This window comes from Xanthomonas sp. NCPPB 2933 (assembly GCF_056725225.1).
Map to the genome: position 1 here is coordinate 5,290,001 of NZ_CM161518.1, position 57,119 is coordinate 5,347,119.

45 protein-coding genes and 1 pseudogene (1 of these 46 cut by a window edge) are annotated in these 57,119 nt (G+C 66.4%); 22 read left to right on the forward strand and 24 right to left on the reverse strand.

Annotation, left to right across the window (positions count from 1 at the left end; translation table 11 throughout):
• Positions 1-463: 463 nt before the first annotated feature.
• Positions 464-1,639, forward strand: a complete 1,176-nt coding sequence (locus tag AC1PLU_RS22270; RefSeq protein WP_481107262.1) for a benzoate/H(+) symporter BenE family transporter — start codon at positions 464-466, stop codon at positions 1,637-1,639.
• 138 nt (positions 1,640-1,777) lie between these two features.
• On the opposite strand, the gene bphP is transcribed toward AC1PLU_RS22270, so the two are convergent.
• From bphP to AC1PLU_RS22300, 6 genes are all read right to left on the reverse strand, one after another.
• A complete protein-coding gene (gene bphP / locus AC1PLU_RS22275) occupies positions 1,778-3,682 on the reverse strand; it encodes a bacteriophytochrome BphP (protein WP_481107263.1) in 1,905 nt (634 codons plus the stop codon).
• Entirely contained in the window at positions 3,679-4,272 is a 594-nt protein-coding gene (locus tag AC1PLU_RS22280) for a biliverdin-producing heme oxygenase (protein ID WP_481107264.1), read from the reverse strand. The genes bphP and AC1PLU_RS22280 overlap by 4 nt, the downstream gene beginning before the upstream one ends.
• 99 nt (positions 4,273-4,371) lie before the next feature.
• Positions 4,372-5,643 (reverse strand): TCR/Tet family MFS transporter, encoded by a 1,272-nt coding sequence (locus AC1PLU_RS22285; RefSeq protein ID WP_115041017.1) that lies wholly within the window; start codon positions 5,641-5,643, stop codon positions 4,372-4,374.
• A gap of 369 nt (positions 5,644-6,012) precedes the next feature.
• Positions 6,013-8,175 (reverse strand): lytic murein transglycosylase, encoded by a 2,163-nt coding sequence (locus tag AC1PLU_RS22290; protein ID WP_481107265.1) that lies wholly within the window; start codon positions 8,173-8,175, stop codon positions 6,013-6,015.
• 312 nt (positions 8,176-8,487) lie between these two features.
• Positions 8,488-8,694: a hypothetical protein gene (locus AC1PLU_RS22295; protein WP_039518438.1), complete on the reverse strand. Its 207-nt coding sequence runs from the start codon at positions 8,692-8,694 to the stop codon at positions 8,488-8,490.
• Positions 8,695-8,958: 264 nt separating this feature from the next.
• Positions 8,959-9,831 (reverse strand): LysR family transcriptional regulator, encoded by an 873-nt coding sequence (locus AC1PLU_RS22300; RefSeq protein WP_102585275.1) that lies wholly within the window; start codon positions 9,829-9,831, stop codon positions 8,959-8,961.
• 96 nt (positions 9,832-9,927) lie between these two features.
• Here AC1PLU_RS22300 and AC1PLU_RS22305 point away from each other — a divergent pair, with 96 nt between their 5' ends.
• A complete protein-coding gene (locus AC1PLU_RS22305) occupies positions 9,928-10,686 on the forward strand; it encodes an SDR family NAD(P)-dependent oxidoreductase (RefSeq protein WP_481107266.1) in 759 nt (252 codons plus the stop codon).
• 171 nt (positions 10,687-10,857) lie between these two features.
• Here AC1PLU_RS22305 and AC1PLU_RS22310 read toward each other — a convergent pair whose 3' ends face one another.
• Positions 10,858-11,247 carry a YchJ family protein gene (locus AC1PLU_RS22310; RefSeq protein WP_481107267.1) on the reverse strand — a complete coding sequence of 130 codons (390 nt, stop codon included), beginning with the start codon at positions 11,245-11,247 and terminating at the stop codon, positions 10,858-10,860.
• Positions 11,248-11,340: 93 nt separating this feature from the next.
• Here AC1PLU_RS22310 and AC1PLU_RS22315 point away from each other — a divergent pair, with 93 nt between their 5' ends.
• The gene (locus AC1PLU_RS22315) at positions 11,341-12,114 is read left to right on the forward strand and encodes a sulfite exporter TauE/SafE family protein (RefSeq protein WP_181110722.1); all 774 of its coding nucleotides are present in this window, start codon (positions 11,341-11,343) and stop codon (positions 12,112-12,114) included.
• 262 nt (positions 12,115-12,376) lie between these two features.
• Here AC1PLU_RS22315 and AC1PLU_RS22320 read toward each other — a convergent pair whose 3' ends face one another.
• The 5 genes from AC1PLU_RS22320 to folE form a co-directional block, all read right to left on the reverse strand.
• On the reverse strand, positions 12,377-14,437 hold the full coding sequence (locus tag AC1PLU_RS22320; RefSeq protein ID WP_481107268.1) for a TonB-dependent siderophore receptor: 2,061 nt from the start codon (positions 14,435-14,437) through the stop codon (positions 12,377-12,379).
• 178 nt (positions 14,438-14,615) lie between these two features.
• Positions 14,616-18,677, reverse strand: coding sequence for an ATP-binding protein (locus AC1PLU_RS22325; protein WP_481107269.1), 4,062 nt, complete (start codon positions 18,675-18,677; stop codon positions 14,616-14,618).
• A gap of 139 nt (positions 18,678-18,816) precedes the next feature.
• Positions 18,817-19,518, reverse strand: a complete 702-nt coding sequence (locus tag AC1PLU_RS22330; RefSeq protein WP_481094753.1) for a DUF4194 domain-containing protein — start codon at positions 19,516-19,518, stop codon at positions 18,817-18,819.
• Positions 19,505-20,974 (reverse strand): DUF3375 domain-containing protein, encoded by a 1,470-nt coding sequence (locus AC1PLU_RS22335; protein WP_481094752.1) that lies wholly within the window; start codon positions 20,972-20,974, stop codon positions 19,505-19,507. The genes AC1PLU_RS22330 and AC1PLU_RS22335 overlap by 14 nt, the downstream gene beginning before the upstream one ends.
• A gap of 19 nt (positions 20,975-20,993) precedes the next feature.
• The gene (folE, locus tag AC1PLU_RS22340) at positions 20,994-21,596 is read right to left on the reverse strand and encodes a GTP cyclohydrolase I FolE (RefSeq protein WP_043889569.1); all 603 of its coding nucleotides are present in this window, start codon (positions 21,594-21,596) and stop codon (positions 20,994-20,996) included.
• A gap of 130 nt (positions 21,597-21,726) precedes the next feature.
• Between folE and AC1PLU_RS22345 the strand changes: the two genes are divergently transcribed.
• The 5 genes from AC1PLU_RS22345 (at position 21,727) to AC1PLU_RS22365 (ending at position 27,172) form a co-directional block, all read left to right on the forward strand.
• Positions 21,727-22,182, forward strand: a complete 456-nt coding sequence (locus AC1PLU_RS22345; RefSeq protein ID WP_481094751.1) for a MarR family winged helix-turn-helix transcriptional regulator — start codon at positions 21,727-21,729, stop codon at positions 22,180-22,182.
• 94 nt (positions 22,183-22,276) lie between these two features.
• Positions 22,277-22,486: a DUF1656 domain-containing protein gene (locus AC1PLU_RS22350; protein ID WP_005996740.1), complete on the forward strand. Its 210-nt coding sequence runs from the start codon at positions 22,277-22,279 to the stop codon at positions 22,484-22,486.
• Positions 22,483-23,406, forward strand: coding sequence for an efflux RND transporter periplasmic adaptor subunit (locus AC1PLU_RS22355; RefSeq protein WP_481094750.1), 924 nt, complete (start codon positions 22,483-22,485; stop codon positions 23,404-23,406). Before AC1PLU_RS22350 ends, AC1PLU_RS22355 begins: the two co-directional genes overlap by 4 nt.
• Positions 23,403-24,863 (forward strand): efflux transporter outer membrane subunit, encoded by a 1,461-nt coding sequence (locus AC1PLU_RS22360; protein ID WP_481094749.1) that lies wholly within the window; start codon positions 23,403-23,405, stop codon positions 24,861-24,863. The genes AC1PLU_RS22355 and AC1PLU_RS22360 overlap by 4 nt, the downstream gene beginning before the upstream one ends.
• Positions 24,860-27,172, forward strand: a complete 2,313-nt coding sequence (locus AC1PLU_RS22365; RefSeq protein ID WP_481107270.1) for an FUSC family protein — start codon at positions 24,860-24,862, stop codon at positions 27,170-27,172. The genes AC1PLU_RS22360 and AC1PLU_RS22365 overlap by 4 nt, the downstream gene beginning before the upstream one ends.
• A 205-nt stretch (positions 27,173-27,377) precedes the next feature.
• Here AC1PLU_RS22365 and AC1PLU_RS22370 read toward each other — a convergent pair whose 3' ends face one another.
• Positions 27,378-28,739 (reverse strand): MFS transporter, encoded by a 1,362-nt coding sequence (locus AC1PLU_RS22370; protein ID WP_481107271.1) that lies wholly within the window; start codon positions 28,737-28,739, stop codon positions 27,378-27,380.
• Positions 28,740-28,992: 253 nt separating this feature from the next.
• On the reverse strand, positions 28,993-29,886 hold the full coding sequence (locus AC1PLU_RS22375) for a LysR family transcriptional regulator (RefSeq protein ID WP_481107272.1): 894 nt from the start codon (positions 29,884-29,886) through the stop codon (positions 28,993-28,995).
• A 100-nt stretch (positions 29,887-29,986) separates the two neighbouring features.
• On the opposite strand from AC1PLU_RS22375, the gene AC1PLU_RS22380 reads away from it, so the two are divergent.
• The gene (locus tag AC1PLU_RS22380) at positions 29,987-30,826 is read left to right on the forward strand and encodes an SDR family oxidoreductase (protein WP_481107273.1); all 840 of its coding nucleotides are present in this window, start codon (positions 29,987-29,989) and stop codon (positions 30,824-30,826) included.
• 149 nt (positions 30,827-30,975) lie between these two features.
• Positions 30,976-32,241, forward strand: a complete 1,266-nt coding sequence (locus AC1PLU_RS22385) for a phospholipase D-like domain-containing protein (RefSeq protein WP_481107274.1) — start codon at positions 30,976-30,978, stop codon at positions 32,239-32,241.
• Positions 32,242-32,306: 65 nt separating this feature from the next.
• Here the strand turns inward: AC1PLU_RS22385 and AC1PLU_RS22390 are convergent, their stop codons facing one another.
• Positions 32,307-32,813 carry a CcdC protein domain-containing protein gene (locus AC1PLU_RS22390; RefSeq protein ID WP_481107275.1) on the reverse strand — a complete coding sequence of 169 codons (507 nt, stop codon included), beginning with the start codon at positions 32,811-32,813 and terminating at the stop codon, positions 32,307-32,309.
• 280 nt (positions 32,814-33,093) lie between these two features.
• Here AC1PLU_RS22390 and AC1PLU_RS22395 point away from each other — a divergent pair, with 280 nt between their 5' ends.
• Positions 33,094-33,300 (forward strand): hypothetical protein, encoded by a 207-nt coding sequence (locus AC1PLU_RS22395; protein ID WP_481107276.1) that lies wholly within the window; start codon positions 33,094-33,096, stop codon positions 33,298-33,300.
• Entirely contained in the window at positions 33,287-34,399 is a 1,113-nt protein-coding gene (locus AC1PLU_RS22400) for a type II toxin-antitoxin system RelE/ParE family toxin (RefSeq protein WP_481107277.1), read from the forward strand. Before AC1PLU_RS22395 ends, AC1PLU_RS22400 begins: the two co-directional genes overlap by 14 nt.
• Positions 34,400-34,576: 177 nt before the next feature.
• Here the strand turns inward: AC1PLU_RS22400 and AC1PLU_RS22405 are convergent, their stop codons facing one another.
• Complete coding sequence (locus tag AC1PLU_RS22405) at positions 34,577-35,137, reverse strand: hypothetical protein (RefSeq protein WP_481094744.1); 561 nt, start codon at positions 35,135-35,137, stop codon at positions 34,577-34,579.
• A 390-nt stretch (positions 35,138-35,527) separates the two neighbouring features.
• Between AC1PLU_RS22405 and AC1PLU_RS22410 the strand changes: the two genes are divergently transcribed.
• Positions 35,528-35,965 carry a DUF6393 family protein gene (locus AC1PLU_RS22410; protein ID WP_481094743.1) on the forward strand — a complete coding sequence of 146 codons (438 nt, stop codon included), beginning with the start codon at positions 35,528-35,530 and terminating at the stop codon, positions 35,963-35,965.
• Between the two features lie 428 nt (positions 35,966-36,393).
• The gene (locus tag AC1PLU_RS22415; protein ID WP_481107278.1) at positions 36,394-38,019 is read left to right on the forward strand and encodes an alpha/beta hydrolase; all 1,626 of its coding nucleotides are present in this window, start codon (positions 36,394-36,396) and stop codon (positions 38,017-38,019) included.
• 82 nt (positions 38,020-38,101) lie between these two features.
• Here the strand turns inward: AC1PLU_RS22415 and AC1PLU_RS22420 are convergent, their stop codons facing one another.
• Positions 38,102-38,503, reverse strand: coding sequence for an antitoxin Xre/MbcA/ParS toxin-binding domain-containing protein (locus AC1PLU_RS22420; protein WP_074058698.1), 402 nt, complete (start codon positions 38,501-38,503; stop codon positions 38,102-38,104).
• Between the two features lie 303 nt (positions 38,504-38,806).
• On the opposite strand from AC1PLU_RS22420, the gene AC1PLU_RS22425 reads away from it, so the two are divergent.
• Together AC1PLU_RS22425 and AC1PLU_RS22430 are read left to right on the forward strand one after the other, a co-directional pair.
• Positions 38,807-39,262, forward strand: coding sequence for a hypothetical protein (locus AC1PLU_RS22425; RefSeq protein ID WP_481107279.1), 456 nt, complete (start codon positions 38,807-38,809; stop codon positions 39,260-39,262).
• A 205-nt stretch (positions 39,263-39,467) separates the two neighbouring features.
• The gene (locus AC1PLU_RS22430) at positions 39,468-40,250 is read left to right on the forward strand and encodes a hypothetical protein (protein ID WP_481108573.1); all 783 of its coding nucleotides are present in this window, start codon (positions 39,468-39,470) and stop codon (positions 40,248-40,250) included.
• 32 nt (positions 40,251-40,282) lie between these two features.
• On the opposite strand, the gene AC1PLU_RS22435 is transcribed toward AC1PLU_RS22430, so the two are convergent.
• Together AC1PLU_RS22435 and AC1PLU_RS22440 are read right to left on the reverse strand one after the other, a co-directional pair.
• The gene (locus tag AC1PLU_RS22435; protein WP_481108574.1) at positions 40,283-40,957 is read right to left on the reverse strand and encodes a DUF2306 domain-containing protein; all 675 of its coding nucleotides are present in this window, start codon (positions 40,955-40,957) and stop codon (positions 40,283-40,285) included.
• A gap of 115 nt (positions 40,958-41,072) precedes the next feature.
• Positions 41,073-41,375: a hypothetical protein gene (locus AC1PLU_RS22440; protein ID WP_481107280.1), complete on the reverse strand. Its 303-nt coding sequence runs from the start codon at positions 41,373-41,375 to the stop codon at positions 41,073-41,075.
• Between the two features lie 111 nt (positions 41,376-41,486).
• On the opposite strand from AC1PLU_RS22440, the gene AC1PLU_RS22445 reads away from it, so the two are divergent.
• Complete coding sequence (locus AC1PLU_RS22445; RefSeq protein WP_006448377.1) at positions 41,487-41,732, forward strand: helix-turn-helix domain-containing protein; 246 nt, start codon at positions 41,487-41,489, stop codon at positions 41,730-41,732.
• A gap of 29 nt (positions 41,733-41,761) precedes the next feature.
• Here the strand turns inward: AC1PLU_RS22445 and AC1PLU_RS22450 are convergent, their stop codons facing one another.
• Complete coding sequence (locus AC1PLU_RS22450; protein WP_481107281.1) at positions 41,762-42,652, reverse strand: RluA family pseudouridine synthase; 891 nt, start codon at positions 42,650-42,652, stop codon at positions 41,762-41,764.
• 175 nt (positions 42,653-42,827) lie between these two features.
• Between AC1PLU_RS22450 and AC1PLU_RS22455 the strand changes: the two genes are divergently transcribed.
• The 5 genes and pseudogenes from AC1PLU_RS22455 (at position 42,828) to AC1PLU_RS22475 (ending at position 47,038) form a co-directional block, all read left to right on the forward strand.
• The gene (locus AC1PLU_RS22455) at positions 42,828-44,219 is read left to right on the forward strand and encodes an alpha/beta fold hydrolase (protein WP_481107282.1); all 1,392 of its coding nucleotides are present in this window, start codon (positions 42,828-42,830) and stop codon (positions 44,217-44,219) included.
• A 42-nt stretch (positions 44,220-44,261) separates the two neighbouring features.
• Positions 44,262-44,672 (forward strand): annotated as a pseudogene (locus tag AC1PLU_RS22460) (transposase); the annotation flags it as partial.
• A gap of 199 nt (positions 44,673-44,871) precedes the next feature.
• A complete protein-coding gene (locus AC1PLU_RS22465; protein ID WP_481107283.1) occupies positions 44,872-45,699 on the forward strand; it encodes a hypothetical protein in 828 nt (275 codons plus the stop codon).
• Positions 45,700-45,881: 182 nt separating this feature from the next.
• Positions 45,882-46,214 (forward strand): hypothetical protein, encoded by a 333-nt coding sequence (locus AC1PLU_RS22470; protein ID WP_481107284.1) that lies wholly within the window; start codon positions 45,882-45,884, stop codon positions 46,212-46,214.
• A 569-nt stretch (positions 46,215-46,783) separates the two neighbouring features.
• Positions 46,784-47,038 carry an antitoxin gene (locus AC1PLU_RS22475; RefSeq protein ID WP_024939619.1) on the forward strand — a complete coding sequence of 85 codons (255 nt, stop codon included), beginning with the start codon at positions 46,784-46,786 and terminating at the stop codon, positions 47,036-47,038.
• A 103-nt stretch (positions 47,039-47,141) separates the two neighbouring features.
• Here the strand turns inward: AC1PLU_RS22475 and AC1PLU_RS22480 are convergent, their stop codons facing one another.
• The 4 genes from AC1PLU_RS22480 to recC all read right to left on the reverse strand — a co-directional run.
• On the reverse strand, positions 47,142-47,516 hold the full coding sequence (locus AC1PLU_RS22480; protein ID WP_481107285.1) for a hypothetical protein: 375 nt from the start codon (positions 47,514-47,516) through the stop codon (positions 47,142-47,144).
• A 473-nt stretch (positions 47,517-47,989) separates the two neighbouring features.
• Positions 47,990-50,182, reverse strand: coding sequence for an exodeoxyribonuclease V subunit alpha (gene recD / locus AC1PLU_RS22485; protein WP_481107286.1), 2,193 nt, complete (start codon positions 50,180-50,182; stop codon positions 47,990-47,992).
• Positions 50,179-54,159, reverse strand: a complete 3,981-nt coding sequence (gene recB / locus AC1PLU_RS22490) for an exodeoxyribonuclease V subunit beta (RefSeq protein ID WP_481107287.1) — start codon at positions 54,157-54,159, stop codon at positions 50,179-50,181. Before recB ends, recD begins: the two co-directional genes overlap by 4 nt.
• A protein-coding gene (recC, locus tag AC1PLU_RS22495; protein WP_481107288.1) for an exodeoxyribonuclease V subunit gamma crosses the window boundary here: on the reverse strand, positions 54,156-57,119 show its 3' portion. The gene runs 441 nt beyond the window's last position; only the last 2,964 of its 3,405 coding nucleotides appear in the window; the start codon falls outside the window, past its right edge; the stop codon is at positions 54,156-54,158. Before recC ends, recB begins: the two co-directional genes overlap by 4 nt.

The following is a 57,119-nucleotide window of genomic DNA, read 5'->3' on the forward strand; positions in this document are numbered from 1 at the left end:
AGGTTTTCTGCGAAGCGAGCCGGCCATATTAGCAGGCTTTTCATCTTCGTCAACCCCTCGTGAAGAGGAAGTTGCCGCCGCTGCACCTCAATCCGCCGTAGCGTCTTTCCGTGTAGCGAGCCGCCCATCATAGCCGACTTTCCTGCTTCGTCAACTCCCAATTTCTGGAGGTTTTCGAACCCGTTCGTTGTTGCGGTGCTTCGAGAAGCGCCGCCGTCCTGAGCGAGGTCGCGCAGTTTATCGAGACTGTGCAGAAGTGCAAGCACTTTTTGACACTGGTATGACACGAGCATCACTTCGCGAATGCGCGACGTCCGATTCCACGTGCAAATGCGACGTGGCGGCGCTGCTCTCTATATAGACAAAGGCCCGTGTCTATACAGGGCCATCCATAGAGCAGGTGCTTCGGTATCGATCATCGGCGTGCTCGGTGAGAATGGGTGCACTAGATAGAGAGCTCTCGATGCTTCCCTCCCGCAGCCTGCTCCGCGATCTGTCCCTGCCTGCGATTGCTGCAGGCTTTGTCACGGTGCTGGTGGGTTTTGCCAGCTCGGCGGTGATCGTGTTCGAGGCGGCACGCCATCTGGGGGCGGATCAGGCGCAGATCGCCTCGTGGATGTGGGCGCTCGGGATCGGCATGGGGGTGACCTGCATTGGATTGTCGCTGCGCTATCGCGTGCCGGTGGTGACGGCGTGGTCCACCCCAGGTGCGGCGATGCTGATCGGCAGTGCGGCCGGTGTGCCGTTGCGTGAGGCAGTCGGTGCATTCGTGGTGGCTGCAGTGCTTGGAATGGTGGCTGGTTTCTCGGGGTTGTTCGAGCGGGCGATCCGGCGCATTCCGATCTCGCTGGCCTCGGGCATGTTGGCCGGGGTGTTGTTGCGCTTTGGGCTGGATCTGTTCGTGGCGATGCAGAGTCAGGTGCTGCTGGCGCTGGCGATGCTGGCGACCTATCTGGTCGGGCGGCGCTGGTCTGCGCGTTATGCGGTGATTGCGACGTTGCTGGTCGGCATCGCGATTGCGGTCAGTAGCGGGCTATTGCACTGGACGGCGGTGCAGATCGAATTGGCCCATCCCGTGCTGGTAATGCCGTCACTGTCGTGGGCGGCGCTGTTCGGGCTGGCGATTCCGTTGTTCGTGGTCACCATGGCCTCGCAGAACGTGCCGGGTGTGGCGGTGATTCGGGCCTCCGGCTATACGGTGCCGATCTCGCCGACGATCGGCTGGATCGGTGCGATCAATACGCTGCTGGCGCCATTCGGTGGCTTTGCCTTGAACCTGGCGGCGATTACCGCGGCGATCTGCATGGGCCGCGAGGCGCATGAGGATCCGGCGCGGCGTTATGTGGCTGCGGTCAGTGCAGGCGTGTTCTATGTAGTGATCGGTTTGTTCGGCGCGACCGTGGCGGCGGTGTTTGCCGCCTTTCCGCGCGAGCTGGTGATGGCGATCGCCGGGATCGCGTTGTTGGGCACGATCGGCAACAGCCTGGCGGCGGCCTTGCGCGAAGACAGCGAGCGCGAGGCGGCGCTGATCACCTTTCTGGTCACGGCGTCCGGGCTGACGCTGGGCGGGATCGGTGCCTCGTTCTGGGGCCTGGTGGCCGGAACGATCACCTTGTTGGTGTTGCGGCCGCGGGCCTAGCCGCGGCACGCCATCCGTTGATGGGCGTCGCATCGGATCGACTCACTGAGATGCCGTGCCCGACCGCGCCAAGCGATGCGGGCGACTGGACCGCAGCCAACATGTTGCGAGCTTGCACCTGGCGCGGCACCGGCTCGCTTATTCGGGATCGCGTAGCTGCAACAGCCAGTGCGCGGTGACGCCGCTGGGGCTGGGCAGCGGTTCGAGATGGAATTGGCGGTAGACCGGTGAGCCACCGGGCGCGCGCAGCGGCAAGGTGACGTATGCGGCGCGGCCTTGCCGCAGCGCCTCTTCGAGCAGTTCCACCTTGGACCGGGCGGCATCGCTGGCCAGCAGGGCCAGGATGTCGCAACCGATCAGATCGGCCACTTCGGTCTGGATGAGCTCTGCGAAGGCCGGGTTGACGAACATCAGCCGGTGCGCGGCCGTGGTGGCGCCACGTTCGATGATGGCCACGCCGTCGCGCAGACGCGACAGCGAGGCTTCGAGCAGGGTGAAATCCTGCTGGAAGCGCTTGCGTTCCATCAGTTCGATCAACACACGCAGGCTGCGTGCCGATTCCAGGTGCAGCGGCGACCAGCGACGCGCGCGGCCACGCACGGTTTCCTGCCAGAGATCGAAGCTCTTGCGTGGCGACAGCCGTGAGTTGGGGATGTCCGCCAGCTTGGCCAGCTGCGGGTTGCCGGCCCAGTTGACCGTCTGCACCTGTTCGCGGCGGGTCCACAGCAAGGCGCTGCGCGACTGCGGCATCAGCGGCACGAAAATGAAACCGGCGGCCAGCGGTGCCAGATCGGCCAGCTCGGGAAACACCTCGCCGATCGCCTCCACATGCAGGGCACCGACGGCATCCTCGCGCAGGGCGGCGTGGTGTGCGGATTCGATGTGGTCGCGGATGCGACGCAGCGCGGCGGCATCGGGCGTGGTGCCATGGCGGCTGATCTCCTTGCCATGGAAGATCGCCACGCCGTCGGCATCGACCACGTCCATCAGGTCAGGCGCCATATCGGCGAGCATCTCCACCGTCATCTGGGCGGCGTCGTTGAAGTCGGTGATCAGCTTTTCGCGCACGGTGAGCAACACCGATTCCATGCGCGCACGCTCGACCGCCTGCAAGGCGCCGATGCGACCAGCCAGCGCGCGCGTGACCGCATCGGTGGCATCGCGCATGGCGTGGCTGGTGAAGTGCGGACTGTAGTGGTGGCAAGCGATCAGCCCCCACAGCACGTCGTTGACCACAAGCGAGGAGACCAGGGTGGCACTTACGCCCATGTTGGCCAGATATTCCAGATGCACCGGCGAGACGCTCCGCAGGCTGACATCGCTCAGATCCACCGGCGTGCCCAGGCGCGGATGCAAGGTGGGCTCGATTGCGGCGGACTGGTAGCCGACATCGGCGATCTGGCGGACGCGGTTGCGCAGGTACAGCGCGCGCGCCTGCGCGGGAATGTCGGTGGACGGGTAACGCTGGCCGAGATAGGCCACCAATTCGGGGTTGCGCGCCTCGGCAATGACTTCGCCGTTCCACTCTTCGTCGAAGCGGTAAATCATCACCCGATCGAAGCCGATCATGTTGCGCAGGCCCTTGACCGCACGCACCGCCGCTTCGTCGATGCCGGGATCACGCTCGATGCTGCGCAACAGCGGCAGCGCCTCGCGCAGGGTGACGTCCATCAGGCGGGCGTCGCGCGGTTCGATTTCGACCAGCCATTGCTCCGGATACAGATGCCAGGCGGCCACCCATGGGTGATCGGTGGGCGCGGCGCGCCTGGGGAAACGCACCTCGGCATGTAATAGGTGTTGCGCCTGGTCGTCGACCACGAACGGCTGCTCGCCGGGCAGCTCAAGCACTTGCGTGTAGGGCATGCCCAACAGTTCGGCCAGCGGCACGCCGAGCAACTCGGCGGCAGTGGTGCTGGCCTGCACGATGCGTCCATCGGCCGGCTCGATCACCAGCAGCACGCCGTAGGGCTGGATCAGGCCGGGAATGTGGATCGGCTCGCGGGCGCAGGCATCCATGTTCAGGGGTTCGGTTGGCTGGTTCACGGTCGCGGCTCCGCTGCGAGGCAGGTGTGGAAGTGGGCAAACATGGCCTGCGCACCGTCGATGGCGGCGGCGCGTGCGCAAGGCGTGTCGAGACGTTGGTTGAGCACGGTCTGGAAATGGCGCCAGCCGGCCGGATCGTCGTCGGCCAGTTCGAAATAGCGCAAGGCATCGGCCAGACCGGGCTGCTGTTTGCGTAGGCTGCGCGCGATCATCCGGCCGCCCAGTTGCGAGCCTTCGATGACGTAGAGCATGCCCCAGCGCGCGGCATCGTTGCCGGCGGCGGGCGCTGCGATGGCAGTGCCTGGTTGCTGGCCGAGCGCGCGCAGGTCTTCGCGCAAGGCCGGCACGCGGCGGCGATACTGCCAGCCGGTTCCAGACAGGGTACTGAGCCAATTGCGCAGTTGCGCTTCGAAGCCGGCCAGCAGTGCGTGGTGCCGGCGCAGAATCAGCGCATAGGCATCGCGATCGATGCGTCCCTGCCCCAATGCCTGCATCAGCGGGATCGCTTCGACCAGGCAATGGACGCCCTGGGTGGCATCGCGCAGCACGAACGCGGCCGAGGGCGGAACTGCCAAGGCGTCGGAAGACATAGGGACTCGAGGCGGTGCCGCGGCACGAAGGACACCAGCCTAGCAGCGCCTGCGCAAATCAGATAAAGCGGACGCGAGTGCAACGTGAATAGGTTGGCATTATCGCGGCGTTGCGTGCGCGATGCCGGGCCCGCGCCCTGCCCGCTTCCAGGCCATGACCCAGCCTGCGGCAAGCAGGAGACCGGCCAGCAACCAGGGTGCGCCGGGCAGATGCAACGGGGCGCCGCTGCCGATAAACCAGGCAAACACGTTGGCGAACAACAACGGACCGGCGATGCCGGCCAGGCTGATCAGACTGGTCAACGCGCCCTGCACGCGGCCTTGCGCATCGGCGCCGACCTCGCGGGTGATCAAGGCCTGCGCGGACGGTGCGGCAATCGCCCAGAACGCGCTGATCGGCACGCCGATCAGAAACGCGGTGCCGCTGTCGGCCAGCCCATAGATGACGAAACCGATGACCCCACAGCCCAGGCCCAGCAGCAGCGCGCGACGTTCGCCCAGCCAGCGCACCAGCCGGCCGACCAGCAGCGCGTTGACGATGATGCTGCACACACCCACGCCAGCCAGCACCCAGCTCACTTCGCGCGGGCCCCAGTGATACTGGTAGCTGGCGAACAGCACGAAGATGCTGGGATAGACGTAGTGCGCCAGGTTGGCCAGGAACACCACCGAGGCCAGGCCGAATACCTGCGGGTAGCGACGCAGCAGCTTGAGCGCGCCAAGCGGGTTGGCATGCGACCAATCCAGCCGCGCGGTGCGACGTTCGGCGGGCAGCGATTCGGGCAGCACAAACCAGCCGTACAACACGTTCAACAGCGCCAGCCCTGCGGCAAACCAGAACGGCCAGCGCAGACCGATGCTGCCCAGCCAGCCGCCGATCAGCGGACCGGCGACAAAGCCAATGCCGAATGCGGCGCCGAGCATGCCGAACGCGCCGGCGCGTTTGTCGGCCGGGGTGACGTCGGCGATATAGGCATTGGCAGTGGAAAAGCTGGCCGAGCATACGCCGGAGATCACCCGCGCCAGCAGCAGCATCGGCAGGGAATGCGCGACCGCCATCAGGATGAAGTCCAGGCCCAGCCCCAGGCACGAGAGCAGGATCACCGGGCGGCGGCCGTAGCGGTCGGACAAGGCGCCCTGCAGCGGCGAGCAGACGAACTGGATGGCGGCAAACAGGAATCCGAACCAGCCGATCCAGCCGGCCGCCACGGCGTAGTCGCCACCGGTGAATTGGCGCACCAGATCCGGCAGCACCGGAATGATCACGCCGAAAGACAGCACGTCGATCAGCACGGTGATGAAGATGAAGATCAGCGCGGCGCGGCGCCGGCCCGGTGCAGGAGCGGATGCGGAATCGGGAGAGATGGACATCGCGCGGCACGCAGGGGCGAAGCGGCGAGTGTAGCGGTGGAGATGGGCTTACGTACCCTCATCCGCCCTTCGGGCACCTTCTCCCGAGGGGAGAAGGGAAGCGCTTGGCCTGTGCGTCAGAAGAGCCTGGTCTCTGTGTCCAGCGCAAGATCATTGGGATGTCATTTAAGCCCCTCTCCCGCCGGGAGAGGGGTTGGGGTGAGGGTATGGGGCGAAGCCACATGTGCACTCAAACTCCACCAGGCTCGCGCGTAGCCTCATCCGCCCCTTCGGGGCACCTTCTCCCGAGAGAGAAGGGAGTCATCGCTGCCTCTTTATTTTCTTCTAAAGCAGCGCGTGCTCTGCGCGTGCCTTGGGCGATTCGTGCGGCTACTCGACACTGATGGTCTGGGTCAGCATGTGGCTGGCGCCGGGGGCGAGTTCGATCACGTCCGGGCCGGCATTGGCCGCTTCCAGGCAGACGTAGTCGCGCCAGCCGGTGCCCACGTCGGCCATCTTGGCGGCGGCCTCTTCGCCCGGGTTCCAGGCCACCAGCGAACGGCTGCCTTGGGTGGCGATGACGACGCGGCGGCCGAGCACCGGGTCGGTCAGGGTGTAGCGGCCACCGGCGTTGGTGTAGATGCGGTCGCTGCGGCCGGGATCGCGCGGATCGCGCAGGCTCCAGTCGCCTTGTTGGCGATGGGCGGTGGCGTAGTTCTCGTACTTGTCGAGGTAGTCCAGCCCGTCCAGGCCTTGCACGCTGACCTTGAGCGCGTCGCCGACACGGAAATAGTTGTGCAATGCCTGGGTGAAACGCACCGGGGCCTGGCTGGTGTTCTCGGTGATCAGGCTTTGTTCGAGCGTGCGGCCGATACGCAGGGTCATGCGCAGACGCAGCGACAGGTCGTCGAAGCTGGGAGGAGTCAGCGTGAGGACCAGGGTGCCGTCGTCTTCGCGGCGGCTCTCGGTCAGCTGCCACGGTACGGTGCGCACGAAGCCGTGCGCGGGCACTTCGCCGGTCTGGTCCTGGCGGCCGAAGTACGGCCAGCAGACAGGGGCACCGCCGCGGATCGGGGTGGGCGGCTGCTTGGCGGTGGGCGACAGCCACATCACGTCCTGCCCGCCCTTGGGCACGAACGACAGCAGCTGGCCGCCAAACAGGCTGATGGCTGCGGTGGAGAACGGGGTGTCGATCAACAGCGAGGGGAAACCGTGGAAATCGCCTGTGCGCAGGCCGGTGAGGTCGGACATGGGGGGTGCCTTCTGGACGATGGGAGATTGGACGAATGCGGGATAGGCGGCCGGCAGCTTGAACGCGGTGGCGCGGATGGCGGCGGCGCCAGTGACCTGCGGGGCGGCACGCAGGGCGGTGAGGATGCGCTGGCCGGGGCGGCCGTCGGCCGGTTGCAGCCCCAGGCGGGTCTGCTCGACCTGGATGGCGCGGCGGGTGGCGCTGCCGACCATGCCGTCGGCCTCGCCGATCAGGTGGCCGCGAGCCAGCAGCAATTGCTGCAGTTCGCGCCGTTCGGGGCGGCCCAGGCCGGGGTCGTCGGTGGGCCATGCCGCGACCAGGCCGGGGCCGCCGCGCAGGCGGTCGGCGAGCAACGCGATCGACAGAGCGTAGCTTTCGGCGGCGTTGTAGGCGTAGATCGCGTCGTAGTTGCGGAAGACCAGAAACGCCGGGCCGGTCGGGCCGGCCGGCAGCAGCAGCGCCGCCGGGGTATCGGCGGGCACACCGGTCGGCGCCAACGCCTTGCCATCGGTGCCGAGCAAGCCGGCGGTCTGCCAGGCCTGCAGCGGTTGGCGCCGGGTGCGGCCGGCCTTGCTGGCATCGAAGCCGGCAGGCAGGCGCACTTCCATCCCCCAGGGGCGGGCCCGCTGCCAGCCAGCCTTGACCAGATAGTTGGCGGTGGAGGCCAGCGCGTCGGGAATGCTGGCGACCAGATCGCGGCGGCCGTCGCCATCGCCATCCACGGCAATGCGGGCGTAGGTCGAGGGCATGAACTGGGTCTGCCCGAAGGCGCCAGCCCAGGAGCCGATCAACCCGTCCGGAGATAAGTCTCCTTGCTGCAGCAGGCTGAGCAAGGCGAGGAATTCGCCGCGAAAGAACGGTTGACGGCGGCCCGCGCACGACAGCGTGGCCAATGAGACCAGCAACGGGCGCTTGCCGGTGACGCGACCGTAGTCGCTCTCCACACCCCACACCGCCACGATGGTGGCCGGATCCACGCCGGTCTGTTCGGACAGGCGCGTCAGCAACGCGCGGTGGGTGACCAGCATGGCCTGGCCGTCGGTCACGCGCTGGCTGTCGACCAGGCTGGCGAGGTAATCCCAAATTGGGGTGGTGAATTCGGGTTGGGCATCGAGCAGCGGCAAGACGCTGGGATCGGGCGCCAGGCCGGCGGTGAAACGCTGGAAGTTGGCGGCCTCCACGCCCCTGGCGGCGGCCTGGGTCTGCAGGCCCGCCAGGCAGCGGTCGAAGGCCGGATCGGCACAGGCGACTAATGGCAGCAGTGCCAGCAGCGTGGGCAGGACGCACCGGATCGGCATCATGGCGTGGTGGCCGGCGTAGAGACGGACGTCATGCGGTGGAGCGCTCCTGCGGCAAGTCGAGCCGCCGAGGATAGCCAACCTGGCTGGTTGCAGGCGTGCAGGTCGTGATGTTGCGACGGCATCGTGCGCTGCGCTGGTCGGTGGCGACACGCAGGGGTGACTGTGCGGTGCGCGCGCTTTTCAGAGGGGTGAGTGCGGCACAGAGGCCATGTGGCGCAAGTCAGAGGGTGATGTTGCGCGCCGATGGAGTGGCATTGGTCCGGCCCGCCTGGCGAAGACGCCGCAGCAACCCAGCGGCGTCGATCGCCGCGCCTAGCTGCCGTCGCCGGTGATGCCGGTCAGCAGCGACAGCGCCGGGCTAGAGGGGCTGGTGTCGGACATACGTCGGGCGCGCGCCCTCCGCGGGGCGTCGTGGCGGGGGCCGAACCAGATCAGTGCCGTGGCCAGGCACGCCGGCAGCACGATCGCGAACACCACGATGGCCACAAGCACCCACTGCCAGAGATTGAAGGTTGCCATCATCGTGTCCGCCCCGCGGCGAGCTCCGCCGAGGCGGCAAGCTTCCGGGATCGGCTGCGAACGTGGCGTCGAGAAAGCACGGCCGTGCCTGCCGTTCGTCGGAACGAACGGGGTGCCGGCTATAGCGTTAGATCACGCGGGCGATGGGAGACAACCCGCGTGATTGCAGCAGCAACGCGGCGCATTGATCGCCCCGCACGCTCGCCGCTCCAGCCAGGCTCCGGCAACGCGCGTTGCCACGGGTCCGTCTGACGCCCGGCGGCTTCAGGCAAACCGCTCCAGCAGGAAATCGACGAAGCTGCGTACCGTGACCGAGCGCCAGCGGGTTTGGGGATAGAGCACGCTTAGTGGACGGTGCAGCTCCCGGTCCTGAAACAGCCGCACCAGCCGGCCCGCTTCCACGTCGGCACGCAACAGGAACGCCGGCTGCAGCACGATGCCCAGGCCCTGCAAGGCCGCCAGATGCAAGGCCGGGCCACTGGTGAGATGCAACTGCGCGCGCGACAGCGGGCCGATTCGCTCGCCGGTGTAGTCCTGCCACTGGCCAAGCGCCTTGGCATCCATCCCCAGGCATTGGTGCCCGGCCAGCTCGGCAAGCCGTTGCGGGGTACCGTTGCGGTGCAGATAGGCCGGCGTCGCGCAGCACCACAGGCGATAAGGCTGCAGCGCGCGCGCCACCAGCGAGGACTCGCCCAGCGCCCCGATGCGGACGGCTACATCAATGCCCTCGTCGACCAGATCCTGCACCCGATCGCTGAGCTGCAGATCCAGGCTCACCTGGGGATGGCGCTGCAGATACTCGCCAAGCACCGGCGTGAGCCCATAGGTTCCGAACGACACCGGTGCGGCGACCCGCAGCGGCCCGGCCGGTTCCAGGCGCTGACCGTCGGCCTGCACCTGTGTATCGGCGACCAGCTCAAGAATCTCCCGGCAACGCCCGTAGTAGGCCTCGCCAAAAGCGGTCAATCGCTGCCGTCGCGTGGTCCGCACCAGCAACTGCAGACCGAGACGTTGCTCCAGGGCGCGCAGGTGGTTGCCAGCCATGGTTGGGGAAATGCCATGCGCTTGCGCCGCCGCGGCGAGGCTGCCGCCGTCCACCACGCGGACGAACACCTGCATGCTGTCCAGCAGATCCATTCAACACTCCTGGTTGCCAACCAATGCAGGATAACGGCGTTTATCGCGGCTCGATAACGGATCAGGCTGGGGCCCTCACTCAGACGGACGTTGTCGATGGATCTGCAATTGCGTGAACACAAGGCACTGGTGACCGGCGCCAGCACCGGCATCGGCGCAGGCATCGCCCGCGTGCTGGCGGCCGAGGGAGTACAGCTGGCAATCACTGCGCGCCGCGCCGACAGGCTGGAACAGCTGGCCAGCGACATCGCGGCACAGGGTCACCCGCGCCCGCTGGTGATCCCCGGCGACATCACCAGCGCGACCGAGATCACGCGCATCGCCCGGGATGCCAGCCAGGCGCTGGGCCGGATCGAGATCCTGGTCAATACCGCCGGTGGCGCACGCCCTTTTACGGTGGAGGCCAGCGATGCGGACTGGGACGAAGCCTTCGCGCTCAACTTCGGCAGTGCCCGGCGCATGACCCAGGCCCTGCTGCCCGGCATGCGCCACCGGCGCTGGGGCAGGATCATCAGCTTCAGCGGCAGCATGGAGCCACGCGAGGTCAACGGCGCCGGCGCGGCGAAGGCAGCGCTGCAGTTCTGGGCCAAGGGAATGGCCTCGCAGCTGGCGGCCGAGGGCATCACGGTCAATACCATCGCACCGGGACGCATCAACTCCGAACAGGTGCTGGACAAGCTCCATCCCACGCCGGAAGCGCGCCAGGCCTTCATCACGCGCCATGTGCCGATCGGCTACTTCGGCGAACCCGACGACATCGCTCATCTGGTCGCCTACCTGGCCTCACCACTTGCACGCTATCTGACCGGTGAGGTGATCGCCGTGGACGGCGGCCTGCACGCCTTCGCCCACTAGCACGACCGGCTACCGGCGTTACCCAGGACCGGTGAGGCCAGGCAGGCCGATATCGGCCGTAGCGTCCAAGGCCGCTGGCGCAGCGGCGTGGTGCCGGCACGCCGCTGCCGACGAGCGTTAGACCCTGCCACGTCCCGGTGGTGTCCCGGCAGCGACAGTGCCGGGCCGTGCTCAGCGCGCGTCGAGGTAATACCAGTGGCCGTCTTCGCGCGCGAAACGGCTGTGTTCGGTCATGCGTACCGCGCTGCCGCCGCCAATGCGATAGCGGGCCAGAAACACCACTTCGGCAGTGTCGGCGCCGGTGACGATGGCGCGTTGTACGGTCAGGCCGAGCCAGGTGGTGCGGCCGCCTTGGTCCAGCGACAGTTCGGGTGGGCGCGTGGACGGATGCCAGCTGGCGAGCAGGTATGCCACATCACGGCGGACGTAGGCGCTGTAGCGCGCACGCATCAGGGTTTCGGCGTCGGGTGCGGTGGCGCCGGCATGGTATTGCCCGCAGCAGTGCGCGTAGGTGGCGGCGCGGCTACAGGGACAGGGATCGGTGGGTGTGGAGGTCGGCATCGGGCGATTGTGCGGGATGGGATTGGGAGGCGGGAGGCGGGAGGCGGGTTTCTACGCGTTTATGCTGTCGTCCCCGTCGTACGGAGCGCCGTCTTGCTGGAACTGATTCCTACCGAATTGCCGTGGCTGCTGTGCATTGCCTTCGTTGCCGGATTGGTGGATGCGGCGGTTGGTGGGGGTGGGTTGATCCAGTTGCCGGGGCTGTTCGCCACGCTGCCGCAACAGGCGCCGTCGCTGATCCTGGGCACCAACAAGTTCAGCGCGATGTTCGGTACCGGGGCGTCGGCGTGGCGGTATGCGCGCAATGTGCGCTTTCCGTGGCGGCCGGTGCTGTATGCCACTGCGGCGGCGTTTACGTTTTCGTTTCTGGGCGCGACGGCGGTCAGCCTGCTGCCCAAGCAGGCGGTGCGGCCGCTGATTCTGGTGCTGTTGATCGCGATGTTGATCTACACGCTGATCAAGAAGGATTTCGGTGCGCTGCATCGTCCGCGCGAGATCGGCCGGCGTGAGTTGATCACTGCCTTGGCGATGGGCGCGGCAATCGGGTTCTACGATGGGTTCTTCGGCCCGGGCACTGGGAGCTTTTTGATCTTCCTGTTCATCCGCTTTTTCGGGCTGGATTTTCTGCGCGCCTCGGCCGCGGCCAAGGTGGTGAACCTGGCCACTAACCTGGCGGCGCTGTCGTTCTTTTTGCCCAGCGGCCAGGTGATGTTGGCGATCGGCATTCCGATGGCGGTGGCCAACGTGGCCGGTGCGGTCGCCGGCACGCGGATGGCGCTGCGCGGGGGCACGCCGTTGATCCGCAAGTTGTTCCTGGTGCTGGTGATCGTGCTGATCGGCAAGATGGGCTGGGATCTGCTGCGTTGACGACCGCGAGCCAGACCGCACCGCATCGAACGGCCACGCGGCGCGCACTGCCCGCAACCACGCACACCGACATTCTTAACTGGCCCTTGCCCGCCCACCCTCGCGGGACCTTACGCGGCATGGATGCCGCGTAAGAGCTTACAAGGACGTACTTGCAGCGTGTCCCGCGTCGGTGGGCGGGCGTGGGTGGGCGGGCAAGCGCCCTGCGGCCAAGCTACAGATCAGCCGGCTGCGTAAAGTTTTGTTGGCGACTCTTAGTCGCTTAGAAATCCATACTCAACGTTGCCGACAAGGTGCGCGGTGCGCCCGGATAATTGGTGGTTTGCGTCACCGGTTGCTCGATGTAGAAACGGTTGGCGACATTACGCAGCATCAGCGCCAGTTGATAACGGCCGCCGAAGCGGTATGCCGCCGAGGCATCGAAACGCGTGTAGCCGGGAATGCGGTAGCTGTTGGCGAGATCGCCTTCGCGCTCGCCCACATGCACCGCGCCTGCGCCCAAGGTCAGGCCATACAGCGGCCCGCTGGCAACGTGATAGGTGCTCCACAAACTGGCACTGACACGCGGCACACCGCGCAGGCGATTGCCCTGCGGAATGACGGTGTCGCGGGTGACCTGTGCGTCCAGATAGCCGGCGCCCAGAATCAGCCGCCAGTTCTGGGTGAGCTCGCCGGTGATATCCATTTCCAGCCCGCGCACGCGCTGCTGGCCGGTGACCAGCACGAAGCCATCGTTGTCCGGATCACTGGTGGCGACGTTGTCCTTGGTGATCTGAAATGCGGCAGCGGTGGCGAGCACGCGGTTGTCGAATAGCGCGCTTTTCAGGCCGATTTCGTACTGGCGGCCGGTCTCCGGTGGTGCGCTGCCGCCGGCAAACAAGTTGGCGCTGCGTGGCCGAAACGAAGTGGAGGTGTTGGCGTACAGCGACAGCTGCGGGCCCGCCTTCCACACCACGCCGATACGTGGCGATGCGCGCCGGCCGTCTTCGCGGGTGCGCGCGCCGTTGTCGATGGTGGTCTGCTGCACATCGTCCCAGCGCACGCCGGCCAGCACGTCCCAGCGCTCGCCGATGCTGATCTGATCCTGCACGTACAACGCGGCGTAACGCGCATCGACCTCGATGGCGCGCGCCGGCACATACGTGCCCGGCAAGGCGCCCTGCACCGGATTGGTCACGCTGATGCGGGCCAGCGGCGCGCGGGCTTCATCTGTCTGGCGATGCGCATCGACGTATTCGGCGCCGGCCAGCACTTGATGGCGCAGCGGGCCGGTATCGAAACGTGCCAGCACTTCGGTCTGCGAGGTGGTGGCGCGCACCTGCTGGTCCTGGCGCACCGCGCGGCGTTGCAGAAACGCGCGATCGGCGCTGAAACCGGTGAAGTCGGCCACGTCGCGGCCGCTGTCGCCGTCCTGGTGATTGAGGATCTGGCGCAGCGTCAGCCAATCATTGGCGTCGTATTCGATGCGCCCGCGTGCAGTGCGCGAGGTGCCGTGATTGCGCGACCACGGCTCGCCAAAACTGCGCTCGGCCGGGCCACGCACCACGCCGTCGATGGCGACCAGACCGCGATCGCCCGGGCTGGTCTGGCGGGTGTATTCCAGATCCAGATCGGCCCGCAGCTGTTCGCTCGGCCGCCAGGCCAGCGAGGGCGAGACGAACACGCGGTCGCCATCGGCCTGCGCGGCGCGAAAGCTACCGGTTTCCTGCGCGGCGGCGCTTAGCCGTGCCGACAGCGTCGGGCTCAGCGGGCCGGTGACGGTCGATTGCACGCGGCGCAGGCCGTGTTCGGCCACCTGCACCGATGCGTTGCCGCCGAACACCGCGTCCGGGCGCAGCGTGACCAGATTGATCACCCCGCCAGGCTCGCCGCGCCCGTACAACACCGCCGCCGGGCCCTTGAGCACTTCCACCTGGGCGACGTTGGCCAGATCGCGCACGGTCTCGGTGAAGTTCTGCGCCGGGTTGAGCAGGATGCCGTCCACCGCATACGAGGACGCCTCGAAGCCGCGAATGACGAAGGTTTCCGAACGATTGCCCTGGGTGCCGCCCGGCTGCACGTTGGAGACATTGGCCACCACATCCACCAGCCGGGTGAGTTGCTGTTCGTCGATCACCGAGCGCGGCACCACCTGGATCGCCTGCGGAATGCGCTCCACCGGCGTCTGCGTGCGGGTGGCGCCGGCGGCTTTTTCCGGCCGATACAGGGCGCGCTTTTCGCTGACCACGATGGCGTCGAGCAGGCTGGCCTCCTGGGCGGCGGCCGGCAATGCGGCAAACAGGGACACGAACAACAGGTGGCGAGGCGCAGGCAGTGGGGTCATCGGGATCTTCAGCGGGGGCGATGCGCGCACTGGCGGGCACATCTGGGTCGCTAATGATAACGATTCTTATCTACGTGCGCCCGCCTTGCTGCGCCGCTGACCTGCGACGCCTGCGACCGCAGCGCGGTGACGCAGGCATCCCGGCGTCAGGCATCCTGGAGGCATCCCGGCGTTGCGCTCAGCGTTTTCCGCGCGGCTTGCCTGCAGATCCGCGCGTGGACGCAGGACGTGCCTTGGCTACGGTTTTGGTTGGCACGGGCCTGGCCGCGCTGCGCGCGGCAGTTGTCTTGGTTGCCTTGGTTGCACCACGCAGCGATGTGGCGGCGCGCCTGGTCGCCACCGCCGACTTGGCAGCAGATGTCTTCGGCGCGGTCGTGGCTTTGTTCGGCTTGGCAGTCGGCTTGGCGGACGCGGTCGTGCGCCTGGATGCCGTCTTGGTGTTTGCCGGCGTCTTGGTGTTTGCCGGCAGCTTTGCTGGTTTGGTCGGCGTTGCCGGCTTGCGCGCTGTGCCCGCTGCAGGCGATGCAGGTTTGGCTGGTGCAGGTTTGGCGGATGCAGCCTTGCCCGCTGCGGTCTTCGCCGATGCCGACTTGCCTGATCCCGCACGCCCGCTGGAAGCGGCGGTTTTCGAGGTCTTCGACGCGGCTTGAACAGCCGGCGCCGGTGCCGGCATGACCTTTCTGGCGCGCTTGCTCGCCTTGGCTGCCACGTCGTCCTGCGCAGGGACGTCCTGAAGCGCCGCACCCTCAGCGCCAGAGACAGCACCGGTACTGTCCACACGCGTTTCGCTCTGTATCGAACGCGGTGCATCCTCGCGCTGCATAAAACTCGCAGACTGCTCCGCAATTGCGGGACCAGCCTCGTCTGCACGCGAGCGCTCGGGCAACTTGAGTCGCTGCGCCTGCTCGTCGTATTCGATCAGCAGCACGCCGGAGTTGTGCCGGCCGCTGATTTCCACAAAACAGGCGCCGCCGATGAACGGCTCCAGCGTCATTACCGATTTCAATGGTGTGGCCACCACCATCTGGAAACCGAAGTTCTCGAAGATGTTCATCGCCAGCGCAGTGAATTCGTTGTCGGCCTTGTCGAAGGCTTCGTCCAGCACCACCGCGCAGTAACGCGGCAACTCGCCGTCTTCGCCGCCGAGCTGGTAACGCAATGCAGCTGCCAGGCAGGTGGTGGCCAGCTTCTGGCGCTGACCACCGGATTTGCCGGCGCCGCTGCGGTAGATCTCCACCTGCGCGCGGGTCTGTGCGTCCAGTTCAACGCCGATGAATTCCACATGCAGGCGCACGTCCAGCACCTGCTCGCGCCAGCGGCGTGCCTCCGGTTCCTGCGCGCCCAGGCGCGCCACCAGCTCGCGCAAGGTGGAAAACTGCGCCTCGGCCAGTGCGCGGTCTTCGGTCTGTTGATGCGACAGCACCGCACGCAACTGTTGCTGGAATTCCTGCACTTCGCCCAGGCGACGGTCGCTGACCTCGATGGTCAGCAGCGTGCCGCGATTGAACGGCACCTGCTCCAGACTGGCGTTGACCTCGTCCATGCGCTGCTTGATGCCTTTGTGGGCCTCGGCAGTGTGGCGCTGCAGGGCGAGCAGATTGTTCTTGCTCTGGGTCTGCAGCAGGTCGAAGAAGCGGTGCTCGTGGCGCGGCAGGCCATCGCTCTCCAGGCGATCCAGGCGCGCGAGAAAATCGTCGGCACTGGCCAGGCTCACGGTGAAATCGCCGCTGTCTTCCGGCCACTGCTGGCAGTACTTGCGGAAGCAATCGAGCAGCTGCGCGCTGAGCCGGCTGTCGCGGCCCTGGCTCTCGGCCAGTTGCTCGGCCAGGCCGCGCTCGACCACACGGAAATGCGCTTCCAGGTTGTCCAGCGACAGCGGTGCCAACGCCGCCAGGCGTTCGCGCAGGCCCTGCAACTGGGTGGGCGTGAGCGCGGCGGTGCCGGCACGGCTGGCACAGGCGGCGTGCTGCTGTTCGAGCCGGACACGCTCGCGCGCCAGCTGCGCGCGCTCCAGCCGCACCTCCTCGTAGGTGCGCTTGGCCTGGTCGCGCAAGGTGCGCGCGGTCTCGATCGCCTGGCCGAGCGCGCGCAGGCCGCTGTTGCCTTCGCGCAGCTGCTGCAGCTGTTCGTCGATATCGCTCAGGCGCTGCAACTTGGGGCCGACATCGATCTCGTCCCAGTCGCGCTCCACCAGGGTGTGCGCGGCCAGCTGCCGTTCCTGGTCCTGCTCGCGCTGCTTGCGCAGCGCAGCCACGTCGGCATCGCAGCCGGCGATGCGCTGGGCAAGCGTCTGCGCCTCGCGCTCGAACACCTTGAGTTTGTCGCGATTGTCGTGACCCAGCAACCAGCGTTTGCGGTCGTTGACCGCATGGCGGTCGTCCTTTTCATAGCGATCGCCGGGATGCTTGACCTGACCTTCGCGAGTGATGGCGCGGTCGGCATTGCGTAGCGCGGCGGCGTTGTCGACGCATTCGTAATCGAAGCGACGCATCAACTCGTTGCGCAGCCACTCGGTGAAGGCATGCTCGCGCAGCTGCAGCTTGCCCGGCAATGCACGCGCATCCGGCGTGCGCGCATGCAGCGCGTCGTTGCGGCGTACCCGGAAATACACCAGCCGCGTGCCGAGCTGGGTGCGGTTGACCCACTCGCTGACCTGCGCGTAATGCCGGTCGTCCACCAGCAGCGACTGCGCAAAACCGCTCAGCACGCGCTCGATCGCGCCGCGCCAGGCCGCCTGATCCTCGCGCACCTGCACCAGTTCGCCGACAAACGGCAGCGCGGCTTCGGCAATGCCGGTGTCCTCGCACAGACGCGCACGCAAGGCCTGCATCGGTGCCGGCATGCTCGACGGCGCGCGCTTCAACGCATCCAGTTCGGCGCGGATCTCGGCAAATCGCCGCTCATCGTCGCGGCGCGCACCCATGCGCTCGGCGATCGCCTCATCCAGCGCGCTGGCGTCGTGCTTGCCGTTCTCGAGCACGGTCTGGGCGTGCGCGATCTGCTCGGCAAAGCCGCTGGCGCCTGCAGCCAGGGCCGTACCGAGCTGGCGGCAGGCCTGTTCGATCTGCACGCGACGCCGCAGACGCTCGTCGCGCTCGCGCTCGACCCGGGCGCGCTCGCGTTCGAGCTCCTCGATCTGCTCGCCACCGGCGGCGCGTTGTTCGCGTTCCAGCCCGGCGAGTTTCTGTTCGTGATTGTCCAACGACTCACGCCGCTGCCCTTCTTCGCCGGCCAGCCCGCGGTCCTGGCTGTCGAGCTCGTGCAGGCGCGTCTCCAGCAAGGCCAGACGCTGCTGTTCGCGATAGTTGTCCACGCCCAGTTGCAGCTCGCGCAACTCGCCGACGCTGTGGCGCAAGGCCATCAGCGCCGCATGGTGTTCACGTGCCGGGCTGAGCGTTTCCACCTGGCGGCGTGCGGTGACCACCGCATGATGCGCGCCGTCGAGTTCGGCGAAGTCTTCCACCAGCCGGTCGGCCGCTTCGAACGTGCGCGGCTCGTCCAGCATGAAGCCGCGCAGGAACACATTGAGATCGCCCAGATTCTTGGCCGACTGGGTCTTGTGCAACAACCGCAACGCCATCTCGTTGCCGATGCCCAGCACATGCCGGAAGCGCTCTGCGTAGCCGGCGAAGCCGTCGAAATGCGCAACCTCCTCGCCAAGACGCGCCTTGAGCTTGCGCAGATCCAGATCGAAGCCATCCAGCTCGCTGGCCACGTCGAAGCTGCGCGGCGCGACCATGTAATGGCGGCGCACATCGGCCGCGGCATTGCCGCTGCCGGCGATCCAGAACAGGCGAATCAGGCTGACCGTCTCGCCATGCGCGTTGCGGTATTCCAGCACCAGCGCAGACCAGGTGGCACCCTTGCGCAGGTATTGGGTGGCGATTTCGCCCGAGGCGCTGTCCTGCTGATCGGCCCAGGCCCCACGCACATACGACACCAGGCTGCGATCGCGCCCACTGCGCTCGGCCTCGCGTGCGGCGGCATTGAAGTCGACGATGCTGGGCGGGGTCAGCAGTGCCGACATCGCGTCCAGCAAGGTCGACTTGCCCGACCCGGAGCGCCCGACGAACAGGAAGCCCTTCTCCGCGATCGGCACCTCGGTCAAGCCGTTGAACGTGCCCCAGTTGTGCACCTGCAACCGCCGCATGCGGAACTGCTGCGCGCGCTGCTCGGCAAGCGAATCAGTGAACAAGGACGCGCCCGGCTGCGCCGGCGACAGGTTGGACTGGGAATTCATGGCTCACTCACCAAAACGGGATGACAGGTAACGCTGAAGACGAATCACATCACGCATGTTTGAAGCAGGAAGGGGCGTATTGCGATCGGCCGTCCCCTCATCCGCCCTTCGGGCACCTTCTCCAGATGGAAGAAGGAACTTAGTCGAGCGCGACATCTCCCTCGCGCAAGCCGCGATACGCCACCACCAGGGCCTGCACGTCCTCTGCCGAGAACAACAACTTCAGCACCGGCGAGACCTCGTAGCGCTCTTCGCTGCCGCGCAACCGCGACAGCAACTGGTTCTCGCGCATTTTGCCGATCGCCGTCAGCACCCGTCGCGCGAATCCGGCGCGGTCGGTGGACACGTTCTTCTCGTAGACCGACAAGGCCTCCACCAACTGCGCCTCGTCCACCACCGCACGCTCGCCGCGCGTATCGGCTTCGGCCAGTTGCTGACGCAGGAACAGCAGCAGCACCGACTCGATAAAGGTCAGCGGCGCGCTGCGCAGCAAGGTTGGCGATTCCAGCTCGGCGGTGTCGGCCTGACGGGTGAAGGCCACCCCGCCCTCGCGGTCCAGTACCAGCTCCAGGAACAGCTCGCACAACACCTGGCGGATCGGCGCTTCGTTGCGCAACAGCGCAGGCCACAACGCACCGTGGCGTTGCGCGTCGATGCTGGGGCCGGCCAGCAGCTGGCACAGCGCGCGCCGCGCGTCGAACGGCAGCGTGCCGGTGTCGCCGAGAAACAGTTCGCCGCGCGGTTGTGCAAGCGATGTCTCCGTCAGCGGCATGCGGCCGGCATCGGCCGACGCGCCGGTGTCCTCGTCCGCATCCAGGCGGGTGTCCTCAGACCAGTTCATTACGTTTCTCCCGGGTGAACCACACCAAGGGAATGCGTGCGCGGCGCAGGGCGCCGTCGCCGCCTTCCCATTGCACCGTTTCCATCTGTCCGTCGATCACCACGCCGTGGCGCGTGCCCAGCGACAGGTAGCCGATCACGCTGCCCAGCCCCTGCGCGGCCGGGCGCTGCTGCAGCGCATCGCCAATGGTCAGGCGCGGGCGCTGGCCGAGCAGTTCGTGCAGATCGCGGCGCAGGCTGCGCACGTCGATCTCCGATTGCGCGACCAGATCGCCCACGCTGTCGAGCGAGATGTCCGCCGCATCGGCGGCCTGCACGCGGCCATCGACCTGGGTCAGGCGTGGGTCGTGCAGACGCCATTGCGATAGCGAGCGCAGGCGGGCAGCGCTCAATGCCTGCGTGTAGCCGGTGGCGGCGGTGGCATGCAGGCTGTCGCGCAGCTGCAAGGCTTCGCCCTGCGCCTGCTTGAGCAATTGATTGAGCCGGCGCTGTTCCAGATAGCCGCGGCTCTGCACGAAACCGCGCAGGCTGCGCGCGAAGTGCTGCATTACCGTGTGCACTTCGCCGCCGCGCTCCAGCAGCGTGCCGGTCAACCCGCGCAGGAAGGCGCGTTCGCGGCGGTCGAGCTTGCGGGCGAAGCCGCGTGCCAGCAGCGCATCCAGTGCCTGATCGAGCTGGTTGCTTTGCTGGGTGTCGTTGAGCAGGCTCCAGAACGCCTCGAAGGTGCGCCCGGCCTCGCTGTCGGCGATCACGTCCACGCCGTTGAACAGCTGCTCCAGCACATCGCCGCGCGCGCCTTCGTCGTCGATGATGCGCTCGCGGAACTGGCGGTTGAGCTGTTCGAAATCATCGCGCACGCGATGGAAATCCTCGGCCAGCTCATCGGAGAGATGGATCAGGTCGCGGGCACGCTCCAGCGCGCGCTTGCCATCCAGCGCGGCCACGCGCCCGGAGGCCACGCGCTCGATCTCGGCATCGATGCGCGCGCGTTCTTCGCGCAGGGCGGCCAGACGCAGCTCCGGGTCGGCTTCGGTCTGGCCAGCCAATTGCACCAGCTGCTGGATCACCAGCGACAGCCGGCTTTCGGTGGCGCTGCTGCTGCTCTCGCGCAGGCCGACGATGAAGCGGATGGCCTGGGTGGCCGCACGCGACAGTTCGTACTCTTCTTCGGCCGCGCCTTCGGGCAGGCGGCGTTCCAGCCAGCCCTGCGCCAGCCAATGCGCCAGATAGGCCTGCGCGGTACGCGGCAACTCGCGCGAGAGTTCGTCGGCGCGCAACACATCGAGCTGACGCTGCAGGCGCTCATGCAGCACGGCCGAGGGCAGGCGGCGTTCGCCGTCCATCAACACCGTCTGCAGCAGGCCGATCAGCTCCGGCGCGTGGTCGGCGGCGAGCAGTTTCCACACCGGCTGCTCGCGCAATTGGCGATAGCCGGCGATGCGTGCCTGGTGCTTCATGGCGACGGCAAGGGCTGCCTCAACGCTTGCCGCCCACTTCGATGAACTGCAGGAATTCGGCGCGGGTGCGGGCGTCTTCGCGGAAGCTGCCGAGCATCTTGGAGGTCACCATGCTGACGCCGCGCTTGTGGATGCCGCGGGTGGTCATGCACTCGTGCGAGCCTTCCACCACCACGCCGACACCGCGCGGTTGCAGCACGTCCTGGATGCACTGGGCGATCTGCGCGGTCATCTTTTCCTGCACCTGGAAGCGCCGCGCATAGCTTTCCACCACGCGCGCCAGCTTGCTGATGCCCACCACCTTGCCGCGCGGCAGATAGCCCACGTGCACCTTGCCGATGATCGGCGCCATGTGGTGCTCGCAATGGCTTTCGTAGGAGATGTCGCGCAGCACGATCAGCTCGTCGTAGCCGGCCACCTCTTCGAAGGTGCGCTCCAGGTACGCGCGCGGTTCTTCGCGGTAGCCGCTGAACCAGTCGCCATAGGCCTCGGCGACCCGGCGCGGGGTGTCGAGCAGGCCCTCGCGGGCCGGGTCTTCGCCGGCCCAGCGCAACAAGGTGCGCACGGCTTCTTCGGCCTGGGCCTGGGTGACGGAGGAATCGGGCTGGTCGGACTGGCTCATGCGCAGGTGCACCCAAAGGGGGCGAGCATGGTACCCGAGGACAGGCCAGCCACCCCAGCGGCGGTTGCGCCGGCTTGCACGGGTTCAGCAGCTATTGATTCATTATTGAATTGATAGCATCCTATCTATTATGACGAATCCCCCTCTGTCCTCCCGTGCGCAGCTCAGTTCCGGGCTGCTGGTCGCCGCCCGCCAATGGCAGCGGCTAGCCGACCAGGCACTTGGCGAATTTGGCCTGTCCAGCGCCTGCACCGGGCCGTTGCTGATGATCGGTCGCTCCGGCGGCGGCATCCGCCAGGTGACGCTGGCTCAGCAACTGGGCATGGAAGGCCCCTCCCTGGTGCGGCTGCTGGACAAGCTGTGCGCGCAGGCGCTGGTGCGCCGCGAGGCCGACAGCAGCGACCGCCGCGCCAATCAGTTGTGGCTCACCGATGCAGGCCAGGCGCTGGTCGGGCGCATCGAGATCCGCCTGGATGCGCTGCGCGCGGAGGTGTTCGGCACGCTCAGCGAGGCGCAGGTGCAGGTGGTGCTGACCTTGTGGGAGCAGATCGCGCTGGCGCATGCGCGGCTGGGCCAGTCCGACTAAGCGCCATGCGCGGCCCTTGCGGCGCGCGATGACAGTGCAGATGGCCGGCGCACACCACGCCGCCGGGCGCCTTTTTCTCTTCAGGAAGTAAGCGATGTACGGCGAATTCAGTCTCTACGGTGTGTTCGTACCCACCCTGCTGGCGTTGATGACGCTGGCCTACCTGCTCAACAGCGCCATCGGCGCGCTGCTGACCCGCGCCGGTGCGTATCGCCATGTCTGGCACCCGGCGCTGTTCAACCTGGCGCTGTACATCGCGCTGCTGGGCGGCCTGTTTTTCCTTACACGTTGGATGCAATCGTGAAAAAGCTGATCAAGACCGCGGGGCCGGCGCTGCTGACCCTGGCGATGGTGGTGGTGGCCGCGTTGGTGCTGCAGCACCTGTGGCGTTATTACATGGAGGCGCCGTGGACGCGCGATGCGCACGTGGGCGCCGATGTGGTGCAGGTGGCGCCGGATGTGTCCGGGCTGGTGGAATCGGTGGCGGTGGCCGACAACCAGGCGGTCAAGCGCGGCCAGCTGCTGTTTGTGGTGGACCGCGCGCGCTATGCGATCGCGCTGGAACAGGCCCGCGCCTCGCTGGCCGAGCGCCAGGCCACGTTGAGCCAGTTGCGCCGCGAGATCGCGCGCGACCGCAGCCTGCAGGACCTGGTCGCCGCCGAGGATGCCGAGGTGCGCCGCTCGAATGTGCAAAAGGCGCAGGCCGCCGTGGCCACCGCGCAATCGGCGGTGGACCTGGCCCAGCTCAATCTGGACCGCACGCAGGTACGCAGCCCCGCCGATGGCCATGTCAGCGACCGCACCGTGCGGGTGGGCGATTACGTCAGCGCCGGGCGCCCGGTGGTGGCGGTGCTGGACACCGGCTCGTTCCGCGTCGATGGCTATTTCGAAGAGACCCGCCTGCACGGCGTGCATGCCGGCCAGCGCGTGGACGTGCACTTGATGGGCGAGCCGGTCACCCTGCACGGGCATGTGCAGAGCATCGCCGCCGGCATCGAAGATCGCTACCGCAGCGGCAGCGCCGGCGCGTTGCCCAACGTCACTCCGGCGTTCGACTGGGTGCGGCTGGCGCAGCGCATCCCGGTGCGCATCGTGCTGGATCAGGTGCCGGCGCAGGTGCAGCTGATCGCCGGGCGCACCGCGACCGTGACCATCCTGCCGGACGCCGTGCGTGGCACTAGCAGCACAGCGCCTACGCGCGTGCAGGCAAAGGCTGCGCCATGAGCCGCGTTGTATTTCGTCATTTCGGTTTGGCTGCGGCACTGACTGCATTAAGCGCGTGCAGCACGGTCGGCCCAAACTACGCCGTGCCGGACGATTCGGCCTACCAGCGGCCGGCCGCCAACGCCGCGTTTCTCGACACCGGCAACGACCAGGTGCACCCCGGCGCACCGCTGCCGGCACGCTGGTGGGCGCTGTATCAGGACCCGATGCTGGACGAACTGATCGAACAGGCGCTGCGCGACAACGTCGAGTTGAAGGTCGCAGGTGCCAACCTGCGCCGCGCCGCCGCGGTCTACGAACAGGCGCTGGACGCGGGCGGTTTCGATTACGAAGTGGAAGCGGGCGTCAGCCGCGCGCAGGTCTCGGCCGAGGCCTTCCTGCAGGAAGAAAAGCTGCCGGTGTTCAACCTGGCCGACGGCAAGTTCGGGGTGTCGTATCAGTTCGACCTGTTCGGCAAGCTGCAACGCGGCGCCGAGGCCGCGCAGGCCGATACGCAAGTCGCCCAGGCCGCGATCGATCTGGCCCGCGTCAACGTGGCCGCGCAGGTGGCCGGCAGTTATGTGGAGATCTGCCACGCCAATCACGAGCTGCATGTGGCCGAGCATTCGCTGCAATTGCAGCAGCGCAGCCGCGACATTACCCAACGCCTGATCGATGCCGGCCGTGGCACACCGCCCGATCTGGCCCGCGCCACCGCGCAGGTGGCGATGCTGGAAGCGGCGCTGCCGCCGCTGCGCGCGCGCCGCCAGGCGGCCGGTTACCAACTGGCCGCGCTGCTCGGCAAGACGCCCGGCGAGGTGCCGGCCGGTGTGGACCGCTGTGCGGACGCGCCGGCCTTGCAGCAACCCATTCCGATTGGCGATGGCCGTGCGCTGCTGGCGCGTCGCCCGGATGTGCGCCAGGCCGAGCGGCGGCTGGCGGCGGCCACTGCGCGTATCGGCGTGGCCACTGCCGAGCTGTATCCGGATATCCGTCTGGGCGGCTCGATTGGTGCCACCGGCCTGCTGGCCGACTTCGGTGAGCCGGCCACACATGCCTGGTCGTTTGGCCCGCTGATTTCCTGGACGCTGCCGTCCAGCGGTGCGCGAGCCCGCATCCGCGCCACCGAAGCCGGCGCGGACGTGGCGCTGGCGCAGTTCGACAACACCGTGCTGCAGGCGCTGCGCGAGGTGCAGACCACGCTGTCGCGCTACGCGCAGGATCTGGACCGCCTGCATCTGCTGGAACAGGCGCAGCAACAGGCCGAGCTGGCCTCGTCGCAGAACCGGCGCCTGTATCAGGGCGGGCGCACGCCGTATCTGTCCAGCCTGGATGCCGAGCGCACGCTGGCCACCGCCGACATGACGCTGGCCAATGCGCAGGCGCAGGTCTCGCAGGATCAGCTGCAGCTGTTCCTGGCGCTGGGCGGCGGTTGGGAAACCACGGCCGGCCACACCGATACGACGGCCGCACGATGAAGGCGCTGCTGCGCGATCGCCAGGCCTGGCTGTTTTCGGCCAAGACCTTCGCCGCCTCGATCGCGGCGTTGTATGTGGGGCTGGCCGGCAATCTGTCGCGGCCGTATTGGGCAATGGCCACGGTCTACATCGTCTCCCAACCGCTGCTCGGCCCCACCCGCGCCAAGGGCGTGTACCGCGTGCTCGGCACCTTGCTGGCCGGCGTGGCCACCCTGGTGATGTTGCCGAACCTGGTGGAGACGCCATTGTTGCTCAGTGCGGCGATGGCGTTGTGGCTGTCGGCCTGCCTGTTCCTGGCGCTGCTCAATCGCGGCCCGCGCGGCTATGCGTTCCTGCTGGCCGGCTACACCACCGCGTTCATCGGCTTCCCTGCGGTGACATCGCCGGAGGGCATCTTCGACACCGTGGTGGCACGCAGCGAAGAGATCATCCTGGGCACGGTGATGGCGGTGCTGTTCGCGTCGCTGGTGTTTCCCGCCTCGGTGCGACCGATGCTCACCGCGCGCATCGGCAACTGGATGCAGGACGCCGCGCAATGGTGCCGGCAGGTGCTGCAGCGCGGCCCATCGCAGGCGCCGCGCAATCGCCTGGCGGCAGATCTGGTGCAGTTCGAGGCCTTGATCGCCTTCGTGCGCCACGACGACCCGCGCCATGCCGGTGCCGCGCCCACGCTGGAACACCTGCGCGCACGCATGCTGTTGTTGCTGCCGGTGCTGTCGTCGATCGCCGACCGGCTGGATGCGTTGCAGCGCGACGGGTCTGCGTTGTCGCCCGATATCGCTGCGCTACTGGACGACGTCGCTGCCTGGGTGGATCAGGGTGACCAAGCGCACAACGAAGATGATGTTGCCGCATTACGCGCACGTATCGCCGCGCACCACCCGGTGGTGGATCAGGACATCGAACATCTGCTGTTGGCCAGCTTGCTGCTGCGGCTGGAAGAACTGCTAGACCTGTGGCAGGACTGCCGCGCGCTGGAGCAAGCGTTGGTACAGGGCACCGCGACTCCTGTGTTGCGTGCACTGCCGGGTGCGGCGAGACAACCCGCAACGGCGGAATCATCCAACCGGGATGACACTGCGCAAAGCGATCCCGCTGTGCGTTCGCGTACGCGGTCTTCGTTGCTGCAGGTTCTGGGCTGGTCGCGACGCGATGCTGCAACGGCAGTTCCACCAGAGCAGGCTGATGCTGCATTGCTTGAGCCCACTGCACAGGCACGTCAGCGCTCCTCGCTATTGCAGCGACTTACCGGGTCACCGCGCGACACAGCCGATGCACCGGCACCTGCCAGCACCGCACGCCATATCGATTTCGGCATGGCCGCATTCTCCGCATTGAGCGCGGGCTTCGCATTGATGGCGTACTGCGTGCTGTGGATCGGCATCGGGTGGGAAGGCGGCGGCAACGGCGCGATGATGGCCGCGGTCACAGCCGCGTTCTTCGCCGCACAGGACGACCCTGCGCCGAGCATGCTGTCGTTCCTGACCTGGGCGGTAGTGGCCAGCGTGGTCGCCGGCATCTATCTGTTCGGCATCTTCCCAGCCATCCACGATTTCCCCATGCTGGTGCTGGTGCTGGCGGCGGTGTTCCTGCCGATCGGCGCGTTGCTGCATCGCCCCAAGAGCATGTTGATCGCACTGCCGCTGGTGGTGAATCTCACCGCGTTGCTGAGTTTGCAGAACACCTATAACGCCAACATCCAGAGCTTCGTCAACGCGGCGGTGGCGATGGTCCTGGGCATCGGATTTGCCGTGGTGCTGACGCGGTTGTTTCGCTCGGTGGGTGCGGAATGGAGCGTGCGCCGCCTGGTACGCCAGGGCTGGCGCACGCTGGCCGAGGCTGCGGAAGGCCACGGTGCACAAGACCGGCAACAGTTCGCCTCCCGCATGCTGGACTTGCTTGGCTTGCTCGCACCACGCTTGGCACTGACGCCGGAAGGCAGCGATTTGGCCTCGGTGGATATGCTCAACGAAGTGCGTGTGGGCTTGAACATCCTGCAGCTACGCAGCGCGCGGCACGGGTTGCCGCAGCCGAGCAGGGAGGCGGTTGACGCGATCCTGGCCGAGGTTGCGGCGCACTACCGGCAGCAGGTTGCACACAAGCGGCCGTTGCCTGGGCCGGATGCGCTACGCGATCGCCTGGATGCGTCGCTGACGCGCGTGGGCAAGGTACCGGCAGGGACGCATCGCGATGAAGCGCTGCTGGGTTTGATTGGGCTGCGTTACAGCGTGTTTGCAAAGACGGTACAGCAGCCCAAAGACATCACACAAAAGCCATCTGCTTTAGCCCCTCTCCCCTCGGGGCGATAAGGCACTGCTTGCGCGCCACTGGCGCGCGTGCCTTGGAGCGCCCGCGCCGCAAGCGCGGGCCGGGGCGCGGAGCGGGGGTTGGGGTGAGGGTACGGGGCGAAGTCACTCGCGGTACATGACACGAGGCTTCGCACGTACCCTCATCCGCCCTTCGGGCACCTTCTCCCGCAGGGAGAAGGGAACGGCTCAGACCGCGCGCAACACATCAGCGCTTGCGCTGATGCATCGCCGCTTCGTCGTCCAGCCAGTTGCTGCCCTTGTTGGTCAGGAAGAACATGTACACCACCAACGACACTGCGATCACCGCGGTTGCATAAATCACGAACTCGCTCACGTGGCCCGTTTTCAACGAGGCCTGGTACAACAACGGCGCAGTGCCGCCAAACGCAGAGTTCGCCAGCGCATAGCCCAGGCCCACGCCCAGCGCGCGCACGTGGGTCGGGAACAATTCCGCCTTCACCACCGCATTGATCGAGGTGTAGCCGGTCAGGATCACAAAGCCCACGGTGAGGATCGCGAACGCGGTCAACCAGTCGGTCTGCTTGGGCAGCTCCATCACCAGGAACCAGGTGTAGAGCACGCCGCCGATGCCGAAGAACACCAGCAAGCTCTTGCGCCCGACGATGTCGGACAGCCAGCCACCGATCGGCTGCATCAGCATCAGCACCGTCAACGCGACCAGGTTGATGATGGTGCCGGCCATCACGTCGCCACCGGCGAACGCGGTCTGGATCATCTTCGGCCCGGTCACCGAGTAGGTATAGAACGCGATGGTGCCGCCGGCAGTGATCAGGAAGCACAGCAGCAGCGGACGCCACTGATTGACGAACAATTCGCGCATCGAGCCCGACGCCTTGGCCTTGCCGGTGCGCGAATCGGCGATGGATTCGGAGCTCAGCGATTCGTCCATGGTCTGGCGCAGCCAAAACACCACCAACGCACCGATGCCGCCCAGGCCGAACGCCACGCGCCAGCCCCACTCGGACACCTGCGGCGCATCGAAGAAATGCAGCATCACCAGCAACGTGGTCTGCGCCAGCACGTGGCCGCCAACCAGCGTGACGTAATGGAACGACGACAGAAACCCGCGCCGGCCCGGAATCGCGGCCTCGGACATATAGGTCGCGCTGGTGCCGTACTCGCCACCGGTGGCAAAGCCCTGCAGCAGACGCGCCATCAGCAGGATGATCGGCGCGGCGATGCCGATCGTGGACACCGTCGGGGTGATCGCGATGACGAACGAGCACAGCGCCATCATCGACACCGAGATCGTCAACGCCAGGCGTCGGCCGTAACGGTCGGCAAAGCGGCCGAAGTACCACGCACCGATCGGGCGCATCAGGAAGGTCATCGCAAAGATCGCCCACACGAACATCGTGGCGTTCTTGTCTTCCTTGGAGAAGAACTGCGATTCGAAATAGACCGCAAACACCGAATAGACGTAGACGTCGTACCACTCGACCAGATTGCCGGCCGAGCCCTTGAGCGTGTTGGACACCGAACGGCGAAGGCTACCGGGAGCTGCGCCAGAACCGGCGGCAATCGGGGACGTTGGGGGTGCGCTCATGCAGTCAGAACCTTGTGGGTGGGACACCCGGCAGTATAGGTGCGCGCTTGTGTGACGCATGTAAGCATTTCGGCGCATAGGCAGGCGCCACGCAAGCGGCTAGTGCGTCCGGTTTGCGAGCGGGCGGCAGCCAACGCGGTGCGTGCGCTTGTGTCGTTCCATAACAACGTCCACTAATTGCGCTTATAGCGCTTCAGCCCGCTTTCGGCGTCGGCGCAGCAAGCGATTTGCCGCACTGGATACCGATCGATGACTAAGGCAGCACCTGCTTGAGCGTATCGATAAACGCACGCAGGCCCGGTGGAATCTGGCGATGTCCCGGGTAATACAGCACCAATCCCGGAATCGCCGGGCACCACTGCTCCAGCACGCGCACCAGCGTGCCGCGCGCCAGTGCAGCCATCGCCGCGTGCTCGGGCACATAGGCGATGCCAAGGCCGGCCTCGGCGGCCTCGCTCATCATCAGAATCTGGTCCAGCGTCAGCCGTCCCGGCACATCGATCGCCACCTCCTGACCGCGCCGCTCGAACTCCCAGCGGTACAGCCTGCCGCTGGGCATGCGATGACGGATGCACGCATGACGCTGCAGATCGTCCGGCGTGTTCGGGCTGCCGGCGCGCTGCAGATAGGCAGGTGCGGCCACCGCGATGAAACGCGTCTGCCCGCCGAACGGCACCGCAATCATGTCCTGCGGCACCGACTCGCTCAGGCGAATGCCGGCATCGAAACCGGCCGCCACGATATCCACCAGGCGGCCTTCGCTCACCAGGTCCACCGACAGCGCCGGATACCGCGCCAGCACCTCCGGCACCACCTGCTGCAGCAACAGCCGCACCACCACTTCGGGCGCGTTGATGCGCACCGTGCCGGTGGGCCCGCTACGGAAGGCGTCCAGTTCGCTCAACGCCTGCTCCACATCCTGCAGCGCCGGCACCAGCTTTGCGTACAGGCGCTCGCCCGCTTCGGTCAGCGAGACACTGCGCGTGGTCCGGTGCAGCAGGCGCACGCCGAGGTTGCGTTCCAACGCGCTGATCAGGTGGCTGAGCGAGGACGGCGCCAGCCCCAGCTCGGTGGCCGCACGCCGGAAGCTGCGGTGCACGGCCACACTGGTGAACGCGGCCAGGTCATTGAAGGTGGGCTTGGGCATTAGTGGTCAAAACGCATTAACGCATTCGAATTCTATGGCATAGACCCATCAATTCCCCGCGCCTAGGGTGGTGTTCCTTCCCCACGCAAAGGCAATGCCCATGTCCAGGACTTGGCTTATCACAGGCGCATCTTCCGGCTTCGGCCGCGGCTTGGTCGAAACACTGCTGGCACGCGGCGAGCGCGTCGCCGCCACGGTGCGGCGCGCGGATGCGCTAGCCGATCTGCAGACATTGCACGGCGAGGCATTGCACGTGTTCCAGCTCGATCTGCGTGACAGCGCAGCAGTGCGCGAGATCGTGGCCCAGGCCTTCCAGACCCTGGGCAGGATCGACGTGCTGATCAGCAACGCCGGCTACGGCACGCTCGGTGCGGCCGAGGCCGCCACCGATGCGCAGGTGCGCGCGGTCATCGACACCAACCTCATCGGCTCCATCACGCTGATCCAGGCCGCGCTGCCGCACCTGCGTCGTCAAGGTGGCGGGCACGTGGTGCAGGTGTCGTCCGAAGGCGGCCAGATCGCCTATCCCGGTTTCAGCCTGTATCACGCCAGCAAATGGGGCATCGAAGGCTTTGTCGAAGCCGTTGCGCAGGAAGTGGCTGGCTTCGGGATCCACTTCACCCTGGCCGAACCCGGCCCGGCACGCACCAACTTCGGCGCTTCGCTGGTCAGAACCGACATCCCGTCCGACTACGCCGGCACGCCGGTCGACGCACTCGGCCGCGCACTGGACGACGGCAGCTGGGTCATCGTCGGCGACCCGGAGCGCATGGTCGCGGCGATGATCGCCTGCACCGAACAATCGCCACCGCCGTTTCGCCTGGTCATGGGCGGCAGCGCGTACCACGCCATCCGCGCTGCGTTGACCACGCGGCTGGCCGCGCTCGAAAACCAGCGCGACATTGCCTTTTCCACCGACAACCCGGCCGCCGCCGGATGATGGCAACAACGGTCCAGCGAGCACGTTCTGCAGCATCACCAGCGCCAATCCGCAGCTAGCGTCCGCCCTTCACAACCCCCATGCCACCCGGCTTGCCAGAATGCCGGCCGCTTGGGGCCGTTGATGGCAGGGGAACGGGAGTTGGATGTATGACATGGATCATCGTGGCCGCAGTCGTCATCACCTTGCTGGTGGGGCTGCTGCTGCTCAACTTCGCCACGCCTGAGAAAAAGCTCGAGCACATTCCGAGCCATTGCTACGACGTGTCCGACCCGCAGTTCAAGCGGGAGATGTCGGTGTTGCTGGGCCCAGCGATCCTGCCCGGCAACAAGATCCAGGTGCTGCACAACGGCAGCGAGATCTTCCCGGCGATGCTGGCCGCCATCCGCAGCGCGCAGCGCACCATCACCTTCGAAACCTACATCTACTGGTCGGGCGAGATCGGCCGCGAGTTCAGCCAGGCGCTGGCCGAGCGCGCGCGCGCCGGGGTCAAGGTGCGCGTCACCATCGACTGGGGCGGCAGCCTGAAGATGGATGCTTCGCTGGTCGAGGACATGACCAAGGCCGGGGTGGAGGTGCATCGCTACCGCCCGCTCACCTGGTACAACCTGCACCGCGTCAATAACCGCACCCATCGCAAGCTGCTGGTGATCGATGGCCGTATCGGCTTCACCGGTGGCGTGGGCGTGGCCGACCAGTGGATGGGCGATGCGCAGGACCCGGAGCACTGGCGCGACTCGCATTACCGCATCGAAGGCCCGGTGGTGGCGCAGGTGCAGGCCGCCTTCAACGACAACTGGATCAAGAGCACCGGCCGCGTGCTCAACGGCGCCGAGTACTACCCCGAGCTGGCACCGGCTGGCGACAGCGACGCGCAGCTGTTCGTGGCCTCCCCGGCGGGCGGCAGCGAGAGCATGCACCTGATGTATCTGATCGCCATCGCTGCGGCGCGCAGCTCCATCGATCTGGCCGCCGCCTACTTCGTGCCGGATGCGCTGATCACCCGCTCGCTGCTGGAAGCGCGTGCGCGCGGCGTACGCATCCGCGTGCTGCTGCCCGGCAAGCATATCGATGCCGTGTCGGTGCGGCTGGCCTCCAAGGCCAGTTGGGAGCCGCTGCTGCAGGCCGGCATCGCCATCCACGAATTCCTGCCCACCATGCTGCACACCAAGCTGCTGATCATCGACGGCCTGCTGGTCTCGGTAGGCTCCACCAACTTCGACATCCGCTCGTTCCGCCTCAACGACGAGGCCAGCTTGAATGTCTACGACCGCGCGCTGGCCACGCAGATGACCGAGGTGTTCGAGCGCGACCTGCAACGGGCCGAGCTGTACACGCTGGAACGCTGGCGCAAGCGGCCGCTGCGGCAGAAGCTGGGCGAGAAGCTGGTCATCCCGTTTCGCTCGCAGGTGTAGGCAACAGCCTTCCCCGCCTGGTACTGAGCGCACCCGCGCTCAGCGCCGCACACTCGCGCAGGCGGTCACGCCTGCAAGCGAAGCTGCCGCAGCCGCCACCACAGCCCGCCAACATGCACCAGCGAATACAGCACCAGCGCCGCGGCAATGCCCAGCGTCAACGGGCTGGCCTGCGAGCCGGCCGCCGCCGCGCCCGCGCTGAAGGCGCCATCGGCCCAGCGCCAGACCAGCCGACCGAGCAGCACCAGCGTGAGCCCGCCACCGATCCACGGATTGGGCGTGTACCAGCCACGGCCCTCTACCCATTCGGCATGCGTGTAGCGCAGCGACAGCGCGCCCAGCCCGATGCCCACCAGCGTTCCCACGGCGATCCCTGGCCGCACCTGCGGCAAGCCATATACCGCGTACGTCAGCGCCGCCGCCGCAATGACCAGCACCACGGTACGCACCGCCGTGCTTACCGGCTTCCATTGCTGGCGGCCGAAGCTGCGCCGGATGCGCCGGTAGTAGAGAAAGGCGATGGCCGCCATCGAGAGATACGGGGTCAGCGGTGCGATGGCAGCAGCGGGCATGGCGATTCCTTTCCAGGTGAGATGCAGGTGAGGTGACCGCCGCAGAATGAAACCAGCTGCCAACGCGAACAAGGTGCCAAGTGTCACTTTCTGCGCGCACAGGCGGGTTGCCCGGGCGGCGGCCGCCGCGCGCGGCAATGGCGACAGACAACCGACCTTCGCGCAGGACCGGCCTGCCTGCCACCGCCGGTGAACGCCCCAGCCGCGCGCCAGCCATTGCCACACGCGAACCAGAGCCGCACGGGTAGACTTGCCGGCAGAGCTCCCCCACCGCAGTGCCATGTCCGCCATCAAGCAAGAAGCCCACACGCTGATCGACACGCTGCCCGAGACGGCAGGATGGGACGACGTGGTCCGCGTCGTGGAGACCGCCAGCTTCGAGGCCGCGGTGCTGGACGGCATTGCCGCAGCAGATCGGGGCGCCTTTACTGCGCCGGCACAGGTCACGGCACTGTTCGCCAAATGGGGCGTTGATGTTGCGGCGTGACTGGACCGTCCCGGCCGCCAAGCAACTTGCATACGCCCAGGATCACTACCACGCGCTCAACCCGACCGCCGCCGCCGCGATGGCGCGGCAGGTGCTGGAAGCCACCCGCACCCTAGCCGAGCAACCCCGCCGCGGCCGCGCCGGCCGCATCGCCGGCACCCGCGAATGGGTGGTCAAGCAGACGCCCTACGTGCTGGTCTACCGCGTGCGCGACGACGCGCTGCAGCTGCTGCACGTTCAAGTCGACGCCAAAGACTGGCTGCCACGCACCGAGCCGAAAGGCGAACGCCTGGACCCGTGGATCGCCTCGCTGATCAGCGCCCTGCTGCACGTGTTGATGCTGCTGATCCTGCTGTCGGCCTCCACCCCCACCATGACACCGCCGCAGGGCTCGGCCAGCGGTGGCCGCACCAAGGTGGATTTCGTCGGCGACACCTCCACGCCCGACCAGCCCGTTCCCTCGCCAGCGCCCACCCCGCCGTCGCCAACGCCGGCGCCCGTGCAGCCACCGCCAGCCGCCTCGCCGGTGCAGTCCACCCTGGTCAAGACCGCCAAGAACCCGATCCCGCCCGCAGGCAACACCCGCCGCGGCGGCCTGGTCGAGCAACGCCAGGCGCAACCGGTGCAGCGCCCCACCCCGCCGCAACCGCCGGCGGAACCCTCATCGCCGCCGCAGCGCCGCCCCCAGACCTGGACCGGCCGCCCACCGGGCATGCTCGAAGAAGAAGCCGATGCCGCCGAAGACGGCATGTCCAACACGCCCACCATCAGCGAAGGCCGCCGCCGCGACCGCAACAATGCCCAACCCAGCATGGATGTGGGTGGCTACCAGGTGTATTACGAAGTGCGCAGCGAAACCCAGCTGCGCAACTGGCGCGACCAGGGCATGAAGGAAGTGGCCATCATCCTGCCCGGCACGCAATACCGCATGGTCTGCCCGCTGGAAGTCGCGCTCAAGCGCGGCTCCAGCAAATGCCGCCTGCTGCCGCCGGACTCCCCCGAGCTGAAAGACATCGGCGATGCCCGCGAGGTCATCAACATGATGGAGGTCTACAAGCAGGGCGAGCCGGTATGGCGCGGGCCGGGGCCATATCGGTGAGTGGTGGGTTTCTGTTTGCCAAAGCTGTCGGCCGGCAATACCGCTGCTTATCCACAAAACCACGTGCCGAAGACCGCCGTTTCGGCGCCTTTCGTTAGCGCAAAGTTCTGAGGGCGTCGGACGAACGAGCCGAAGAGGTCCTCAGCTCGTTCGACGACGACTCGGCCGTCGCAACCATTAGCCCCCTTGGTCTTGTCCCAGCTTCGTACTCAGTGCTCCGTTGAACGGCGCCGGATTGCTGGTCACCAGACAGTTGTAGTTTTTATCGCTGTTGAGAACGAGCACAGACGACGTCGGTTTCTTGAAATCAAGGTCGACAGAGAAAAGCACATAGGCACTGGGCAACGCGCTCGGTCGAAACGCGCCAAAGCCATACTCGCCAGACAAGCCCAACGGCGCCAGCGGCACCGTGAGTACCAGCGGCTGTGTCGCCACAGGAGAGGCCAGGGACGACGAGGCACTCATGATTTTGGATTGCACGTCGATCGAATACTTGGTCGTAACTGTCACTCCCAGATATTTGGAACTCGGTGCCGCAACCTGCTTGCGACATGCCGCGATGTCTTCCGGGTTCTGATCCTGCTGGCCAGTCTGCAGCGTGGCAAAGACATGGGTCAGTGTGACCTTGTCCGTCCCGGTGACCGGTGCTGCAACGGCAGCGTCCATGCACAACGCGGCCACGACGAGCGAGAGGCCACTGGCCGCAAGCGCACCGCGATAGCTGGTTTTACGTTTCATTTCGATCATTCCTTGGTGGGTGATGCAAGGTTTCGGCAGCGGCTGTTCGCGCGGCGGCGGCTTGCGCCTTGAATGGATAGTCGCAACGGCACCTGTGCATAACGCCAAGCGGCAGATGATCGATTGCGTTCGATGAGGACATGCGTCTGTGTAGCAGCACCACACCTACGCCACCCAGCTGGCCACGCCGCTGGTGTGTTCATCGTTGAAGACCAACGCCTTGCAAACCCGGCAAATCGTCTCAGCGTCTTCGTTGCGTGATGCAGTTTGGCTTTCGGAAGTGAACACGGCGCTCCGTTGCTCGCAACAGACATCCCTCAAGATAGAACGGTTACCTGGAATAGCTCGCAGACATCTGATCCATATGATCAGCTGCATCAGGAGATCGCCATGCCACGCATCACGCCAAGCCGTTGGGCTGCAACCTTCGCACTCATCGGAATCGCAGTGCTCTCGCTTTTGTCCTGTACCAATGCAGAGATGGCACTCACCGCTTCGACACAGGAAGACATCCTGAAATCAGAAGCAGTGCCCATGCTCGACGAGATTTATGCCTCCCAAAAGCCCTTCCGATTCCAACAGATCGATGTGAGCAGCATCGTCAGCAACTACATACCGCTGGGTACAGCAAAAGCAACGGTGCTGGAGATGGTCGGCAAGTCTCCAACGTCAAAGATCGTTGAAGACACCGCAGGCAAGCTGGTCATCAGGGACAACAAGGGGCAGGCGATGCTGGACCCCGATGCCCGTTCCATCGTGATGACTTTTTCTTTGAATTCCAGCGGCAAAGTGACGCACGTCTACGCTGTCTACATCAAAAACCAGTAAGCCAACGACGCACGTCATGGATGAGAAAATAGACGCACCGATAGCGGCCGTCTTCAACGCATCACACCCCCGCTTTCAATGCATCCGTCACGGGACCAAACACACTCTGCCGCAGCAAGCGCGCCTCACCGGGAACAAGCGAAATCGAAAGCCGACATTAGATTGGCTGCCTGTCGAGCACTTATCGGGTTGAAACTAACGCTGGCTTTAGTTTTTAGTTACTTGGGGCTGGCCTAACTTCACGCTACCGCTCGCGATGCCGGCCGGAGTCGGTGTCGCGTCCGGTTGATGATGTGAGCCCTGGAGCAGTCAGATCGGATACGTTGACCAGACCTCGCGATGGCGGCGCACGTTCGGCCGGGAACTGGCTACAGTCTGCGCAGGGCCGTACGCGCCCGCTCCATCCACCTGCGCTCCAAAGGATCTGCATGTCTCTGCATCGTCTTGTCCCCCGCCTGGGTCTGGCCGTTGGCCTGCTGTGCGTCTGCGCCGCACACGCCGCCGCACCGGCAGCCGCACATCGTCTGCTGCGTGTCACGCTGGACGGGGCGAGCGATCAGCCCGTGTCCGGGCGCCTGCTGGTCTTTGCCACCCTGGCCAAGGACGCCCAGGCCGCAGCCAAGGATGGAAAGGACGGCAAAGCCGGCAAGGTGGAGGAGGTGGACGTCAGCCCGTTCCGCCCGACGGCGGTGGCCGTGGCGGCGCAGGAGGTGACCGCGCTCGCGCCCGGTGCCAGTGTCGAGATCGACCTGGACAACATTGCCTTCCCTAGTGCGTTTTCCGCGCTGCCGGCCGGCGCGTATCTGTTCCAGGCCGTGCTGGATCCGGACCACAGTTACAGCTATGGCGGCCGCGATGGCGGTGATCTGTTGAGCGAGGTCACCGCGGTGACGCCGGGCAAGGGCAAGCCGTTGCCCACGCTGAGGCTCAGCAAGCAGGTGCCGGTGTCGGACGACCCCTGGCAGGTGTCGCCGCGCGCGCCACAGGCAATCCGCGACGCTGTTCCGGAGGCCAAGCTGCATAGCGCGGATGCCTCGATGGTGAGCCCGTCGCTGAGCGCCTTCTGGGGCCGGGCGGTGTCGCTGCGCGCCCGCGTGCTGACCCCGCCCGGCTACGACCCCAAGGCCGCCGCCCGCTATCCCACCGTGTATGTCACCCACGGCTTCGGCGGCAACTACAACCGCTTTGCCGGCAGTATCGCCGCGACCTGGAGCGCGATGGCGGCCAAGCAGATGCCGCCGATGATCTGGGTGTTCCTGGACCAGGCCACGCCTACCGGCACCCACGAGTTCGCCGACTCGGTCAACAACGGCCCCTGGGGCACCGCGCTGACCGAAGAGCTGATCCCCGCGCTGGAACGCCAGTACAAGATGGACGGCAAGGCCAGCGGCCGGTTCTTGAACGGGCATTCCTCCGGCGGCTGGGCCACGCTGTGGCTGCAGACGCGCTACCCCAAGCTGTTCGGCGGCACCTGGTCCACCTCGCCCGATTCGAGCGACTTCCGCGACTTCACCGGGCCGGATCTGTACGCGCCCAATGCCAACGTCTACCGGCGCGCGGATGGCAGCCAGTTCCCGTTGATCCGCGACCAGGGCAAGGTGGTGGCCGATCTGGAAACCTTCGCCAAGCTCGAGCGCGTGCTGGGCCCTTACGGCGGCCAGATGACCTCGTTCGACTGGGTGTTCTCCCCGCGCGGGCCCGACGGCCGCCCGCTGCCGATGTTCGACCGCGACACCGGCAAGGTGGACCCGGCCGTGGTGGCCTACTGGCGCACCCACTACGACATTTCTGCGCGCGTGGCCGCGCAATGGCCCACGCTCAAGCCGGATCTGGACGGCAAGATCCACCTGATCGTCGGCACCGCAGACACGTTCTATCTGGATGGGGCCGCGCATAAATTCCAGGCGGTGCTGGACGGCCTGGGCGCCAAGAGCGACTTCCGCTACCTGGAAGGCCGCACCCACTTCGATCTGTACAAGGAGGGCGAGGACAGCAACGCCCTGATGAAGAAGATCGCCTGGGAGATGTACGCCGTGGCGCGACCGAAGCGGTAAGCGCGCCCACGCACGGCCGGCGCCGTCGATCGGCGGGCCGGCCGTGCATACGCCAAAGCGCGGCGGCCGGCAGTGTCGGTACTCAGGCCGAGCGCTTGGGCAACTCCCACTCCAACTGCTGCCTGAGCACCAGCAGCAGCACCTGCAGGCGGCCGCCGCGCACCAGGGCGGCGGGCGTCTGCCCGTCCAGCGCGTTCATGGGCTTGCGGAACCAGCCGATCAGCGCCTCGTTATTGCCGCCGTTCAAGGCCCAGGCGTGGCAGACGATCTCGCCCAGGGCCTCGATGCCGGCGCTGCCCAGCAGCCTGAGGTGCTCGGGCGTGAAGGCGAACAGCGACAGCACCAGCTCGGCGTCGGCGGCCTTGCCGTGATCCACCTCCATCTGCTGGCTGTGCGCGGTGCTGTAGATCGACGCCTGCGCACGGAAATCTTCGGCACGCCGCATGCCGGTGAGCAGTGATGCAATGAGGTCGGCACGTTCCATAAATCAGTCCAACGATGTGATAGCGCGCACGCTATCTGCCCCGCCCTCGCCGCTCAATCAGGAGTCTCCTGACAGGCGCTGTGAGCGTCAGCAGCCGTTACATTCCGCAACGGCCGGCATGGGCGGCGTTGCTGACCTGGCGACGGCTTCGGCAGCCGGTTGCTGGTGGGACGCGCCTGCCGATAAGCGGCGCCACTGTTCGCAGTGTTTAACGCCCGGATTGCTAGCATCCGGGCGCGTCACTGGCAGCAGCCCGCCCGCAGGGCTGCAGTATTGGAGTGTCATCTCATGAGGAGTTGTCAGATGCCCTGGAAATCCGCTCTTGCCGTGCTTGCCCTGTCCACCGCCGCCCTGCCGGCCGTGGCCCAACCCGACCGCCAAGTGGTCGAAGACATGCTCACCCGCTCGGCCAATGTCTGCCCCGGCCACAGCACCGACCGCACCGCGCCCACCGTCAAGGCCGTGCCCGTGGGCGCGCTGCGGGTGATGCTGGAACGCGGCCTGGTCATGTGCCCCGACCGCCGCCTGGATGCCGCAGCGCCGGCGGTGTTCTACGGCCGCCTGGGCGTGTTCGCCTGGAACCCGGAAGTGCCCGCCGCCAAGACGGTGATCGTCCAGCAGATCGGCAACATGACCCGCAACGAGGACTACCCCGTCGAGACCCTGGTGTGGGACGCCAAGGGCACCGCGCTCAAGCAGCAGACCGTGCCGATGTTCGAGCCCCGGCCGGGTGCGGCGGTGTTGTACAAGGTGCGTTGAGGCTGACGCGCGATAGCGGTAACGATTCGCCCGGCTGCACGCAATGTAGTTGCGTCGCTTGCAGTCCGGGCTCTGCCTATACTCAACTCCAGCATGCTGCGCAGGAGGATGCATGAGACACCCACTGGCCTTGGCCGGGCTTGCATGCATGGCACTGGGCTTCTCCGTTCCGGGCTGCAGCGCAACGCAAACAGGCGCCAACACCATGACCAACGAACAAGGATGCGTCCGGCAACGTGGCGGCCCGCAAGACCCCGGCACCAGCCCGCCACCGGTCATGGAGGCGTGCCTGGGCCCGTACAAGTTGCAGATTCCCGCCAACTATTTCGACGACCAGATGGGGCCGAACTTCGATGGCAGCTTCGGGCTGTATCTGGAATACCCGGAGTTGAACGCGTTCGCTCCTGGCGAGCGTGCCCACCTGAAGTTGGACGTGGCCACCCGCACCGTCAATATCGGCTATCGCTACCTCGACCGCGTGGATCCCGATGCATTTCTCCGGCGGCAGTACACGCAGGACGGCGCAACACAGGACACGCCCGAGGCGGATATCAGCACGCGCATCAAGGGCGAAGAAAAGGATGGGCTCACGCCTTACTACGCCAACGTCGCTGCGTACCGCGAGCACTATCTGGCGCAAGGACTGAAACCGTCCAATTCCATCATGGAGGCAAGCTACTACAAGGATTGGTATGTCAGCCGCGACGCACAAGGGAACATCGACACCATCATCAAGTGCACGTCCCGCGAGGTCGAACCGTCCGGCGTGGAGTTCCGCGAGGGCAAGCTTGTGCGCAGCAAGGAGCGGGAACTTCCTAGCTGCGAGCACGTCTTCGTCATTCCGGAAATGAAGGTCGCAGTGGAGATCAATTATGTGCGCGTCGCATTGAAGGACTGGAAGAAGATCCAGGACCGCGCGCGGAGTGCATTGAAAGACTTCATGCCGGCGCCCGCTGGCGCGTTAGCCATCGACGTGAAGGTGCCCTAAGCCCTGCCTGCGCTTCGCACCGGGACCGTTTTTCAGCCGGCGTCGATGCCGAGGCCGGCGAGTCGCGCGTTCCGGCGCGCGGGGTTGGCGATTGCGCTCCCCACCATGTGGATCAGCAACGGCGCCGCCCAACTGGCCCATAGCAGCGCCGCGATCGTATCGGGCGATGGTGCCACCCCGGCGCCGACAGCTGCGTAGAGCACAACACGGAACACGACCGGCGCCAGGGTCACCAGATACGCCCGCACCATCCAGCGCCGGTGCCGGCCAACCCGCCCGCGACGGATGGCCACCAGGCCCACGGACGCCACCACCAGCCACGCCGCTTCCGTCGCTGCGAAGGCCACGCGGATCGCCATCGGCGCAGGCGAGGTGGCAATCAACCCGGTGGCGCCAAGCATCGCCACCAGCATGCCAACGAAATACGCACGCCCAACCCAGCGGTGCACCCATGCGTGCCTGCGCCAGCCTTGCGTGGCGAACTGCAGCGTGCCCAGGGCGATGCCGGCGGCACCGCCACCCAGGTGGCACCACAGCCAGCCGCGCCGGGTCAGGAACATGGCGTATGCCGGCGACTCCAGCGCGGCGTACTTCAGGTACACGTGGCGCACAAACTCGGCCGCGAACGCGGCCAACGCAAGCCACAACAACGCCCACGCGACTCGGGCAAACGGCCTGCTACCCGCTACCTCGACACCTTCGCGCATCGGATCGACCCGCATGCCCCGCTCCTTCGGCCAGCCTGCTCTCGGCAGCGGAACGCTAGCATGGACATGCAGCAGGAGCGTGGGCGCGATCGTAGGTGCGGCGCTGGGGGAAGACTTACGCCTGGCGCTGCATTGCGTGCGACACCGGATCAACACCGTCGCTACCGAGCCGCTGCTCGTAGATCTCGTCGACCACGCCGCGTACCGCGCGGGCGGCATTGAAGATGCTCTCGCCCAGAACCGACAGACTGGTGGCATCCAGCGGCTTGCCGCTGCACACCGCCACCATGTCGCTCTGCGCAGTGATCGTGCGCAGCAGCGCGTGGAACTGGTCGATCTGCTGCAGGGTGACGCCGAACGTGAAGGGCTCTTCGTGCATTTGCAGCTTGGCCATCTTGCGGGTTTTCGAAGTCGTCATGGCATCCATCCTCGACGTGAGCGGACGGAATATCCGCCACTCGAATTTATCCCTTTTTCAGATATTTGAAAAGGGGATATAGCTTGAGTGCGGCCTATCAACGTTGCCGCCATGCCAATCAAGTCGATCCACAAAGACCATTACGACATCTTGCTGCAGCAACTGCGCGAGCTTCGCCTCTCCGCCGGGCTAACGCAGGTCGCCCTAAGCACAGCACTCAAGCGTCCACAGTCGTACGTGAGCGATGTCGAGCGAGGCAGTCGCCGGATGGATCTTCTTCAGTTGCGGGACTTCTGCAACGCCTGCGGAACTTCACTGACCAAGTTCGTTACCGAGTTCGAGAAGGAACTAAAGTAATCCGCCGGGCAGCGCGTGTTGCTTCGTTCCTAATTGTTAGGCCCGACCGTCGCTGTAAAACTCCGCGGCTCGCCGGTGATCGGGTCATCGAATGCAAGCGTATGTGCGAAAAGTTGCAGCGGCCGCTCCGGATCATCGGGCCGTTGGTCTTCGAGGTCGGGATAGAAGCGGTCATGCAGGATCGGCGCGCCCAGCGCGGCCATATGCACGCGCAACTGGTGCTTGCGCCCGGTGACCGGCTCTAGCCGGTACGTCCACGTGTCTACGCCGCGCGCGACCACATCGATCACCGTCTCGCTGTTCGGCTCTCCCACGCCCTCGCGCATGCGGAAGAACGGCTCGCCCGGCTCCAGCCGGCTGCGATGCACATACGGAAACCTCAGCCCCGGCAGCGGCGGTGCCACTGCCAGATAGTGCTTGCGGATGCGTCGCTCGCGGAACAGCGCCTGGTAGATCCCGCGGGTTGCCGGGTTGGCCGAAAACATCACCAGCCCAGCGGTATCGCGATCGATGCGGTGCAGCGGCACCAATGCGGAATTATCGAAGCGGCGCACCAACCGCGTCAGCAGTGTCTCGCGCACATAGACGCCGGCTGGCACAACGGGCAGAAAGTGCGGCTTGCACGCCACCACTACGTGCGCGTCGGCATACACCACCGTTTCCGTCGCCGCGATGACGGGCTCATCCGCAACCTCGCGGAAGTAATAGATCTCCGCACCTAATCGATACGGCGCCGATACCTCCAGCACCTGCTCATTCGCATCCAGCACACGCCCACGCGCGAAGCGGTCACGCCACGTGGCGGCATCCACACTCGGGAAACACGCGCATAGCGCCTCCAGCACCGTCGCCCAGGTTCCCATCGGGAGCTGGAAGTGGCTGGCGGGAATACCATCAAAGATCGGGCGTGTTGAAACCATGGCGACAGCGATATGCGCTCGAACAGATAGGGCTGGATCGTACCTTGCCCGCGTTTGACTGTTGCTCGATCTGTGCAGAGGCATGCGCACCTCATCGGTGAAGAATGACTTTCGGGCGATACGCAGGACACCGCCTTAGGCAATGCTGCTGCTCTTTGCCAAGAGATGGAACTCGATGCGTCGTCCTACGATCTACGCAGCCGTTGCCTGCCTTGCTGCATTCCTTGCGCCGTTTGCCACCGCAGCGCAGACGCCACCGCCTTCATTTACCGCGTGTGCCGACGCTGCGGCACACACACCATTGGCCGGTAGCGAATGCCTGCTCGCCCAGGTGCCGCTGCGTCACGAATCGCCGGATGCCGGCACCATCAACCTGTTCGTCCGCCGTTTGCCGACACCGGACCAGACCAAGCGACGCGGCGAAGTGTGGTTGATCGCGGGCGGGCCGGGCGAAGCAGGTGCCTCGCTGTATCCAATGATCAGCACTTACCGGCGCGCCTTTCCTGGCTATGACCTGATCATTCCGGACCATCGCGGCACCGGGCGCTCCACCCGCCTGTGCCCTGTGCAGGAAGCGCCGCAAAGCGCAAACGGCGTGGGCCTGGCCGGCGCCGAATGGGGTCCGTGCATTGGCGCGCTCTACGCAGATTCTCAACGCACCAAGGCCTTCACCATCACCGAGGCGGCGCAAGATCTTGCCCTGCTGATTCGCCAGCAACGACGCAAGGGCAAGGTGCTGCTGTACGGCGTGTCCTATGGCACGCAGTTGGCACTGCGCACCCTGCAAGTGGCGCCCGTGCCGTTGGACGGCCTGGTGCTGGATGGACTGGTGCCGCCGGAGACTGCCGCGCAGTGGGACTTGAGCCACCGCACCACGGTGGTCGATGCGGTAGGCCGCGCGCTGCTGGATGACGCCCACACCGCGACTTATCGCGGCGTGCTCGATCGCAGCGACAGCGCCGCATGGCGCACCCAAATCCCCGGCAAAGACCTCAGGCGCTTTCTCGGCATGCTGCTCAACTTCCCCACCCTGCGCGACCGGACTCCCGCCATCATCGATGGCCTGGCCCGCGCCGATGCCACGTTACTCACCGCCTCCATCGCCGATCTGCAGACCGCGCTAGCAGCCATGGGCCAAGGCGGCGAGAACCAACCCGCATTGCCGCTGGTCATGCTGATCGCCGCCTCCGAAAACAATGCACGGCCAACCCTCACCCACGAAACCGTCGCGGCCGAAGCCAAGGATGCCCTGTTCGTCAGCCCCATCCCCGGCCTGCTGGTGGACGCCGGCCTGCCCACCTACCCGCGCGACGCCTGGTTCGGCCGCAGCCCCACCACCCTGCCGCGCACGCTGATCATCCACGGCACGCTAGACCCCAACACCGCGTACGCAGGCGCGCAGGCGCATGCCGCATTGCTGAAAGCCGCAGGCCCGGTGACCTTCAGCACCGTTGAGCGTGGTGCGCACCTGCTCGCGTTTGCGGCGCCTGCGTGTTTTGCGAGTGCGGTTGCTGATTTTGTGGCGGACCGGAAAGTTGCTGGACGCTGTCGTGAGCCTGGCGAGTGATGATGGGAAAGGGGGGACAAATGACCCTGACCCAATTCTTTGGACGGCTACGCCGAGCGTGAAGCGGCCAAGGCCATGATCGCGGATGCACGCCAGGCCAACCCGGACGGTGCGCTCACGCTGGGCGCGGACAAGGGCTACGACGCAGCCGAGTTCGTCGAGGCGCTGCAGGAGATCCAGGTTGCCCCGCACATCGCGCAGAACACCAGCAATCGTCGCTCAGCGGTTCCTGATGAAGTGGCTGCAAGCGATGGCTACGCGATCTCGCAGACGAAGCGGAAGTTGATCGAACAAGGCTTTGGCTGGGCCAAGCTGATCGGCAACATCCGGCAGGTGATGGTGCGGGGCTTGGAGAAGGTGGGCCAGGTCTTCATGTTGAACATGACCGCCTACAACCTGGTACGCATTCGCACGTTGGGGGCAACTGTGCCTGCACGGCGGGAAAGGAGATGAAAAAGGCGGAAGTCATCTCGAATCCGGCGTTGAAGGCCATGAATCAGTGTCCTGATGGACAATTTTTCGCCACTTCTGGCATGCGACGGAAAATTTACGGTGGTGCAGCATCGCTTGGCAGTTGGTATTTCAGCAGCCTGTTAGGCCCCTCCACCTCAATTGGAGGTAAAGTCATCCCATCCTCAGCGAACAGTTCGACATGCCCGCTAGCCTCGCACCCGCAGCCACCGAAACCACTGCAAGGGTTGACGTGCTCGAATTTATTACGTCTATGACCGAGGCGCTTGCATGGCCATTAGTTATAGGCCTTGTGATCTTTGCTTTCCACAAAGAGATCAAAGCATTGCTACCTAAGCTTGCTTCCCTAAAAGCGGGTGGAGTCGAGGCCTCTTTCACTTTCGGCGATCAAGTCAGCTCTCTCCCCCCCTTACCCACGCCTTCTGCGGATGTCCCGGTAAATGAAGTCCCTGCGGCGATACTTGAGGAGCCTAAACATCAAGGTTCAGCACAAGGCGACCCCCAGCTCGAGCAAGTACCGGGAAGCTCGGCACCCAAGATCGATATAAATCAGACCTCCGAATTCTTCGATTACTGTTATCTCCGCATGGAGCAGATGGACAACGATGATGGTGATCGCATCGAGTGGCTCAAGCTTCTACCTGACAGGACCATTAGTGTCCTTCATGAGGCGCGACTGATAGCCCACCACTCCCCCAGAAGCTCGGTAACTTTGGCTTGGCGAGGAGTTGAAATTACAGCGCGAGAATGTGCAAGAAAGTTTGGCCTCATCGTTTCGGAAACTCATTCGGCACGCACAATTATTAACTTGATTAAGAATGAAATAGCAATCGAAGATTCCACTCTAGAACGATATCTAGAATTGAACAAGCTTCGAAACGACGCTGTACACAGCGAGCATTTCTCGGGATCTCGCGATGACGCACTCCAATACATATATCGAGCAGAGGAGCTTGCAATAAACATCACGATTGAATTTCACCTCGGGCATGCTGGTATCAAAGCTTGACAGAGCGCTACGCGACGGTGGACTCGCCTGCATCCGCGTAGAGTTCGGCAGAGAAGTAACAGGGGTCAGGTTGACTTTTTCTATCTCGTCATCGCTTGTTCAAAACCTGGGCAAGCACATCTTGACCTCCCATACATCCCCCACCCGCCATCCTCGCCGCAGCCTCAACTGGAGAACACACGATGATGAAGTGGATGGGCACCGCGCTGGCCGCGGCACTGCTGGTGACCGGCTGCGCCAAGGTGGAGGGCGAGAAGTTCGTCGGCCACTGGGTCAACGTGCAGACGCAGGAAGAAACGATGGACATCGAGCGCAATGGCGAGACCTTCATGGTCCGCAGCACCACGCCGAAGTTCTTCAGCCGCAAACCCAAGACCGAGAGCTACCCGGCGGTCTACAAGGACGGGGCGTTGCAGGTCAGCAACGATGGCGAGACGGTGAACTTCGCCATCGACGCGGCCAACGGCCACCTCAACACCGGCGGCGAGCAGTACCAGCGCGTGCCGGCCAAGTAAGGCCGCCGCTGTCACCGGCGCCCGCGTGCAGACCATCACTGCCGCACGCGGGCGTTTTGCGTTTGTGGCTCTGCCGGCGGCGCCGATCGGCCTGCGCCTGCCCCAAAGAAACGCCAAGCCTGAGGCACCGCCCGTCGCTCCGCCCGCTCTCCCCTGCCATCCAGCGCGCGCAAGCCTTACAGTGCGCAGGCACGCCAGGGTCATGGCGTTGCCCGACCGATCAATCCAGCAACTACGAGGGTGTCATGAGCAAGGGGATGGACCAGAAAAAGAGCCAGAAGAAAGAGCCGGCCAAGACGCTGAAGGAAAAGCGCGCGGCCAAGCAGGAAAAGAAGGCCAAGTAAGCCGCCCGGCCTGCCAGACGGCAGACGAGGTCAGGCGCAGGCCTGGCCTCGCGTTTTTGGATGTGTCACTAGGGGCTGAACGTTGGCTTCCGAACTCGGCCTGTCAGATTCTCCCACTCACCGCTGGCATGACCCGCGGTAGCACCCCAACGCTGCTGTAGACCGATCAACGACCCGGCCAAAGCTGCTGTGCTAATGTGGGTTTGTGTGGATTTGGAGCTCGTCATGAGCCGTTTGACCATCGATCTAAGCGATCAGCAGCACCAGAGCCTGAAGGCGCTGGCGGCTCTGCAAGGCAAGACCATTAAGCAATACGCGCTTGAACGCCTGTTCCCTGGCGACCTAAACGCTGATCAGGCATGGCAGGAGTTGAAAACCCTCCTTGGGGGACGTGTCGAGCAAGGCCTTGCCGGCAAGGTTTCTACCAAGAGCATCAGCACCATCCTGGATGAGGAATTGGCCGGGGGCCGTCGCGGTTGATGCACGGCTACGTCCCGATGCAGCCGAAGCCGATCTGCGCGGGATCATCCGCTACACCTCGGCACGCTGGGGCCAGGCGCAGGTTCGCCGATACATCGCAGACCTATCGAGGCGTGATCTCGATGCTGTTGGATGTAGCAGTCTTCAAAGACACCATATCGGCTGAGGTGCTTTTACTTTTTGATTCCGACTGCTCCCGATAACGCACAAACGGGTGTACCGCCACCGAGTACTTACGCCCAGGCATGATCTGGTAACTCAACGACAGATTGATCGTCTTGACGACTGACTGCCGCGGCATCAGAACAAGCGATGGCGTGGAACCGCGGACCTTGCGTACATAGATGCCGCGATAGTCGACAGGGCTGCCGTCCTCTTGCATGACCTTGAACAGATTGGTCTGCAATCTCCCGCTTTTGTCTACGTCTGGAACATACGCCGCAGTTAGCTCGATGGGCTGGTCACCTGTGTTGGACATCGTGACTAAGACTGAAGCTCCAGCTGCCGCTGTATGCGCTGTCTATGCGTTCTGGAGTTTGATATCCAGCCTCCCGGCCGCAGTAGCGGCGAAGCACGTCGCCAGCGCAACAGTCCCAAGAATCCATGCTGCTTTCATCATTCACCTCCCTAGCGCAAGCGCTTCCTTGCCATGCGTTCTTACGCCACATCCCCGGCTTGGGGTCTATCAGAACAACGAGCCCTGGACGGATGGAACCACCTTGGCAGGCGACTCCCGGGCAGACGGCAATGGCGACTCATCCTCGGCGCGATCTTTCAATCCAATGTGCACTCTTGCCGTAGGCGGCAGTTATCCGAAAATTTCGAATAACTGCCTCTGGAGGCAACTCGTTGTCGGCAAACACCCCGCTATCCAGGTATTCCCGGTGATGGTAATAGGCGAACGTGCTGCTTTGCCGTAGGAGATCCTGCCATCGCGCCGGCTCGCGTCCATCAGAACAACGACCCCTGCACGGGCAAAGCAACAGATGGTTCTGTTGCTTGCGTGGCGGGTGCCGCCTGCTGCTGCGCACCCAGCCGCCATGCCAATCCCGAAATGCGCGCGGCGTGCCGGGCGAGCGCGGCGCGGATGACCGCTTCGCTGCCGGCCAGGTGCAGGGCGCGGCGGGCGCGGGTGATACCGGTGTAGAGCAGTTCGCGGCTGAGCACGCGGGCGTCGCGGGTGGGCAGTTGCAACCAGACGGTGTCGAATTCGCTGCCCTGGGCCTTGTGCACGGTCATGGCGAAGGCGCTTTCGTGCGCCGGCAATGCGGCGGGGTGGAAGCCGCGCACCTGGCCGTCGCCGTCGCCTTCGAACCAGGCGACCAACGGGGCTTGGGCACGGCTGTCTGTGCTTGGGTCGTAGCGGTTGGCGGTGCCGCCGGACTGGCCTGGCCCTGAAGACGGGGTTTCGTCGCTGCGCAGGCAGATGCCGACGTCGCCGTTGAACAGGCCGTGGCGGTAGCTGTTTTCGGTGATCAGCAGCAGGCGGCCCTGGAACCACGGCGAGGCGCTGCCGAGGCGGCGGGCGCCGGGGCCGGTGTCGGCCAGCAGTTGTTCGATGCGGGCATTGAGGCCGCGCGCGCCTTGCGGGCCGGCGCGCACGGCGGTGAGCAGGCGCAGGCGCGCGGCGTCGCGCAGGGCGGCGGCCGGGTCTTGCGCGTCGGCAAGCGCGCGCCAGTGGGTGAGCAATGCGTCGCGGCCCAGGGCCAGCAGGTCCTCGCCGTCTTCGTGGAAGTGCACGCCGGCCAGCTCGCCGCTGCGCAGCAGGGCCAGGGCGGTGTCGGCGTCGCCGGTGCGGATGGCGTCGGCCAACGGGGTGAGTGCGAAGTTGTCTGCTTGGCGGTAGCCGCGTAGCAGGTGCACGCGGTGGCCGGACAGACCGCCGGTGTTGGTGTGGCTGACGGTCTGGGTGCTGGCAGGCGTGGTGTCAGGGCGCGCGCTGCCGAGCAGCGGTTGCAGCGCCTCGGCGTCGTGCGGCTGCAGGGTGTCGCCGGGGCCGGCGGCCTGCAGGATGGCGGCGAGCACGTCGCCGGCTTCCACCGAGGGCAGCTGGTCGGCGTCGCCGAGCAGGATCAGCTGGGTGCCGTCGGCGACGGCTTCGACCAGCTTGCACATCAGCGGCAGGTCGACCATGGAGGCTTCGTCGACCACGATCAGGTCGAACGGCAGCGGGTTGTCGGCGGTATGGCGGAACTGCGGGGAATCCGGGATGACGCCGAGCAGACGATGCAGGGTACTGGCGCCGGTGGGCAGGGCATCGGCCAAGGTCGGGGCGATGCCGCCGGCGATGGCGCGTGCGACGGCGGCGCGCAGGCTTTCGGCCATGCGCTCGGCGGCGCGGCCGGTGGGCGCAGCCAGGGCGATGCGCGGGGCTGGGGTGTTGGCTGCCTGGGCTTGCGCGATGCGCAGCAGCAGCAGGCGGGCGATGGTGGTGGTCTTGCCGGTGCCGGGGCCGCCGGTGACCAGCAGCAGGGTGCGGCGCAAGGCAAGGGCTGCGGCTTGGGCTTGGCGGTCTGGGGAGTGGGATGGGGCGGGTGGGTTCTTGCCGTCTTGCTCGGGCAGGCCCATAGCCTCTTGGTAGAAAGATGGCTCGGGCAGGCCCGTACCCTCACCCGCCCTTCGGGCACCCTCTCCCGGGGGGAGAGGGGTTGGGTCCACGGGGTGAGTGGTTGGGGTCGCGTCCGGGAATAGCTGGGCGAACAGCGGCGCTAGTGTGGCTGCGTCGAAGGGCGGCGGTGACTGGGCGGCGATGCGTTGCAGGCCCAGCGCCAGGCGGCGTTCGTACTCGCGGTAGCGGCGCAGGTAGAGCAGGCCGTGTTCGAGGACTAGCGGGCAGTCGGCGGCGGCGGGGTCTTCGGGAGTCGGTTGGTCGACCCAGCGCGAGGCGGCCAGGGTGCGTTGCCAGTCGGTTGGGTCCGGGAGCGCGGGCGATGGGCCTTCGCGCGCGTCCAGCAGCATGGCGGCGCGGGTGGGGTCCAGCCCTGCGTGGCCGCTGGTGACGGCCAGAGAGGCGAGTGCGGCGCCGGCCAGCACCTGGGGGTCGGTGTCCGGGGCCAGGCGTTGCAGGCTTTGGGCGAAGGCGAGATCCAGCGTGCGTAGGGCACCGGCCTGGGTGAGGGCGGTTAGGAGGTTTGGGTGGTTCATGGGGTGGGCGTTCCCATGGTGGACGTACCCTCACCCCAACCCCTCTCCCGAGGGGAGAGGGGCTTTAAGGCGTCACTGGAAAGAGGCTCGGTGGGGTTGCCGGCGAACAGGGCGTCCAGGGCTTCCACCAGGGCTGGGTCGAAGCGCCAGGCGTGGATGCCGGGGGCGGACGTGTTGGGCATGGCGTCGCTGGCAAGGTCGGCGCCAGGATCGGATGCGGCGTTGCGGGCAGGGTCGGAGCCAGGGTTAGCGGCAGCGTTGCGGGCCGCATCCAGGCCGCGGCAGAACAGGTAGCGCACGCCGCCGAAGTCGCGGGTGTAGTTGTAGGCGTCGCCCAGGCGGAAGCGCAGCCAGCGGTGCAGGGCGACGGTATAGATCAGCGCCTGCAGCTCGTACTCGCTGTGCGCCATGGCGCGGGCCAGGGCGTCGGCGTCGTAGCTGGGCAGGCGGTTGGATTTGTAGTCGAGCACGTACCAGCGGCCGTCCACGGTGTAGGTGAGGTCGATCAGGCCGGTCATCAGGCCTTCCAGACGCTGGCGCGCACCGAAGGCCTGGCGGTCGCTCACCACGCCGAAGCGATGCAGCAATGCGAGCAATGCCTCCACGCGAGTGGGCCGCATGGCGAAGTGGAATTCCATCTCGTTGCGGCGCTGCGGCTCGGGCACGGCTGCCAGGGTGGTGCCTTCGGGCAGGGCGACGGTAAGGGTGTGGCCGATCAGGGCGGTGAGCATGGCCAGGCCGTCGTCCAGTTCGTCCTGGGCGTAGCCGCCGCGTTGCAGCGCCTCGAGGATGGCGGGGGCCTGGCCCTCGGGTGCGGGCTGGCCGGGGCGCCAGGCCTGCCAGGCGGCGAAGTCGCAGCGCTCGAATACGTCGTGCATCACTACGCCGAAGCGGTTGCCGGCAAAGCGCGGGTCGAAGGTGTCGACCTCGGCGGCCACCGCGATCGCCTCGCTGCCGGACGGCTCGTCGCTGCCGCCGCTGCCGACCACGGTGGCGCTGGCCATCGGGTCGGTGGCGGCGCCGGCATCGGCGTTGGCCAGCTGGGTGAAGCTGTAGACCCACCACTCCGGTGCGATATGCCGCTGCGGGGTGCGCGCGGGCGGCACCTGTGCCTCGATCGGTGGCGGCAGGCGCGGCAGGGTAGCCGGCGGCGTGGACGTGTCGACCACCACTGCGCCCTCGCCGGCCGCGCCCTGCAGCGCGTCGAGCGCGCGCAGCATGCCGGACAACGCAGTGCGCTCGTGCTGGTGGAACGGGCCGCTGGCGATCCACAGCGCGTGCTCGGCACGGGTCAGGCCGACGTAGAGCAGGCGGGCGTCTTCGGCGCGTTGTTCCTGCTTCCAGGCGGCTTCGGCGGCGCTCCAGGTGGGATCGTCTTTATCAGTCTTCCAATGCAGCTGGCGTCCGAGGTCCGGCGCATGCACCACGCAATGGCGGCCGGCGCCCTTGTCGCTGCGGCCGATGCCGATGTACGGCAGAAACACCAGCGGATATTCCAGGCCCTTGCTCTTGTGCAGGGTGACGATCTGCACGCGGCGCGCATCCGACTCCAGCCGCAGCTGCTGGGCTTCGTCGTTGTCGTCGGCACTGGCGATGCGGCGCGACAGCCAGTCGACCAGGCCGTGCGGGCCGAGTGCGCGGGCATCGGCCTCCTGCAGCAGTTCGGCCAGCTGCAGGTAGTTGGTGAGGCGGCGCTCGCCATCGACCAGGGCCAGCAGGCGTTGCCCGTGCGCGGCGCCCAGGTCGCCGATCAAGGCGAGCGGGCCGCCACGTTGCCAGCGCTCGCGCCAGTCCAGTGCCTGTTGCTGCCAGCGGCGGTGACGCTCGCCGTCGTGTGCGAGCGCGGCGATGGCGGCGGCATCCGCGCCGATCAATACAGTAGCCAGCGCGGCGCGCAGGCGGCTGTCGTCGCCAGGGTCGAGCAAGGCCTGCAGCAGGGCCAGCAGCTCCAGCGCTTCGTCAGTGGCGAACAGGCTTTGCTTGCCGGCGGCCACGGCGGGGATGCCCACTGCGCCCAGCGCCTGTTGCATGCGGGTGGCCTCGCCGTGGCTGCGCACCAGCACCGCGATGTCGCCGGCCTGCACCGGGTGGCCATTGATGGTGGCGGTGCCGTCGCGGCCACCGGCCAGCCAGCCGCGGATCGCCGCCACGCAGGCGGCGGTGGCCAGCTCGCGGGCGCGGCCGGCGCTCCAGGGTTTGGGCTTGCCTTTCGCAGGCGGCGGCGGTTCCGGCGCGCGCCACAGCGTCAACGCCGGGGCGGTGGCGCCATCGCACTCCAGGTCGGCATCGTTGCGCTTGGTGCCGGGCTGCACCGGGTGGAAGGCGATGCCGTCGGTGAGGAAGGCCTCGGTGTAGCCGGCCTGCGCGTACAGCGCATCAATGGCCGCCAGCACGCCGGGGCGCGAGCGGAAGTTGTGGCTCAGCGGCGGGGCGAGTTCGGCAGTGACCGCGGCGGCCAGATAGGTGCGCACGTCGCCGCCACGGAAACCGTAAATGGCCTGCTTGGGGTCGCCGATCAGAAACAGCGCCGGCTCCAGGCCGGCCGCGCGTGCGAGCGGGCCTTCGCCGAACACGTTGGAGAAGATCGCCCACTGGCGGTCGTCGGTGTCCTGGAATTCGTCCACCAGCGCGATGGCGTATTGCGCGCGCAGGCGGGTGACCAGGGCGTCGGCCTGCGCGCCTTCCAGCGCATGCGCGACGCCATCGACCAGGTCGTCGTAGGTCTGTACGCGGCGCTGGCGCTTGAGCAATGCCAATCGTGCGATGGCATCGTCTCGCAGGGTATGCAGCAGGCGGATGCGTCGCTGCTGCTGCCACTGCTGCACCTGCAGGTCGGCCTGTTGCCAGGCATGCAACGCATCAAACAGCGGCGAACGCGGCACGCGATCATGCGCACCGTCTTTGCAGAACTCGCGCATGCGTGCCGGCAGCAACTTGTCCAAGTGCCCCTTCTCGTCCAGCACCCAATGCGCATCGACGCTGCCTTGCCAGAGCTGCTCGAAGGCCTTGTCGAAACTTGCGCGGCGTGCGCGGCGACCATCGAACACCTTGTTGTCGAATGCGGAGGCGATCGCGTCGTACGCTGCGTCACCATGCGTGCGCAGCGCGGCGACCAAGGCCTGCGCGGCAGTCTGGCGTGCCGGCGTCGGGTCGGGTGCTGATGGTGAAGGTGCCGGCAGCAGCGTTGGATGGCGAACCAACGCGCGCAGATCGCTAGCCAATGCATCGGGGCCGCCCGACCACAGCGCGATCAGATCTTCGGCCATCGCCGCATCGGCGGCGCGCTGGCGCCACAGATCGGCGGCCACTTCGCCGAGCAGTTCGCGGTCGTTGGCGAGCAGCTCCGGCGCGGCGAAGGCCTGGCCGCTTTCCAGCGCATGTTCACGCAGCACGCGCGCGCAGAAACCGTGGATGGTAAACACCGCGGCCAGGTCGATTTCTTCCACCGCCTGTTGCAGGCGGCGGCGTAGGGCCGCGGGTGTTTCGGTGCCGGTGGCCAGGTGCGTGGTGAGGATGGCGCGGGTGAGGAGGACGTCGGGCGCTTCCTGTAGGAGCGGCCTTGGCCGCGACGGGTCGTTGGCGAGGTCGGTCGCGGCCGAGGCCGCTCCTACGGAAGCTGATGGAGCGGCGGGTGCCTGCGTTACGGGTGGTTCGGTCGCGGCCAGGGCCGCTCCTACAAAAGCCGATGGGCCATTGGGCGCCAGCGTTGCGGAAGGTTCGGTCGCGGCCGGGGCGTCGGGGACCAGGGTTGCAGCCAGCACCAGGCGCTCGCGGATGCGGCGGCGCAGTTCCTGGGTGGCGGCTTCGGTGAAGGTCACTGCGAGGATCTGGCCGATACGCAGACCGCGCTCGACCACCAGCCGGGTGAACAGGGTGGCCAGGGTGAAGGTCTTGCCGGTGCCTGCGCTGGCCTCGATCAGGCGTACGCCTTGCAACGGCAAATGCAGATACGGGTCGGTAACGGGGCCGGTGCTCATTCGGCCTCTTCCTGCGCGCCGTGCCAGTGTCGCCAGCTCTCGATCAAACGCTCCGGATCCAGCGTGGCGTCGGCGTTGCCGCGCTCGAGCAGGTCGTACACACGATGGCTGGTAATGGCGAACTCGGCGAAGCGTTGCGCATCGGCGAACGGGTCGCGGCCGCGGTTGACCAAGCGCAGTTCCGGGCTATGCGATTCGCTCCAGCCGAAGCTGGATTGCCACTGCCCGGCGGCGTCCTTGATGGCCTTGTCCAGATCGTCGCCAAGCGCGGCCTGGTGATACTTCCAGCTGCTGTAGGGCGCGAACGCCAGCGGCGTCTGCAAGCCCTGCCGATACACCTGCAGCAGTGCGGCCAAAGCGCTCTGCGCCTGCGTTTGCGACAGCGGTTCGGCGTCGATGGGATGCGGGCCTAAACCGTCTTCGTTTTCGAAGAAGCGCACATACGGCGCGTGCTCGCCGGCGGCGCGCAGCAGCAGCCATTCCAGGCCGTGGCGGATCGCGCTGCGGCCGCTGAGCGCGCCGACCTGCACCCGCCCTACGCCGCTCGCATACCAACCCGGCACCCGGCCGTGCACCTCGGTCTCGCCGATCTGCACCTGCAGGCGGCGCGACTCGGCCGGCGCCTCGCCACGCCACTGCCGGAATGCTTCGGCATACGGGCGCAGTTGCGCCACCCGCTCATCGAGTTGGCGTCGGCCCAACGGGCCGGACGGCAGCAACGCACGTGCACGCAGACGCTCGTAAAGCCGGTCGGTGTCGCCGGCGAGCGCGGCGTCGAAGACATGCTGCTGCAGGCCGTATTGGTCCAGGCCGCGCGTGGGCGCGAGCAGCGGTTCGAGATCGCTGTCTTCGCCGGCCGGATCGGGCAGACGCATGCCCAACCGATGGCGCAGAAACTGCCCGGCCGGGTCGGCGAACAGGCGGCGCAGCTCGTCGATCGAGACGCTGCTCGGCACTGCGATGTCATCGGCCGGCAACGCACCGGCCACCCACGGCGCGAGCGGCTGCCGCTGGCCGACCAGGCTGTCCACAGCCGGCCGCCATTGGCGGCGATAACTGAAGCGACGCGGGTCGGCGCCGTCTTCGCCCAGCGCACCGAACGCGGCGGCGGCGAAGGGCTGCAACGGGTGGCGCACCACCAGCGTGTCGATCGCCTTAGGGTCAAGGTGATATTGCGCAGCGCTGGCCAACAACTCGCTGACCAGCACCGACGGTTCGCGCGCGCTGCCATCGCGCGCATCGGCGCCGAGATAGCTCAGGTAGAACACCTCCTGCGCAGAGGCGAACAACTGCAAAAACAGAAAGCGGTCGTCCTCGCGGGTGGAGCGATCACCATGCCGGCGACGCTCGGTGCCCAGCTCGGCAGTGAGGCGATTGAGCCCGGCAGCGGGGTCGCGGCGCGGGAAGTCGCCGTCGTTCATGCCGAGCAGGCAGATCGCGCGAAACGGCAGCAAGCGCATCGGCACCATGCGGCCGAAACTGATGCCGCCGGTGAGCAGCGGCGCGCGCGTGTCCGACTCGCCCAGCACTGCGGCGAAGTGCGCACGCACCACCTCGGCGGGCACGGTGCCGGCGTATTCGGCGCGCACTGCGTCGCGGGCGAATTGGTCGATCAATGTGCGCAAGCGATCCAGCGCGCGCTGTGCACGGGGTGCCGAGGGTGCTTTTGGAATCAGCGCCTCCAACAAGCCGAGCAGACGCTCGCGCCATTCGACGGGCGTCATTGCTTCGGCCAACACGGATTGATGGCGTTCGAGCACGCGCAACAATCGCAACAGCGTGTCGAGTGCGGCCAGCGCGCTGCCTTCCAGCTGCGGCCAGGGCGCCACGCCCTCGATATCGTCGTCGGCGCCGCTGGCATGGCCGAGCAGCAGCCGGTCCAGCGCGAAGCGCCAGGTGTAGGCGTCGTCGCTCGGTGCCTGATGCTGGCGCCGATGCGCCGCATCCAGCCCCCAGCGCGCGCCGGCGGCATGCAGCCAGCCGCGCAGACGTTCCAGCCCTGCTTCGTCCAGGCCGGCGGCCTCGGCGATCGGCGCACTGGCGAGCAGGTCGAGAATCTCGTGCAGGCCGAAGCGTGCGATCGGCAGGCCGAGCAAGGTGAGGAACACCTCGGCCAGCGGCTCGCTCGCCAACGGGCTGGCATCGGCCAGCGCATACGGTAGCGCGTCGTCGTTGCCGTGGCTGCCGAACACCGCGTCCAGATACGGCACGTAGGGGTCGATATCCGGCGACAGCACCGCGATCTCGCGCGGCTGCAATGGCGGGTCAAAGCGCGCATCGTCGAGCAAGGCGCGCAGTTGGTCGTGCAGCACCTGCAGCTCGCGCAGCCGCGTATGGCAGGCGTGCACCTGCAGGCTGGGGTCGTGCAGATTCACCGCCGGCAACACTGCAGGCACGCTTGGCGCGCGGCGATGGAACAGGTCGCTTTGCATGTGCCGCAGCAAGCTGTCGCCCAGGCCGCCGTCGGCCAGCACGCGGCGGCCGGACTCCAGCGGATCGGCGTAGGCGGCGATCTCGGCCAGCGGATGCACCACCTCGTAGTCGCCCACCAGCGCCATGAAATCGCGCCCGGCCGCGCCCCAGGCCTGCAGCAGCGGGTTTTCCTGCACCTGCTCGGCGAACAGCTGCACCGCGCCGTCTTCGCGACGGCGTTGCCACAACGTCTGCAGATCGCCCCAATAGCCTTGCGTCGGCGTGGGTAGATAAAAATGCAGCGTGCCTACGCGCGCCTGCGTGGCCAGCACGCGCAGCACGTCGGGCGAAATATTCAAGATGGCGAAGGCGAACAGGCGCTTGGGCAAGCCTTGCGGCAGCGGACCATCGGGCCGCGCAAACCGATCCAGATACTGGCCGATGCGGCGGGCGCGGTATTGCCGCCCGGACGCGATGCTGCGCCACAAGCGCGCCTGCGGATCATCGGGGTCGGCGCCGCCTTCCCAGCGCAGCAACCAGTCGCGTCG

Bases quoted from the DNA above. Each gene is read 5' to 3' on its own strand.
- AC1PLU_RS22445 (WP_006448377.1), top strand. From the start codon at position 41,487: ATGCCAATCAAGTCGATCCACAAAGACCATTACGACATCTTGCTGCAG.
- AC1PLU_RS22470 (WP_481107284.1), top strand. From the start codon at position 45,882: ATGATGAAGTGGATGGGCACCGCGCTGGCCGCGGCACTGCTGGTGACC.
- AC1PLU_RS22455 (WP_481107282.1), top strand. From the start codon at position 42,828: ATGCGTCGTCCTACGATCTACGCAGCCGTTGCCTGCCTTGCTGCATTC.
- AC1PLU_RS22335 (WP_481094752.1), bottom strand. From the start codon at position 20,974: ATGAAGCACCAGGCACGCATCGCCGGCTATCGCCAATTGCGCGAGCAG.
- AC1PLU_RS22310 (WP_481107267.1), bottom strand. From the start codon at position 11,247: ATGCCGACCTCCACACCCACCGATCCCTGTCCCTGTAGCCGCGCCGCC.
- AC1PLU_RS22325 (WP_481107269.1), bottom strand. From the start codon at position 18,677: ATGAATTCCCAGTCCAACCTGTCGCCGGCGCAGCCGGGCGCGTCCTTG.
- AC1PLU_RS22440 (WP_481107280.1), bottom strand. From the start codon at position 41,375: ATGACGACTTCGAAAACCCGCAAGATGGCCAAGCTGCAAATGCACGAA.
- AC1PLU_RS22330 (WP_481094753.1), bottom strand. From the start codon at position 19,518: ATGAACTGGTCTGAGGACACCCGCCTGGATGCGGACGAGGACACCGGC.
- AC1PLU_RS22430 (WP_481108573.1), top strand. From the start codon at position 39,468: ATGACCAACGAACAAGGATGCGTCCGGCAACGTGGCGGCCCGCAAGAC.
- AC1PLU_RS22285 (WP_115041017.1), bottom strand. From the start codon at position 5,643: ATGTCCATCTCTCCCGATTCCGCATCCGCTCCTGCACCGGGCCGGCGC.
- AC1PLU_RS22345 (WP_481094751.1), top strand. From the start codon at position 21,727: ATGACGAATCCCCCTCTGTCCTCCCGTGCGCAGCTCAGTTCCGGGCTG.
- AC1PLU_RS22400 (WP_481107277.1), top strand. From the start codon at position 33,287: ATGTTGCGGCGTGACTGGACCGTCCCGGCCGCCAAGCAACTTGCATAC.
- AC1PLU_RS22280 (WP_481107264.1), bottom strand. From the start codon at position 4,272: ATGTCTTCCGACGCCTTGGCAGTTCCGCCCTCGGCCGCGTTCGTGCTG.
- AC1PLU_RS22300 (WP_102585275.1), bottom strand. From the start codon at position 9,831: ATGGATCTGCTGGACAGCATGCAGGTGTTCGTCCGCGTGGTGGACGGC.
- AC1PLU_RS22290 (WP_481107265.1), bottom strand. From the start codon at position 8,175: ATGATGCCGATCCGGTGCGTCCTGCCCACGCTGCTGGCACTGCTGCCA.
- folE (WP_043889569.1), bottom strand. From the start codon at position 21,596: ATGAGCCAGTCCGACCAGCCCGATTCCTCCGTCACCCAGGCCCAGGCC.
- AC1PLU_RS22375 (WP_481107272.1), bottom strand. From the start codon at position 29,886: ATGCCCAAGCCCACCTTCAATGACCTGGCCGCGTTCACCAGTGTGGCC.
- AC1PLU_RS22320 (WP_481107268.1), bottom strand. From the start codon at position 14,437: ATGACCCCACTGCCTGCGCCTCGCCACCTGTTGTTCGTGTCCCTGTTT.
- AC1PLU_RS22395 (WP_481107276.1), top strand. From the start codon at position 33,094: ATGTCCGCCATCAAGCAAGAAGCCCACACGCTGATCGACACGCTGCCC.
- AC1PLU_RS22295 (WP_039518438.1), bottom strand. From the start codon at position 8,694: ATGGCAACCTTCAATCTCTGGCAGTGGGTGCTTGTGGCCATCGTGGTG.
- AC1PLU_RS22410 (WP_481094743.1), top strand. From the start codon at position 35,528: ATGCCACGCATCACGCCAAGCCGTTGGGCTGCAACCTTCGCACTCATC.
- AC1PLU_RS22425 (WP_481107279.1), top strand. From the start codon at position 38,807: ATGCCCTGGAAATCCGCTCTTGCCGTGCTTGCCCTGTCCACCGCCGCC.
- AC1PLU_RS22350 (WP_005996740.1), top strand. From the start codon at position 22,277: ATGTACGGCGAATTCAGTCTCTACGGTGTGTTCGTACCCACCCTGCTG.
- AC1PLU_RS22480 (WP_481107285.1), bottom strand. From the start codon at position 47,516: ATGTCCAACACAGGTGACCAGCCCATCGAGCTAACTGCGGCGTATGTT.
- AC1PLU_RS22475 (WP_024939619.1), top strand. From the start codon at position 46,784: ATGAGCCGTTTGACCATCGATCTAAGCGATCAGCAGCACCAGAGCCTG.
- AC1PLU_RS22415 (WP_481107278.1), top strand. From the start codon at position 36,394: ATGTCTCTGCATCGTCTTGTCCCCCGCCTGGGTCTGGCCGTTGGCCTG.
- AC1PLU_RS22360 (WP_481094749.1), top strand. From the start codon at position 23,403: ATGAGCCGCGTTGTATTTCGTCATTTCGGTTTGGCTGCGGCACTGACT.
- AC1PLU_RS22435 (WP_481108574.1), bottom strand. From the start codon at position 40,957: ATGCGCGAAGGTGTCGAGGTAGCGGGTAGCAGGCCGTTTGCCCGAGTC.
- AC1PLU_RS22385 (WP_481107274.1), top strand. From the start codon at position 30,976: ATGACATGGATCATCGTGGCCGCAGTCGTCATCACCTTGCTGGTGGGG.
- AC1PLU_RS22270 (WP_481107262.1), top strand. From the start codon at position 464: ATGCTTCCCTCCCGCAGCCTGCTCCGCGATCTGTCCCTGCCTGCGATT.
- AC1PLU_RS22390 (WP_481107275.1), bottom strand. From the start codon at position 32,813: ATGCCCGCTGCTGCCATCGCACCGCTGACCCCGTATCTCTCGATGGCG.
- AC1PLU_RS22380 (WP_481107273.1), top strand. From the start codon at position 29,987: ATGTCCAGGACTTGGCTTATCACAGGCGCATCTTCCGGCTTCGGCCGC.
- AC1PLU_RS22365 (WP_481107270.1), top strand. From the start codon at position 24,860: ATGAAGGCGCTGCTGCGCGATCGCCAGGCCTGGCTGTTTTCGGCCAAG.
- AC1PLU_RS22370 (WP_481107271.1), bottom strand. From the start codon at position 28,739: ATGAGCGCACCCCCAACGTCCCCGATTGCCGCCGGTTCTGGCGCAGCT.
- AC1PLU_RS22420 (WP_074058698.1), bottom strand. From the start codon at position 38,503: ATGGAACGTGCCGACCTCATTGCATCACTGCTCACCGGCATGCGGCGT.
- AC1PLU_RS22405 (WP_481094744.1), bottom strand. From the start codon at position 35,137: ATGAAACGTAAAACCAGCTATCGCGGTGCGCTTGCGGCCAGTGGCCTC.
- AC1PLU_RS22305 (WP_481107266.1), top strand. From the start codon at position 9,928: ATGGATCTGCAATTGCGTGAACACAAGGCACTGGTGACCGGCGCCAGC.
- AC1PLU_RS22450 (WP_481107281.1), bottom strand. From the start codon at position 42,652: ATGGTTTCAACACGCCCGATCTTTGATGGTATTCCCGCCAGCCACTTC.
- AC1PLU_RS22465 (WP_481107283.1), top strand. From the start codon at position 44,872: ATGCCCGCTAGCCTCGCACCCGCAGCCACCGAAACCACTGCAAGGGTT.
- recB (WP_481107287.1), bottom strand. From the start codon at position 54,159: ATGAGCACCGGCCCCGTTACCGACCCGTATCTGCATTTGCCGTTGCAA.
- recD (WP_481107286.1), bottom strand. From the start codon at position 50,182: ATGAACCACCCAAACCTCCTAACCGCCCTCACCCAGGCCGGTGCCCTA.